This window comes from Kitasatospora aureofaciens (genome assembly GCF_019192735.1).
Classification (GTDB): Bacteria; Actinomycetota; Actinomycetes; order Streptomycetales; family Streptomycetaceae; genus Kitasatospora; species Kitasatospora aureofaciens_A.
In genome coordinates this window covers 223751-281005 of record NZ_JAHTKP010000005.1, presented here as the reverse complement: position 1 = coordinate 281005, position 57255 = coordinate 223751, and the positions used below count along the sequence as shown (strand labels likewise).

General features: G+C 72.4%; 50 protein-coding genes, 1 tRNA gene and 1 pseudogene (2 of these 52 only partly in view). 31 read left to right on the top strand and 21 right to left on the bottom strand.

The window, feature by feature from the left end:
- A protein-coding gene (locus KV557_RS08425) for an NADH-quinone oxidoreductase subunit D (RefSeq protein ID WP_218199120.1) crosses the window boundary here: on the bottom strand, window positions 1–438 show its beginning. 732 nt of this gene lie to the left of the window's left edge; only the first 438 of its 1170 coding nucleotides appear in the window; it begins with the start codon at window positions 436–438; the stop codon falls past the left edge of the window.
- Window positions 439–460: 22 nt separating this feature from the next.
- Window positions 461–1468, bottom strand: a complete 1008-nt coding sequence (locus tag KV557_RS08420; protein ID WP_218199119.1) for an SAM-dependent methyltransferase — start codon at window positions 1466–1468, stop codon at window positions 461–463.
- A gap of 129 nt (window positions 1469–1597) precedes the next feature.
- On the opposite strand from KV557_RS08420, the gene KV557_RS08415 reads away from it, so the two are divergent.
- From KV557_RS08415 to KV557_RS08345, 15 genes are all read left to right on the top strand, one after another.
- Window positions 1598–2821 carry a sensor histidine kinase gene (locus tag KV557_RS08415; protein WP_218199118.1) on the top strand — a complete coding sequence of 408 codons (1224 nt, stop codon included), beginning with the start codon at window positions 1598–1600 and terminating at the stop codon, window positions 2819–2821.
- Window positions 2822–2853: 32 nt separating this feature from the next.
- A complete protein-coding gene (locus KV557_RS08410; RefSeq protein ID WP_218199117.1) occupies window positions 2854–3543 on the top strand; it encodes a response regulator in 690 nt (229 codons plus the stop codon).
- Between the two features lie 96 nt (window positions 3544–3639).
- Window positions 3640–4605 (top strand): Rossmann-like and DUF2520 domain-containing protein, encoded by a 966-nt coding sequence (locus KV557_RS08405; RefSeq protein WP_218199116.1) that lies wholly within the window; start codon window positions 3640–3642, stop codon window positions 4603–4605.
- A 151-nt stretch (window positions 4606–4756) separates the two neighbouring features.
- Window positions 4757–5662, top strand: a complete 906-nt coding sequence (panC, locus tag KV557_RS08400; protein WP_218199115.1) for a pantoate--beta-alanine ligase — start codon at window positions 4757–4759, stop codon at window positions 5660–5662.
- Window positions 5663–5725: 63 nt separating this feature from the next.
- Window positions 5726–6172 (top strand): aspartate 1-decarboxylase, encoded by a 447-nt coding sequence (gene panD, locus KV557_RS08395; protein WP_218199114.1) that lies wholly within the window; start codon window positions 5726–5728, stop codon window positions 6170–6172.
- 15 nt (window positions 6173–6187) lie between these two features.
- A complete protein-coding gene (locus KV557_RS08390; RefSeq protein ID WP_218199113.1) occupies window positions 6188–7858 on the top strand; it encodes an L-aspartate oxidase in 1671 nt (556 codons plus the stop codon).
- A gap of 3 nt (window positions 7859–7861) precedes the next feature.
- The gene (nadC, locus tag KV557_RS08385) at window positions 7862–8830 is read left to right on the top strand and encodes a carboxylating nicotinate-nucleotide diphosphorylase (protein WP_218199112.1); all 969 of its coding nucleotides are present in this window, start codon (window positions 7862–7864) and stop codon (window positions 8828–8830) included.
- Between the two features lie 47 nt (window positions 8831–8877).
- The gene (locus KV557_RS08380) at window positions 8878–9663 is read left to right on the top strand and encodes a type III pantothenate kinase (RefSeq protein WP_218199111.1); all 786 of its coding nucleotides are present in this window, start codon (window positions 8878–8880) and stop codon (window positions 9661–9663) included.
- Window positions 9664–9761: 98 nt separating this feature from the next.
- A complete protein-coding gene (locus KV557_RS08375) occupies window positions 9762–10502 on the top strand; it encodes a hypothetical protein (RefSeq protein WP_256177081.1) in 741 nt (246 codons plus the stop codon).
- Window positions 10503–10599: 97 nt separating this feature from the next.
- Entirely contained in the window at window positions 10600–12156 is a 1557-nt protein-coding gene (lysX, locus tag KV557_RS08370; protein WP_218199110.1) for a bifunctional lysylphosphatidylglycerol synthetase/lysine--tRNA ligase LysX, read from the top strand.
- Between the two features lie 274 nt (window positions 12157–12430).
- The gene (locus KV557_RS08365) at window positions 12431–12868 is read left to right on the top strand and encodes a BlaI/MecI/CopY family transcriptional regulator (RefSeq protein WP_218199109.1); all 438 of its coding nucleotides are present in this window, start codon (window positions 12431–12433) and stop codon (window positions 12866–12868) included.
- 9 nt (window positions 12869–12877) lie between these two features.
- Complete coding sequence (locus tag KV557_RS08360) at window positions 12878–13414, top strand: amino-acid N-acetyltransferase (protein WP_218199108.1); 537 nt, start codon at window positions 12878–12880, stop codon at window positions 13412–13414.
- 91 nt (window positions 13415–13505) lie between these two features.
- Window positions 13506–13856 carry a histone-like nucleoid-structuring protein Lsr2 gene (locus tag KV557_RS08355; protein ID WP_218199107.1) on the top strand — a complete coding sequence of 117 codons (351 nt, stop codon included), beginning with the start codon at window positions 13506–13508 and terminating at the stop codon, window positions 13854–13856.
- A gap of 693 nt (window positions 13857–14549) precedes the next feature.
- Complete coding sequence (locus KV557_RS08350) at window positions 14550–17069, top strand: ATP-dependent Clp protease ATP-binding subunit (RefSeq protein ID WP_218199106.1); 2520 nt, start codon at window positions 14550–14552, stop codon at window positions 17067–17069.
- A gap of 273 nt (window positions 17070–17342) precedes the next feature.
- Entirely contained in the window at window positions 17343–19703 is a 2361-nt protein-coding gene (locus tag KV557_RS08345) for an immune inhibitor A domain-containing protein (protein ID WP_256177080.1), read from the top strand.
- Window positions 19704–19830: 127 nt separating this feature from the next.
- Here the strand turns inward: KV557_RS08345 and KV557_RS08340 are convergent, their stop codons facing one another.
- Entirely contained in the window at window positions 19831–21000 is a 1170-nt protein-coding gene (locus tag KV557_RS08340; protein ID WP_218199104.1) for a threonine aldolase family protein, read from the bottom strand.
- A 368-nt stretch (window positions 21001–21368) separates the two neighbouring features.
- Here KV557_RS08340 and KV557_RS08335 point away from each other — a divergent pair, with 368 nt between their 5' ends.
- Window positions 21369–22109: a M23 family metallopeptidase gene (locus tag KV557_RS08335; protein ID WP_218199103.1), complete on the top strand. Its 741-nt coding sequence runs from the start codon at window positions 21369–21371 to the stop codon at window positions 22107–22109.
- Window positions 22110–22151: 42 nt separating this feature from the next.
- Here the strand turns inward: KV557_RS08335 and KV557_RS08330 are convergent, their stop codons facing one another.
- A complete protein-coding gene (locus KV557_RS08330; protein ID WP_218199102.1) occupies window positions 22152–22799 on the bottom strand; it encodes a TetR/AcrR family transcriptional regulator in 648 nt (215 codons plus the stop codon).
- A 217-nt stretch (window positions 22800–23016) separates the two neighbouring features.
- Here KV557_RS08330 and KV557_RS08325 point away from each other — a divergent pair, with 217 nt between their 5' ends.
- Window positions 23017–24612 (top strand): MDR family MFS transporter, encoded by a 1596-nt coding sequence (locus KV557_RS08325; RefSeq protein ID WP_218199101.1) that lies wholly within the window; start codon window positions 23017–23019, stop codon window positions 24610–24612.
- Window positions 24613–24699: 87 nt separating this feature from the next.
- Here KV557_RS08325 and KV557_RS08320 read toward each other — a convergent pair whose 3' ends face one another.
- Window positions 24700–25644 carry an A/G-specific adenine glycosylase gene (locus KV557_RS08320; RefSeq protein ID WP_218199100.1) on the bottom strand — a complete coding sequence of 315 codons (945 nt, stop codon included), beginning with the start codon at window positions 25642–25644 and terminating at the stop codon, window positions 24700–24702.
- Window positions 25645–25838: 194 nt separating this feature from the next.
- Between KV557_RS08320 and KV557_RS08315 the strand changes: the two genes are divergently transcribed.
- On the top strand, window positions 25839–26744 hold the full coding sequence (locus KV557_RS08315) for a hypothetical protein (RefSeq protein ID WP_218199099.1): 906 nt from the start codon (window positions 25839–25841) through the stop codon (window positions 26742–26744).
- Between the two features lie 152 nt (window positions 26745–26896).
- Here KV557_RS08315 and disA read toward each other — a convergent pair whose 3' ends face one another.
- Window positions 26897–27955, bottom strand: a complete 1059-nt coding sequence (gene disA, locus KV557_RS08310) for a DNA integrity scanning diadenylate cyclase DisA (RefSeq protein ID WP_218199157.1) — start codon at window positions 27953–27955, stop codon at window positions 26897–26899.
- 202 nt (window positions 27956–28157) lie between these two features.
- On the bottom strand, window positions 28158–29657 hold the full coding sequence (gene radA / locus KV557_RS08305; protein ID WP_218199098.1) for a DNA repair protein RadA: 1500 nt from the start codon (window positions 29655–29657) through the stop codon (window positions 28158–28160).
- Window positions 29658–29839: 182 nt separating this feature from the next.
- Here radA and KV557_RS44425 point away from each other — a divergent pair, with 182 nt between their 5' ends.
- The gene (locus KV557_RS44425) at window positions 29840–31666 is read left to right on the top strand and encodes a BACON domain-containing protein (protein WP_218199097.1); all 1827 of its coding nucleotides are present in this window, start codon (window positions 29840–29842) and stop codon (window positions 31664–31666) included.
- A 47-nt stretch (window positions 31667–31713) separates the two neighbouring features.
- On the opposite strand, the gene KV557_RS08295 is transcribed toward KV557_RS44425, so the two are convergent.
- The gene (locus KV557_RS08295; RefSeq protein ID WP_218199096.1) at window positions 31714–33075 is read right to left on the bottom strand and encodes a DUF1254 domain-containing protein; all 1362 of its coding nucleotides are present in this window, start codon (window positions 33073–33075) and stop codon (window positions 31714–31716) included.
- Between the two features lie 83 nt (window positions 33076–33158).
- Window positions 33159–34544 carry a DUF1254 domain-containing protein gene (locus KV557_RS08290; RefSeq protein ID WP_256177079.1) on the bottom strand — a complete coding sequence of 462 codons (1386 nt, stop codon included), beginning with the start codon at window positions 34542–34544 and terminating at the stop codon, window positions 33159–33161.
- Window positions 34545–34662: 118 nt separating this feature from the next.
- Here KV557_RS08290 and KV557_RS08285 point away from each other — a divergent pair, with 118 nt between their 5' ends.
- Window positions 34663–35703: an NAD-dependent epimerase/dehydratase family protein gene (locus KV557_RS08285; RefSeq protein WP_218199095.1), complete on the top strand. Its 1041-nt coding sequence runs from the start codon at window positions 34663–34665 to the stop codon at window positions 35701–35703.
- A gap of 65 nt (window positions 35704–35768) precedes the next feature.
- Here KV557_RS08285 and KV557_RS08280 read toward each other — a convergent pair whose 3' ends face one another.
- From KV557_RS08280 to KV557_RS08260, 5 genes are all read right to left on the bottom strand, one after another.
- Window positions 35769–36818 carry a family 2 encapsulin nanocompartment cargo protein polyprenyl transferase gene (locus KV557_RS08280; RefSeq protein ID WP_218199094.1) on the bottom strand — a complete coding sequence of 350 codons (1050 nt, stop codon included), beginning with the start codon at window positions 36816–36818 and terminating at the stop codon, window positions 35769–35771.
- A gap of 267 nt (window positions 36819–37085) precedes the next feature.
- Window positions 37086–38513 carry a family 2B encapsulin nanocompartment shell protein gene (locus KV557_RS08275; protein WP_218199093.1) on the bottom strand — a complete coding sequence of 476 codons (1428 nt, stop codon included), beginning with the start codon at window positions 38511–38513 and terminating at the stop codon, window positions 37086–37088.
- A gap of 284 nt (window positions 38514–38797) precedes the next feature.
- The gene (locus tag KV557_RS08270) at window positions 38798–39343 is read right to left on the bottom strand and encodes a methylated-DNA--[protein]-cysteine S-methyltransferase (protein ID WP_308129808.1); all 546 of its coding nucleotides are present in this window, start codon (window positions 39341–39343) and stop codon (window positions 38798–38800) included.
- 131 nt (window positions 39344–39474) lie between these two features.
- Window positions 39475–39708: a hypothetical protein gene (locus KV557_RS08265; RefSeq protein WP_218199092.1), complete on the bottom strand. Its 234-nt coding sequence runs from the start codon at window positions 39706–39708 to the stop codon at window positions 39475–39477.
- A gap of 170 nt (window positions 39709–39878) precedes the next feature.
- Window positions 39879–41165 carry an MFS transporter gene (locus tag KV557_RS08260; protein WP_218199091.1) on the bottom strand — a complete coding sequence of 429 codons (1287 nt, stop codon included), beginning with the start codon at window positions 41163–41165 and terminating at the stop codon, window positions 39879–39881.
- Window positions 41166–41367: 202 nt separating this feature from the next.
- Between KV557_RS08260 and KV557_RS08255 the strand changes: the two genes are divergently transcribed.
- Entirely contained in the window at window positions 41368–42174 is an 807-nt protein-coding gene (locus KV557_RS08255; RefSeq protein ID WP_218199090.1) for a hypothetical protein, read from the top strand.
- A 181-nt stretch (window positions 42175–42355) separates the two neighbouring features.
- Here KV557_RS08255 and KV557_RS08250 read toward each other — a convergent pair whose 3' ends face one another.
- From KV557_RS08250 to KV557_RS08240, 3 genes are all read right to left on the bottom strand, one after another.
- Entirely contained in the window at window positions 42356–43198 is an 843-nt protein-coding gene (locus KV557_RS08250) for a serine/threonine-protein kinase (RefSeq protein WP_256177078.1), read from the bottom strand.
- Window positions 43195–45000 carry an ABC transporter ATP-binding protein gene (locus tag KV557_RS08245; protein ID WP_218199153.1) on the bottom strand — a complete coding sequence of 602 codons (1806 nt, stop codon included), beginning with the start codon at window positions 44998–45000 and terminating at the stop codon, window positions 43195–43197. The genes KV557_RS08250 and KV557_RS08245 overlap by 4 nt, the downstream gene beginning before the upstream one ends.
- Before the next feature lie 87 nt (window positions 45001–45087).
- Window positions 45088–45234 (bottom strand): hypothetical protein, encoded by a 147-nt coding sequence (locus KV557_RS08240; protein ID WP_218199089.1) that lies wholly within the window; start codon window positions 45232–45234, stop codon window positions 45088–45090.
- A gap of 341 nt (window positions 45235–45575) precedes the next feature.
- On the opposite strand from KV557_RS08240, the gene KV557_RS08235 reads away from it, so the two are divergent.
- The 5 genes from KV557_RS08235 to KV557_RS08215 all read left to right on the top strand — a co-directional run bounded on the left by KV557_RS08235 (window position 45576) and on the right by KV557_RS08215 (window position 49988).
- Complete coding sequence (locus KV557_RS08235; RefSeq protein ID WP_218199088.1) at window positions 45576–46025, top strand: hypothetical protein; 450 nt, start codon at window positions 45576–45578, stop codon at window positions 46023–46025.
- The gene (locus KV557_RS08230) at window positions 46012–46830 is read left to right on the top strand and encodes a class F sortase (protein WP_308129806.1); all 819 of its coding nucleotides are present in this window, start codon (window positions 46012–46014) and stop codon (window positions 46828–46830) included. Before KV557_RS08235 ends, KV557_RS08230 begins: the two co-directional genes overlap by 14 nt.
- 199 nt (window positions 46831–47029) lie before the next feature.
- Window positions 47030–47929, top strand: coding sequence for a hypothetical protein (locus KV557_RS08225; RefSeq protein WP_218199087.1), 900 nt, complete (start codon window positions 47030–47032; stop codon window positions 47927–47929).
- The gene (gene cseB / locus KV557_RS08220; protein WP_218199086.1) at window positions 47926–48711 is read left to right on the top strand and encodes a two-component system response regulator CseB; all 786 of its coding nucleotides are present in this window, start codon (window positions 47926–47928) and stop codon (window positions 48709–48711) included. Before KV557_RS08225 ends, cseB begins: the two co-directional genes overlap by 4 nt.
- An 11-nt stretch (window positions 48712–48722) precedes the next feature.
- Complete coding sequence (locus tag KV557_RS08215; RefSeq protein WP_256177077.1) at window positions 48723–49988, top strand: sensor histidine kinase; 1266 nt, start codon at window positions 48723–48725, stop codon at window positions 49986–49988.
- A gap of 43 nt (window positions 49989–50031) precedes the next feature.
- Here the strand turns inward: KV557_RS08215 and KV557_RS08210 are convergent, their stop codons facing one another.
- Together KV557_RS08210 and KV557_RS08205 are read right to left on the bottom strand one after the other, a co-directional pair.
- Entirely contained in the window at window positions 50032–50790 is a 759-nt protein-coding gene (locus KV557_RS08210; RefSeq protein WP_218199085.1) for a glycosyltransferase family 2 protein, read from the bottom strand.
- A gap of 2 nt (window positions 50791–50792) precedes the next feature.
- Window positions 50793–51581 carry a GntR family transcriptional regulator gene (locus tag KV557_RS08205; RefSeq protein WP_218199150.1) on the bottom strand — a complete coding sequence of 263 codons (789 nt, stop codon included), beginning with the start codon at window positions 51579–51581 and terminating at the stop codon, window positions 50793–50795.
- Between the two features lie 216 nt (window positions 51582–51797).
- On the opposite strand from KV557_RS08205, the pseudogene KV557_RS08200 reads away from it, so the two are divergent.
- Both KV557_RS08200 and KV557_RS08195 read left to right on the top strand, forming a co-directional pair.
- Window positions 51798–51911, top strand: a pseudogene (locus KV557_RS08200) (DDE-type integrase/transposase/recombinase); the annotation flags it as partial.
- A 242-nt stretch (window positions 51912–52153) separates the two neighbouring features.
- Window positions 52154–52816, top strand: coding sequence for an NADPH-dependent FMN reductase (locus tag KV557_RS08195; protein ID WP_218199084.1), 663 nt, complete (start codon window positions 52154–52156; stop codon window positions 52814–52816).
- A gap of 95 nt (window positions 52817–52911) precedes the next feature.
- On the opposite strand, the gene KV557_RS08190 is transcribed toward KV557_RS08195, so the two are convergent.
- Window positions 52912–52985, bottom strand: a tRNA-Thr gene (locus tag KV557_RS08190).
- Window positions 52986–53279: 294 nt separating this feature from the next.
- Here KV557_RS08190 and KV557_RS08185 point away from each other — a divergent pair.
- From KV557_RS08185 to KV557_RS08175, 3 genes are all read left to right on the top strand, one after another.
- Window positions 53280–54371 (top strand): ABC transporter ATP-binding protein, encoded by a 1092-nt coding sequence (locus KV557_RS08185; RefSeq protein ID WP_218199083.1) that lies wholly within the window; start codon window positions 53280–53282, stop codon window positions 54369–54371.
- 219 nt (window positions 54372–54590) lie between these two features.
- Entirely contained in the window at window positions 54591–55037 is a 447-nt protein-coding gene (locus tag KV557_RS08180) for a hypothetical protein (RefSeq protein WP_218199082.1), read from the top strand.
- 95 nt (window positions 55038–55132) lie between these two features.
- Complete coding sequence (locus KV557_RS08175; protein WP_218199081.1) at window positions 55133–55945, top strand: nucleotidyltransferase family protein; 813 nt, start codon at window positions 55133–55135, stop codon at window positions 55943–55945.
- A gap of 76 nt (window positions 55946–56021) precedes the next feature.
- Here the strand turns inward: KV557_RS08175 and KV557_RS42365 are convergent, their stop codons facing one another.
- On the bottom strand, window positions 56022–57255 hold the 3' portion of the coding sequence (locus KV557_RS42365; RefSeq protein ID WP_308129805.1) for a DoxX family membrane protein. The gene runs 455 nt beyond the window's last position; only the last 1234 of its 1689 coding nucleotides appear in the window; its start codon lies off the right edge, out of view — the gene reads right to left on this strand; its stop codon occupies window positions 56022–56024.

The window sequence follows — 57255 nt, the reverse complement described above, 5'->3', positions numbered from 1 at the left end:
GTGGAAGATCGGGGTGATGCCACCGAGCTCCAGCGGGTACGAGCCGAGGAACATCAGGTGGTTGAGCACCCGGTTGAGCTCGGCGAGCAGGGTGCGGATCCACACCGCCCGCTCGGGGACCTCCATGCCGAGCATCCGCTCGACGCCGAGCACGACGCCGAGCTCGTTGGAGAAGGCGGAGAGCCAGTCGTGCCGGTTGGCCAGCATGATGATCTGCCGGTAGTCGCGGGCCTCGAACAGCTTCTCCGCGCCCCGGTGCATGTAGCCGATGACCGGCTCGGCGGTGATGATGCGCTCGCCGTCGAGCACCAGCCGCAGGCGCAGCACGCCGTGCGTCGCGGGGTGCTGCGGGCCGATGTTGAGCACCATGTCGGTGGTGCCCGCCTCGCCCGTGAAGTTCTCGGCTCCCGCCCCGATGCCGACCGTGGTCTCCCTCATGGACCCAGAGTCTGCCATCCCACTAGGGATTCCAAGCTCGCCGCCCACCCAGAATCTCAAGGGGCGGCATGCGGACGGCCTGGACGAGCCAGCCGAAGGCGCCGAGCCCGGCCGGGTCGGTGAGCTCGGCGCCCTCGCCGGCGCCGCCGAGCGCGCGCAGGTAGGCCACCGGGTCGGTGGAGGCGAGCGCGAGCGACGGGCGGGCGCCGGTCACGCCGAGGGCGTGCAGCGCGTCCCGCTGGGTTGTCCACAGGCTGTGGAGAGCGGGCACGGCGATCGAGTCCAGGGCGACGTGCGCGGTCACGTCGCAGGAGCCGTCCGGCACCGGCGTCACCTCGCGGCCGTCCCGGAAGCCGGCGAAAGTGCCGAGCGGCGGACGGCGGTCGGCGGTGTGCCCGTAGTCGACGGCGACGGCGAGGCCGCGCTCCAGCCCGGCGACGGCGTGCGCCCAGGCCGCGTCCCGGGATCCGCCGAACTCGACGAAGTCCCCGGGGTGTTCGGCCGGCCACCAGCGGGCGGCCCAGGCCGCGTCGGCGGCGGAGACCGGCTCGCCGAGCCGCTGCTCGCCCGTCCCGGTGTCCACCTCGACGTACCGCAGCACCCCGTCCTCGTCCAGCTCGCCGGCGTCCAGCGGCACGTTGTCCAGCCACTCGTTGGCGAACAGCAGCCCGGTGACGCCGCGCGGCACCTCGTCCGTCCACAGGACTGTGGACGGCAGCCCGGCCGGGCGGTCCGCGATCTCCACGCCGTACGGGCGCAACCGCGCGCGCACCCGGTCCGGCAGCTCGGCCAGCACCCCGGTGAGCAGTTCCCCGCGCCCGGCCCCGACATCGACGAGGGCCAGCTCCTCCGGACGGCCGAGGGCCGCGTCAACCTCCAGCAGCAGCCGGGCCACCGCACGGGCGAATCTCGGCGAGGCGTGCACCGAGGTGCGGAAGTGCCCGGCCGGGCCCTCCGGCCTGCGGTAGAACCCGCCGTCCGGGTCGTACAGGGCCTGGTCCATGGCGGGCGCCCACCGCATCCAAGTCATGGGCCGCGACGCTACCCGCCCCCGAGCCCGCCGTCCCACCCGGTGCCAGGGCTTCTCCGACCTACGGAGTAGAACGGATCGCCCTACCGGCGGACCTGGACACACCGCGCGACTGCCTACGCTTGAGACGTGCATCGACTCAACGTCTGGCTCCGCCGTCACCCCATGGTGGTCGACGCCGCCTGGGCGGCGATCGTGCTGGTCTTCGGCCTGCTGCCGAGCGAGAGCCTCACCGGCTGGAAGTTCGACGCGCAGATCGCGATCGCGGTGCTGCTGCCTGCCCTGATGGTCTTCCGCCGCCGCTTCCCCGACGTCACCGTGGCCGCGGCCGCCCTGGTCGGCCTGGGCCAGGTCGCCGTGAACATCGACCCGGCCGCCTCCTCCATCGCCTACCTGGTGTTCGCCTACACCGGCGCCGCCTTCGGCCGGACCTGGACGTCCCGGCTGGCGCTGGCCGCCGGGCTGGCCGCCGGACCCCTGACGTTCTGGCTGATCCACCCCACGAAGACCTGGGTGGACACTGCCGGGGACGTCCACAGCCGCGGCTACAACGAGGGCGAGGCGGCGCTGATCATGCTCCTGATGAGCACGCCGTTCATCCTCTGCTGGGCCTGGGGCCGGCTGACCAGGGTGCGCCGCGCCTACCTCACCGAACTGGAGGACCGCGCCGCCCGGCTGGAGCGCGAGCGGGACGCCCAGGCCAAGGTGGCGGTCGCCGCCGAGCGCGCCCGGATCGCCCGCGAGCTGCACGACGTGGTCGCGCACAACGTCTCGGTCATGATCGTCCAGGCCGACGGCGCCGCGTACGTCCTCGACAACTCGCCCCAGCAGGCGAAGGAGGCGCTCGGCACGATCGCCTCCACCGGCCGGCAGGCGCTGGTCGAGATGCGCCGGCTGCTGGGCGTGCTGCGCACCGCCGACACCGCCGAGGAGTACGTGCCGCAGCCCGGCGTCGAGGAACTGCCCGAACTGCTGGAGCAGGTCCGCACGGCCGGCCTCCGGGTCGACTACGCGACCTCCGGCCACCCGCGCGAACTGCCGCGCGGCGTCGAGCTGACGGTCTACCGGATCGTCCAGGAGGCGCTGACCAACGTCCGCAAGCACGGTGGCCCCGACGTGCACGCCCGGGTCGCCGTCGACTTCGGCGAGCGCGAACTCGCCGTCCTGGTCGAGGACGACGGCCGCGGCAGCACCGACGAACAGCTGACCGCCGGCGGCGCGGACGGCCTCGGCCATGGCCTGATCGGCATGCGCGAGCGGGTCGGCATGGTCAGCGGCAGCCTCGACGTGGGCCCCCGCCCCGGCGGCGGCTTCCGGATCCGCGCCGTCCTGCCGCTCAAGACGGCCCACTAGCCCGCCCCGCCGTTCACCACCAAGGAGCCATCTTGACCATCCGTGTGATGCTCGTCGACGACCAGGAACTGCTGCGCACCGGCTTCCGGATGATCCTGCAGTCGCAGGGCGACATCGAGATCGCCGCCGAGGCCGGCGACGGCGCCCAGGCCCTGGAGCTGCTGAAGCACACGCCGGTCGACGTGATCCTGATGGACGTCCGGATGCCCCGCCTGGACGGGGTGCAGACCACCCGCCGGATCTGCCTGGCCGAGGACGGCAGCCCGGTGCCGGACGCCCCGCACGTGCTCATCCTCACCACCTTTGACCTGGACGAGTACGCCTTCGCCGCGCTCAAGGCCGGCGCCAGCGGCTTCCTGCTCAAGGACGTGCCGCCGACCGAGCTGGTGGCCGCGATCCGCGCGGTGCACGGCGGGGAGGCCGTGGTCGCGCCGACCACCACCCGCCGCATGATCGACCGCTTCGCCGAGGTGCTGCCCACCCCGCAGAGCGCGCCCGGCTCGGACGTCCTCGACCCGCTCACCGACCGCGAGCGGGAGGTGTTCCTGCTGGTCGCCCAGGGGCTCTCGAACGGCGAGATCGCCGCCCGGCTGGTGCTCTCGGAAGCCACCGTGAAGACCCACGTCGGCCGGATCCTGGCCAAGCTCGGCCTGCGCGACCGGGTCCAGGCCGTGGTGCTCGCCTACGAGGCCGGGCTGATCCGGGCCGGGGCGGCGGACTGAGCCTCCCGGGTGAACCGGCGCCGCCCGTAGAATGGGCCGGTACGTCCGGTACCCGAAGAGGACCGGAACGAGATCCGTGAGGACAAGGGCCGCGACGTGAGTACGCCCGACAGTGCCGACTTCGCCGGGTACGGCGAGTTCGCCCCGCTCGCCGACGGCTTCGGCGACCCGCGCGACCCCGGCAACCGCCCGGCCCGGCTCACCGTCGGCGTGGTCGGCACCGGCCGGGTCGGCCCCGCGCTGGGCGCCGCACTGCAGCTCGCCGGCCACACCGTGGTCGCCGCCTCCGGGGTCTCCGCCACCTCCCGCCGCCGTGCCGAGGCACTGCTGCCGGGCGTGCGGATCGTCACCCCGCCGCAGGTGCTGGCGGCCGCCGACCTCGTGCTGCTCACCGTCCCCGACGACGCGCTGGCCGACCTGGTGGCCGGCCTCGCCGCGACCGGCGCCGTACGCCCCGGCCAGCTGGTCGTGCACACCTCCGGCGCGCACGGCGTCGGCATCCTGGACCCCGCCACCCGGGCCGGGGCACTGCCGCTCGCCCTGCACCCGGCGATGACCTTCACCGGCACCTCCGTCGACCTGGACCGGCTGGCCGGCTGCCCGTTCGGCGTCACCGCGCCCGAGGAGCTGCGGCCGGTCGCCGAGGCGCTGGTGGTGGAGATGGGCGGCGAGCCCGAGTGGGTGCCCGAGGAGGTCCGCCCGCTCTACCACACCGCCCTCGCGCACGGCGCGAACCACCTGGTCACGCTGGTCGCGCAGGCGATGGACCTGCTGCGCACGGCCGGCGTCGCCGAACCCGGCCGGCTGCTCGGCCCGCTGCTCGGCGCCGCCCTGGACAACAGCCTGCGCTCCGGCGACGCGGCCCTCACCGGACCGGTCGCCCGGGGCGACGCGGGCACCGTTCGGCGCCACCTGGCGCAGCTCAGTACGGTGTCCCCGGACATCCCGGCGGCCTACCGGGCGATGGCCCGCGCCACCGCCCAGCGGGCGGTGGCGAACGGAACCCTCTCGACCGACTCCGCGGCCGCTGTGCTGGACGCTCTCAACGAGGAGAAGCGGTAGGTGACTCCTCCCCGGCCTGAACCGGGGCTTCTCACTCGGCCGCCGGAGCGGCCTCATGACGGACAAGCCCTGCCCGGCGCGTTACCGCACGGGACGGAGCGTAACAAGGCGGCGGAACCTCGCGCAGCCGGATGAGCGAAGGAGTGCAGTAATGGCGGGCAAGGCCCAGCGAAGCAAGCCCCAGCGGGCGCCGAAGGTCCACCGGGCCGTCGTCACCCACACCGTGGACGACTTCGAGGCCGCGTTCTGGCCGGACGAGCGGCCGGTCGACAACGCCGTCGTGATGACCATGGGCGCCCTGCACGAGGGCCACGCCGCGCTGATCCGCGCCGCCCGCAAGCAGGTCGGCCGGGAGGGCCGGGTCGCGGTGACGGTCTTCGTCAACCCGCTGCAGTTCGGCCCGGCCGAGGACCTGGAGCGCTACCCGCGCACCCTCGACGCGGACGTGCGGCTCGCCGAGGACAACGGCGCCGACGTGGTCTTCGCGCCGTCCGTCGACGAGGTCTACCCGAACGGTGCCCCGCAGGTGCGGATGGCGGCCGGCCCGATGGGCGAGCGCTTCGAGGGCGCCACCCGGCCCGGCCACTTCGACGGCGTGCTCACCGTGGTCGCCAAGCTGCTGCACATCACCGACCCGGACTTCGCCTACTTCGGCGAGAAGGACGCCCAGCAGCTGGCGGTCATCCAGCGGATGGTCGCGGACCTGGACTTCGACGTCGAGATCATCGGCGTGCCGACCGTCCGCGAGGAGGACGGCCTGGCGCTGTCCTCGCGCAACCGCTACCTCTCGGAGGAGGAGCGTTCGCAGGCCCTCGCGCTGTCGAAGGCCCTGTTCGCCGGCCGGGACGTGGCCGCGCAGGGCCCGAAGGCCGTGCGCGAGGCCGCCGCGGCCGTCCTCGACACCGCCGAAGGTGTCACCCTTGACTACCTCGCCCTGATCGACCCGCACGACTTCAGCGAGGCGGCGGACGACTTCCAGGGCGAGGCGGTGCTGGCCGTCGCCGCGAAGGTGGGCACCACCCGCCTGATCGACAACGTCCGCATCATTGTTCGGTAACTCAGTCATTCGGTAACGGGTAAGCAATCCCCTCAGGCATGCACTCACTGGAGGCGTGACCCCATGCTCCGCACCATGCTCAAGTCCAAGATCCACCGGGCCACCGTGACCCAGGCCGACCTGCACTACGTCGGCTCGGTCACGGTGGACGAGGACCTGCTCGACGCCGCCGACCTGCTCCCCGGCGAGCTGGTCCACATCGTCGACATCAACAACGGCGCCCGGCTGGAGACCTACACCATCGCCGGCCCGCGCGGCTCCGGCGTGATCGGCATCAACGGCGCCGCCGCCCGTCTGGTCCACCCCGGCGACCTGGTCATACTCATCGCCTACGGGCAGATGGACACGGCCGAGGCCAAGGGCTACGAGCCGAAGATCGTCTTCGTCGACGAGCGGAACCGGATCACCGGCCTGGGCGGCGACCCGGCCGAGGCCGGGGAGGGCACCGGACTGCTGCGCGGTGACCAGGCGTACGGTGACGGCAACGGCGCGGCAACCGCCGCGCGCTGAAGGAGCCACTGAGCCATGTCCGTTACGCACCGCCTCACCGCCCCCGCCCCCGGCTGGACGACCGCCACCGACGTGGTCGTGGTCGGCTCGGGGGTGGCCGGCCTCACCGTCGCGCTCAACGTCCGCAAGGCCGGCCTGCGGGCCATGGTGGTCACCAAGGCGATGCTGGACGACGGCTCCACCCGCTGGGCCCAGGGCGGCATCGCCGCCGCCCTGGGCGAGGGCGACACCCCCGAGCAGCACCTGGACGACACCCTGGTGGCCGGAGCCGGGCTCTGCGACGAGGAGGCCGTCCGCACCCTGGTCACCGAGGGTCCGGACGCCGTCCGCCGGCTGATCGCCACCGGCGCCGCTTTCGACCGCGGCGACGACGGCGAGATCCTGCTCACCCGCGAGGGCGGCCACCACCGCCGCCGGATCGCGCACGCCGGCGGGGACGCCACCGGCGCCGAGATATCGCGCGCCCTGGTCGCCGCCGTCCGCAGCGACCCCGGCATCGAGCTGATCGAGCACGCCCTCGTCCTCGACCTGCTCACCGACGCCGACGGGCACGCCGCCGGCCTCACCCTGCACGTCATGGGCGAGGGCCAGCGCGACGGCGTCGGCGCCATCCGGGCCCGCGCGGTGGTGCTCGCCACCGGCGGCATGGGCCAGGTCTTCTCCGCCACCACCAACCCGGCGGTCTCCACCGGCGACGGCGTGGCGCTCGCGCTGCGGGCCGGCGCGGCCGTCACCGACCTGGAGTTCGTCCAGTTCCATCCCACCGTGCTCTGGCTCGGCCCGGAGGCCGAGGGCCAGCAGCCGCTGGTCTCCGAGGCGGTCCGCGGCGAGGGCGCCCACCTGGTGGACGCGGACGGCGTCCGCTTCATGGTCGGGCAGCACGAACTCGCCGAACTGGCCCCGCGCGACATCGTCGCCAAGGCGATCACCCAGCGGATGCAGGCCCAAGGCGCCGAGCACATGTTCCTGGACGGGCGGCACTTCGGCGCCGAGATGTGGGAGCACCGCTTCCCGACCATCCTCGCCTCCTGCCGCGCGCACGGCATCGACCCGGTCACCGAGCCGATCCCGGTCGCCCCGGCCGCGCACTACGCCTCCGGCGGCATCCGCACCGACCCGCACGGCCGCACCACCGTCCCGGGCCTGTACGCCTGCGGCGAGGTCGCCTGCACCGGGGTGCACGGCGCCAACCGGCTGGCGTCCAACTCGCTGCTGGAGGGTCTGGTCTTCGCCGAGCGGATCGCCGCCGACCTGACCGACCTGCACCGGGCCGGCGAGCTGCCCGAGCGTGCGGTGGACGTCGCCGCCGCGCGCGCCGCCCAGCCGGTGCCGCTGCCCCCGTCCGAGGCGCGGGCCGAGATCCAGCGGCTGATGTCGCGCGGCGCGGGCGTGCTGCGCTCGGCCGCGTCGATGGCCGACACCGCGGCGGGGCTCACTCTGCTCGCCGAGCAGGCGTACGCGCACGTCGCCGAGGAGAAGCCGGCCGACCCGCGGGTGGAGACCTGGGAGGCGGCCAACCTGCTGCTGGTCTCCACCGCGCTGGTCGCCGCCGCCGCGCAGCGCGCGGAGACTCGCGGCTGCCACTGGCGCGAGGACTTCCCGGAGCGCGACGACGCCTGGCGGCGCCACCTGATCACCACCCTCACCGCCTCCGGCGACCCTGTCAGCACCCCTGAGGAGCAGTAGAAGATGACCCACTCCCACGAGGAACTCCCCCTGGCCGACCAGGGCGGCTGCGGCGACGGCTGCGCCTGCGGGGACGGCGAGGGCTACGAGACCGGCCTCGACCCGCAGCTGGCCGAGCTGCTGGAGCAGGCCGGACTGGACCCGATCGAGGTCGAGGACGTCGCCACCCTGGCGCTGGCCGAGGACCTGGCCGGCGGCGAGGACGTCACCTCGGTAGCCACGGTGCCCGAGGACGCCGTCGCCACCGCGGACTTCACCGCCCGCGAGGCCGGCGTGGTGGCCGGCCTGCGGATCGCCGAGGCGGTCGTCTCGCTGGTCTGCGAGGAGGAGTTCGAGGTCGAGCGGCACGTCCAGGACGGCGAGCGGGTCGAGGCCGGCCAGGTGCTGCTCTCGGTCCGCTCCCGCACCCGGGACCTGCTGACCGCCGAGCGCAGCGCGCTCAACCTGCTCTGCCACCTGTCCGGCATCGCCACCGCGACCCGCGCCTGGGCGGACGCGCTGGCGGGCACCGGCGCGGTCGTCCGGGACACCCGCAAGACCACCCCGGGCCTGCGCGCGATGGAGAAGTTCGCGGTGCGCTGCGGCGGTGGCGCCAACCACCGGATGGCGCTGTCCGACGCCGCCCTGGTCAAGGACAACCACGTGGTCGCGGCCGGCGGCGTGGCCGAGGCCTTCCGGGCCGTCCGGGCCGCCTACCCCGACCTGCCGGTCGAGGTCGAGGTGGACACCCTGGACCAGATCCCGCCGGTGCTGGACGCCGGAGCCGACCTGATCCTGCTGGACAACTTCACCGTCGAGCAGCTGAAGGAGGCCGTCGCGCTGGTGGCCGGCCGGGCCCGGCTGGAGGCCTCCGGCGGACTGACCCTGGCCGGCGCGCGCGAGGTCGCCCAGACTGGTGTCGACTACCTGGCCGTGGGGGCGCTCACGCACTCCTCGCCGATCCTGGACATCGGCCTGGACCTCCGCGCCTGACCGTCAGGAGAAGACGCAGCCTCGCCCCGACTCGCAGAAAGCGCCCCATGCTCCTCACCATCGACGTCGGCAACACCCAGACCACGCTCGGCCTGTTCGACGGCGAGGAAGTGGTGGAACACTGGCGGATCTCCACCGATCCGCGCCGCACGGCCGATGAACTGGCAGTGCTGCTGCAGGGGTTGATGGGCAACCACACCGCGGTGAGCGAGGCCACGGTGGAGGGCCTGGCGATCTGCTCGTCGGTTCCCGCCGTGCTCCACGAGCTCCGCGAGGTGACCCGCCGTTACTACGGCGACGTCCCCGCGGTGATCGTGGAGCCCGGCGTGAAGACCGGGGTGCACGTCCTGATGGACAACCCCAAGGAGGTCGGCGCCGACCGGATCGTCAACGCGCTGGCCGCCAATCACCTGTACGGCGGGCCGTGCATCGTGGTCGACTTCGGCACCGCGACGACCTTCGACGCCGTCAACGCCCGCGGCGACTACGTCGGCGGCGCGATCGCCCCCGGCATCGAGATCTCCGTCGAGGCGCTCGGCGTCCGCGGCGCCCAGCTGCGCAAGATCGAACTGGCCCGCCCCCGCAACGTGATCGGCAAGAACACCGTCGAGGGCATGCAGTCCGGCATCCTCTACGGCTTCGCGGGCCAGGTCGACGGCCTGGTCGACCGGATGGCCAAGGAACTCGCCAAGGACCCGGACGACGTCCAGGTGATCGCCACCGGCGGCCTCGCGACCCTCGTCCTCGGCGAGGCCACCACCATCGACGTCCACGAGCCCTGGCTCACCCTCATCGGCCTCCGCCTGGTCTACGAGCGCAACCGTCCGAGCTGACCGGCTCGTTCGTCAGGTCTCTTTTCGTCAGGGGCCGAACGTGGGGCTTCGGCGCGACGTTACCGACAAATCGGATATTCCTCACGTAGTGTCAGCCCATGCCTACGCCACACGGATCGCGCGGCGGCATGGCCTTCAGCGCCGACGAAGTCCGCGTGCTGCGCCGCGCCCTCGCCCAAGCCCTGCACCCCGCCGTCCCCGTCCATCTCCAGGGCCCCGACCGGCCGGTCTTCGCCGGCCCGGGCGCCGAGTTGTGGGCCGAGGACGTCCAGGACGCGCTGCGTCTGACCGAGGCGATCAACGAGGCCGTCCAGGAGGGCGGCCGGCTGCGCGCCTTCCTGCTCGCCGACCTCGGCCGCTACCGGGCCGCGCTGCCCGGCAGCGCCGGCGGCTACCTGGAACGCCTGGAGGAGGCCGTGACCGACGGCTACCTGCCCGGCCCCGAGGACCTCACCGCGCTGCGCGGGCTCACCCGGCAGCCCTGCGGCCAGCACGAGCGCTCCCGCCGCTCCCGGCTGGCCGGCCGCTGCCACGCGCTCGCCGAGGCCGCCGTCCGCGAACGGCTGGCCCTCACCACGGGGCAGCCGCGCCACCTGGTGGCCGTACCGAACCCCGCCGCACCCCCGAGCAGTCCCCCCACCCCCCTTGGAGGACGGATCCCGATGAGCAGCACCGACTCCCCCGCCGAGCAGCCCGCCGCTCCCCAGACGCCGCCCCGCCCGGACCGGATGCCCACGCCGGCCGAGCTCTTCGGCCGCCGCCCCAAGCCCCCCACCCGCCCGGCTCCGCCCGCCACGCCGGCCCCCGAGGACATCGAACTCGCCACCGGCACCGGCTGAGCCGTACGCACCCCTGTGGGGAGACCGTCGACACGGCGGTCTCCCCACACGTTTATCCCGTGGCGGAGCATGGTGTGAGGCTGGCTACCCTTGTGGGGTGAGCGATCAGAGCCTTATTCCCGCGACCGACGACCTTCCCGAGCAGATGCGCGTCCGGCGCGAGAAGCTGGACCGGCTCCGGGCGGCCGGTGTCGACCCGTACCCGGTCGGCTTCCCCCGCACCAGCACCATCGCCGACCTGCGTGCCAAGCACCCCGACCTGGAGCCCGACACCGCGACCGGTGAGCGGGTCGGCATCACCGGCCGGGTGATCCTTTCCCGTACCGGCGGCAAGCTCTGCTTCGCCACCCTGCGCGACGGCAGCGGCGACCTCCAGGTGATGTTCTCCCTGGACAAGCTGGGCGAGGAGCGGCTGGCGGCCTGGAAGTCGGACATCGACCTCGGCGACCAGGTCGGCGTCGAGGGCGAGGTGATCACCTCCCGGCGCGGCGAGCTGTCGGTGATGGTGGACCGCTGGGAGCTCACCGCCAAGTGCCTGCGCCCGCTGCCGGACAAGCACAAGGGCCTGACCGACCCGGAGGCCCGGGTCCGCCAGCGGTACGTCGACCTGATCGTCAACCCCGAGGCCCGCGAGATCCTGCACCTGCGCAGCAAGGTGGTCCGCTCGATCCGCCGCACCTACGAGGACCGCGGCTACATCGAGGTCGAGACCCCGATGCTGCAGCCGGTGCACGGCGGCGCCAACGCGCGCCCGTTCAGGACGCACATCAACGCGTACGACATCGACCTCTACATGCGGATCGCCCCCGAGCTGTACCTCAAGCGGCTCGTGGTCGGCGGCGCGGAGAAGGTCTTCGAGATCAACCGCAACTTCCGCAACGAGGGTGCGGACTCCACCCACAACCCGGAGTTCACCTCGCTGGAGTCGTACGAGGCGTACGGCGACTACAACACCCAGGCCGAGCTGATCCGCGAGACGATCATCAACGCGGCCCGGGACGCGCTGGGCACCACCGTGATCAAGGGCCTGGACCCGCACGGCGTCGAGCACGAGATCGACCTGGCCGAGCCGTGGGAGGAGGTCAGCGTCTACCCGGGCATCTCCGCCCACCTGGGCGTCGAGGTCACCCCGGAGACCAGCGTCGAGGAGCTGCGCAAGCTGGCCTTCGAGCACAGCATCCCGTTCGAGAAGAGCTGGGGCCACGGGCAGATCGTGCTGGAGATGGTCGAGCGCCTCCTGGAGGAGAACGCCGTCCGGCCGACCTTCATCAAGGACTACCCGACCGAGGTCTCCCCGCTGACCCGCCAGCACCGCTCGGTGGCGGGCGTGGCCGAGAAGTGGGACCTGGTGATCTTCGGTACCGAGATCGGCACCGCCTACTCCGAGCTGGTCGACCCGGTCGAGCAGCGCGCCCGGCTGACCTCGCAGTCCCTGCTCGCGGCCGGCGGTGACGTCGAGGCGATGCAGCTCGACGAGGACTTCCTGCGGGCCCTGGAGTACGCGATGCCGCCGACCGGTGGCCTCGGCCTCGGGGTGGACCGCCTGATCATGCTGCTGACCGGCAAGAACATCCGGGAGACCGTGCTCTTCCCGCTGGTGAAGCCGGAGCCGAAGGCATCCGCCGCCGCGGCGGAGAAGACCGAGGAGGAGTGACCTGATGGACTACGTCAGCGCGATCGTCCCGCCGCTGGTCATGGCAATCGGTTTCGGTTTCCTGGTGCGGGCCATCGTCCGCAGCCAGGGCGGGGCCCAGAAGGCCAAGGAAGACCTGGACTGACCTTGGGCTGACCCTGGACCGACCCGCGGCCGACGCCGTCGGCCCGCCCGCAGCACCGCGCGCCGCCATTCCCGATTCCGGGGGTGGCGGCGCGCCGGTTTGGCGCACTTCACAAGATTTGCCCCATTCACTCCCTATCCTGGCCGCACTATGGTCCGGCAACTCGGCGAACTTGAGAACGCCATCATGACCCGGGTGTGGCGCTGGAACCGACCGGTGACGGTTCGCGAGGTTCTCCAGGATCTGCAGTCGGAACGCGAAATCGCGTACACCACGGTGATGACCGTCCTGGACAAGCTGCACAGAAAGGGCTGGTTGCGCCGTGAGCGCGCCGGCCGGGCCTATCGATATGAACCGGTCTCGTCCCGCGAGGCGTACACCGCGGCTCTGATGAACGATGCGTGGGCCACCAGTGACAATCCGGCGGCGGCACTGGTGCACTTCTTCGGCCTGATGTCGCCCGAGCAGCGCGAGGCGCTCCGGGACGCGTTGCGGGTGGCCGCTCTGTTCCCGCCCGATCCGGCCGCCGCGGATTCCGCGGCGGGCGGGACGGATACCGAGGAGACCCCGCCGGGCGCGGCACGATAACGTCCCGCCATGGAGGTCACCATCCGCCGCGCACGGACCACGGACGTGCGGGCAGTACGCAGGCTCATCGACGCCTACTCGCGTGACGGCATTCTGCTCGACAAGCCCACCGTCACACTGTTCGAATCCGTCCAGGAGTTCTGGGTCGCGGAACGCGACGACAACGGCTCGGTGGTGGCCTGCGGCGCGCTGCACGTGATGTGGGAGGATCTCGCCGAGGTCCGCACACTCGCCGTGGATCCGGTCTGCCGGGGGTTCGGGGTCGGGCATCTGCTGCTGGAGAAGCTGCTGCAGACGGCACGCTGGCTCGGCGTCCGTCGGATTTTCTGCTTGACGTTCGAGGTGCCGTTCTTCGCGAAACACGGTTTCGTCGAGATCGGTGAGCTTCAGGAAACCGATGATGGTACGACAGACCCGGCGGCGATCGCTACGGATGTCTATGAAGAACTTCTCCGCTCGTACGATGAAGGTGTCGCGGAGTTCCTGGACCTGGAGCGGGTGAAGCCCAACACACTGGGCAACTCGCGCATGCTGCTGCACCTCTGAGCGGCTCCGCGTCGGTCAGGGGTTTGTGTTTTCCGCGGAAAGGCGCTTTCCTTTCCTTAGGCAATGGGTCGTTTAGCGGAAAGGGAAGCCCGTGGCACAGAGGGTGCAGGTCATTCTTGAAGACGATCTCGACGGCGGTTCGGCGGACGAGACGGTGACGTTCGCGCTCGACGGCGTTGCCTACGAGATCGACCTGAAGAGCGTCAACGCGGACAAGCTGCGCGGTCTGCTGGCCCCGTACGTGGAGAAGGGCCGCAAGCAGAGCGGCCGGCTGGCGGGCGCCCGTCGCCCGGGCCGCGGCGCCGCTCCGCGTCCGTCCGGCAGCGCCCCGGACACCGCCAAGATCCGTGCGTGGGCCAAGGAGCAGGGCCTGGAGGTCAACGACCGCGGCCGGGTGCCCAGCACCGTCCGCGAGGCCTACGACAAGGCCAACGCGTCCTGACCCCGGCGTCGCCGGACCGCCGGAGCGGGTGCGGGGCCCCGGCGGCCGCGTCGGGCGTCGACGGCACACGCGCGGGGCGCGGAGGAGGCTCCTCCGCGCCCCGCGGTGCGCGCCGGGCCCGGTGGGGGAACGTCCGAAAGGGATGTCCGGTTCGTAGTCCGGGCTGCAGTCCGGGCCGTCGTCCGCGGGGCAGACTCGGGCGGCGGAACAATCACAAGCTGTGCAACGCTGTAGGAGCGAAGCGGTAACGCGGACAGCACCGGGCGGCGTATCGGCCGCGGTGGCCGCGGCGAACACCGCTGAACCACCGTCACCGCGAGCCGGACTTCTCGCCAGGCGAACACCGTCACCGCGGAAACTGCGCGAGAACCGCCCCGATACCGGGTATGAATGCTGGTGGGCGGGTTCTTGACCCGTCCAGGGGCAGTATGCGTGACCGGCCGGAGACGGAGCGGCTCCGCCCCGGCGGCTCTTGTTCGCCGATGGCGTAGCGGAATCCGGTGCATCCGGCCCACCTGTGGGAACACCGATTCCCAGCATCAGGTTGGGATTGGTGTCGGCTGGTCGCGCAGCATCTCGCTCCCGTACCGGGGAGTGAATCCGTGGGCCGCGCCGCTGAGCGGGACTAGCATGCGGAAGGACAGGGCGGGGACCGACCCCGAACTGCCCGACCGCTCTGAGGAGCGATAAACGATGTTCGAGAGGTTCACCGACCGCGCGCGGCGGGTTGTCGTCCTGGCTCAGGAAGAGGCCCGGATGCTCAACCACAACTACATCGGCACCGAGCACATCCTCCTGGGTCTGATCCACGAGGGCGAGGGCGTCGCCGCTAAGGCCCTGGAGAGCCTCGGGATTTCTCTTGAGGCCGTACGCCAGCAGGTCGAGGAGATCATCGGCCAGGGCCAGCAGGCCCCGTCCGGTCACATTCCCTTCACCCCCCGGGCGAAGAAGGTCCTGGAGCTGTCGCTCCGGGAGGCCCTGCAGCTCGGCCACAACTACATCGGCACCGAGCACATCCTGCTCGGCCTGATCCGCGAGGGCGAGGGCGTCGCCGCCCAGGTCCTGGTCAAGCTGGGTGCCGACCTGAACCGGGTGCGCCAGCAGGTCATCCAGCTCCTCTCCGGCTACCAGACCGGTGGCGGCAAGGAGTCGGCCACGGCCGGCGGGCCCGCCGAGGGCACCCCGTCGACCTCGCTGGTCCTGGACCAGTTCGGCCGCAACCTCACCCAGGCCGCCCGCGAGGCCAAGCTCGACCCGGTCATCGGGCGCGAGAAGGAGATCGAGCGGGTCATGCAGGTGCTGTCCCGCCGCACCAAGAACAACCCGGTCCTGATCGGTGAGCCGGGCGTCGGCAAGACCGCCGTGGTCGAGGGCCTGGCCCAGGCGATCGTCAAGGGCGAGGTCCCGGAGACGCTCAAGGACAAGCAGCTCTACACGCTGGACCTGGGCGCCCTGGTGGCCGGCTCGCGCTACCGCGGTGACTTCGAGGAGCGCCTGAAGAAGGTGCTCAAGGAGATCCGCACCCGCGGCGACATCATCCTGTTCATCGACGAGCTGCACACCCTGGTCGGCGCGGGCGCCGCCGAGGGCGCCATCGACGCCGCCAGCATCCTCAAGCCGATGCTGGCCCGCGGCGAGCTGCAGACCATCGGTGCGACCACCCTGGACGAGTACCGCAAGCACCTGGAGAAGGACGCCGCGCTGGAGCGCCGCTTCCAGCCGATCCAGGTCGCCGAGCCGTCGCTGCCGCACACCATCGAGATCCTCAAGGGTCTGCGCGACCGCTACGAGGCCCACCACCGGGTCTCCATCACGGACGCCGCGCTGGTGGCCGCCGCCACCCTGGCCGACCGCTACATCTCGGACCGCTTCCTGCCGGACAAGGCGATCGACCTGATCGACGAGGCCGGTTCCCGGATGCGCATCCGCCGGATGACCGCGCCGCCGGACCTTCGCGAGTTCGACGAGAAGATCGCCGACGTGCGCCGCGAGAAGGAAAGCGCGATCGACGCGCAGGACTTCGAGAAGGCCGCGTCCCTGCGCGACGACGAGAAGCAGCTCCTGCAGGCCAAGGCCAAGCGCGAGAAGGAGTGGAAGGCCGGCGACATGGACGTCGTCGCGGAGGTGGACGAGGAGCTCATCGCCGAGGTCCTGGCCACCGCCACCGGCATCCCGGTCTTCAAGCTGACCGAGGAGGAGTCCTCCCGCCTGCTGCGCATGGAGGACGAGCTGCACAAGCGCGTCATCGGCCAGAAGGACGCCATCAAGGCGCTCTCCCAGGCCATCCGGCGCACCCGTGCCGGCCTCAAGGACCCGAAGCGCCCCGGCGGCTCGTTCATCTTCGCCGGTCCGTCCGGTGTCGGTAAGACCGAGCTGTCCAAGACGCTCGCCGAGTTCCTCTTCGGCGACGAGGACGCGCTGATCTCGCTCGACATGTCCGAGTTCTCGGAGAAGCACACCGTCTCCCGGCTCTTCGGCTCCCCGCCCGGATACGTGGGCTACGAGGAGGGCGGCCAGCTCACCGAGAAGGTGCGCCGCAAGCCGTTCTCGGTCGTCCTCTTCGACGAGGTCGAGAAGGCCCACCCGGACATCTTCAACTCGCTGCTGCAGATCCTGGAGGACGGTCGCCTGACCGACTCCCAGGGCCGCGTGGTGGACTTCAAGAACACCGTCATCATCATGACGACCAACCTCGGCACCCGGGACATCTCCAAGGGCTTCAACCTGGGCTTCGCGGCCACGGGTGACACCCAGACCGGGTACGAGCGGATGAAGGCGAAGGTCGGCGAGGAGCTCAAGCAGCACTTCCGCCCCGAGTTCCTGAACCGCGTCGACGACATCGTGGTGTTCCACCAGCTGACCGAGGACGACATCATCCAGATCGTCGACCTGATGATCGACAAGGTGGACTCCCGCCTCAAGGACCGCGACATGGGCCTGGAACTCAGCGTCGAGGCCAAGAAGCTGCTGGCCAAGCGCGGCTACGACCCGATCCTGGGTGCCCGTCCGCTGCGCCGCACCATCCAGCGCGAGATCGAGGACCACCTCTCCGAGAAGATCCTCTTCGGCGAGCTGCGGGCCGGCCACATCGTGGTCGTGGGTGTCGAGGGCGAGGGCAAGGAAGCCAAGTTCACCTTCCGTGGCGAGGAGAAGTCCGCCGTCGCGGACACTCCGGCCGCCGTTGCCTCGTCGGGCCCGGACCTGACGAAGTAGCAACATTTAACAGATAACAGCAAGCGGGCTGAGCCCCCGGCGAGTTTCGCCGGGGGCTCAGCCCGTTCTGCATGCCCGGACAGGGCCCCGGACATGGCGTTTCACACGGTTCGTCAGCTGACAGAAAGTTGGCGAGGATAGCGCCGTGGCCATGTCACGGTCAAGGTCTATCTTTTCCGTCTGCGCTTCGGTCAAATGACGTCCACCTGTCTTTCATATTGGTTTACCGGGCCTTGGCCAAGGGTCGGCCCGGTCGGGGAGGACGTCACAACCTTGAAGACGACCAGGAGAACCGCTGCGATCACCACCGCCGCAGCGGTCATAGTCACGCTCGGCGTGGGCCTGTTCCCGGGCACCGCCGTCGCCGACTCGGCTCCCGCGCCGAAGGACCCGGCCGACGCCGTCCAGTCCGTCAATGTCGAACACAACCTGCCGGGCCCGCTGACCGAGAAGGTGGAGGCCGAGCAGAAGGTCGCCACCGAGCAGCTGCTCGCCGGCACCGCCCAGATCGAGCAGCACAACGGCAGTTCCAGCATCAAGCTGGGCAAGGACAAGTACGTGGAGCTCGCCCGCGAGCGCACGGACAAGATCTTCACCATCCTGGTCGACTTCGGCGATCAGGTGGACAACACCACCAAGACGCCCGACGGCAAGATCCAGTACGGCGGCGAGCCCGGCCCGAAGCACAACGAGATCGAGAAGCCGGACCGCGCCACCAACAACTCAACCGCCTGGCAGGCCGACTACAACCAGCAGCACTACCAGGACCTGTACTTCGCCAAGGACAAGCCCTCGCTGAAGACCTACTACGAGAAGCAGTCCTCGGGCCGCTACTCGGTCGACGGCGTGGTCTCCGACTGGGTGCGGGTGCCGTGGAACGAGGCCCGGTACGGCTCCGACTACTGCGGCTCCAACATCTGCGCCAGCGCCCAGGACCTGATCCGCGACGCCGTGGACATCTGGTACAAGGACCAGCTGGCCAAGGGCCGGACCAAGGAGCAGATCAAGGCCACCCTGGCCGAGTACGACAAGTGGGACCGCTACGGTTCGCACCACGACGGGAACTTCAACCAGCCCGACGGGTACATCGACCACTTCCAGATCGTGCACGCCGGTGAGGACAAGTCGGCCGGTGGCGGCAAGCAGGGCAACAAGGCGCTGTGGGCCCACCGTTCGTACGTCTACGGCAACCTGAACGGCCAGGCCGGCCCGGACGCCAACAAGCTCGGCGGCGTCCAGGTCGGTGACACCGGCTTCTGGATCGGCGACTACACCATGCAGCCGGAGAACGGCGGCCTCGGCGTCTTCGCCCACGAGTACGGCCACGACCTCGGTCTGCCGGACCTCTACGACACCGCCGGCGGCGGCAAGGGCATCGACAACTCGGTCGGCTTCTGGTCGATCATGTCCTCCGGCTCCTGGCTCGGCGAGGGCAAGGACAGCATCGGCGACATGCCGGACGACTTCGACGCCTGGAGCAAGCTCAAGCTCGGGTGGCTGAAGTTCGACAAGGCCAAGGCCGGCACCGAGTCGACCCACCACATCGGCCCGGCGGAGTACAACAGCAAGCTCCCGCAGGCCCTGGTCGTCGATCTGCCGAAGAAGACCGTCACCACCGAGATCAACAAGCCCTTCTCGGGCAAGTACGAATGGTGGAGCGGCAGCGCCGACAACCTGAACGTCACGCTCACCCGCGACCTCGACCTGACCGGCAAGAAGTCCGCGAGCCTCAAGGCCAAGGGCTGGTACGAGCTGGAGCAGGACTTCGACTACGCCTGGGCCGAGGTCTCCACCGACGGCGGCAAGAACTGGACCGTCCTGGACGGCACCTGGAACGGCAAGCCGATCGCCAAGGACGCCAGTGGTCGCGCCGCCCTGACCGGTCTCACCGCCGCCTGGGGCGACCTGGAGTACCCGCTCGACGCCTACGCCGGCAAGGCCGTCAAGGTCCGCTTCCACAACACCACCGACCCGGGCCTGCACTACCGCGGCTTCGCGCTCGACGACATCTCGGTGACCGCCGACGGCGCCGTCGTCTTCAGCGACGACGTCGAGAACGGTGACAACGGCTGGGTGGCCGACGGCTTCACCCGCTTCACCGGCACGTACTCGAAGGACTACCCGCAGTACTACATCGCGGAGAACCGCCAGTACGTCTCGTTCGACCAGACCCTGCAGACCGGCCCGTACAACTTCGGCTGGAGCAACTCCAAGCCGAACTGGGTCGAGCACTACGCGTACCAGCCCGGCCTGCTGATCTGGTACTGGGACGAGTCGCAGACCGACAACAACGTCAGCGCCCACGCCGGTTCGGGCCTGATCCTGCCGATCGACTCGCACCCGGGCCCGCTCAAGTGGTCCGACGGCACGCTGATGCGTCCGCGCATGCAGGGCTTCGACTCGACCTTCGGCTCGCGCCGGGTGCCCGCGCTGACCCTGCACAAGAACGGTGTGGAGACGGTCATCCCGAAGTCGAAGGGTGTCGACGAGTTCTCCGACCTGAAGGAGTACTGGAACGAGGAGAACAAGTACAGCAGCGTGAAGGTCCCGAAGACCGGTACCAGCATCGAGGTCGAGAACGAGTCCTCGAACTACCTGGAGACCTGGATCCGGGTCCGCCCGGTCGACAACTGATCACGCCGAGGACGGCGATCGGCCTGTGACCAGGCAGCTCTGACGCAGTCCGTCCGGCCCGTCCCCGCAGGCGCGGGGGCGGGCCGGATGCTTTGCCGGACTGTTTTGTCGTCAGACTGTTTTGTCGTCAGACTGTCTGCTTAGGCAGGCGGTCGAGGAAGGCCGCGACCGCCTCTGCGATCTCGGCCGGGGTCCAGTCCAGCGCCTCGGACGCCACCGTGACCTCGGTCATCGCCAGGCCCGGCAGCCCGTGCTCGCGCCAGCTGCCGAACAGGCCCACCTTGGTGTCCTCGGCCAGGCCCAGCCCGGCCTCCTCCAGCTCGGCGGGCGGGTGCGGCAGCCAGAGCTGGAACTGGTGGGTGTGCGGCGGGGCGGGGTGGACCCGGGCGCCGGGTACGGCGGCGACGGCTGCGGCCAGCGCGCCGGAGACCGTCCGGGCATGCGTCACGTACCCTTCCAGGCGCGGGAGTTCACGGTCCAGGCCGGTCAGCGCGGCGAGCGCGAACGGCCACTGCTGGAACAGCTGGCCGCCGTACCGGTGCCGCCAGGCCTTGGCCGTCCGCACGAAGCCCACCGGGCCGGCGAGTGCGGCGCCGCTGATCCCCCCGAGGGTCTTGTAGAAGGAGACGTACACCGAGTCGGCCAGCGCGGAGATCTCCGGCAGCGAGCGGCCGAGGTGGAACACCGACTCCCAGATCCGGGCGCCGTCCAGGTGCAGCGCGGCGCCGTGCTCCTCCCGCACAACGGCGGCGACGGCCGCCAGGTCCGCCCAGTCCGGCAGCACGAACCCGGCCTCGCGCAGCGGCAGTTCCAGGATCATCGCGGCGTACGGCTCGTCGAAGGAGCGCAGCTCGTCGACGGTGGGCAGACGCGGGGCGATGGTCGGCCAGACGCTGCGCAGGCCGGTCAGCACACCGAGCGCGTGCCGCTCGTGCTGGTCGGTGTGGCCGAGCGGGTGGGTCGCGACGGTGCGCACGCCGGCCGCCTCCGCGTGGATGCGCGCCGCGACCTGCTGGGCCATCGTGCCGGTGGGGAAGAAGGCCGCGTCCTCGGTGCCGAGCAGGTCGGCGACCCGGCGTTCCAGGGTGCGGACCACGCCGTCGCCGTACTGGTCGGGGCGGCGGTCGAGGTCGTAGACGTCCTCGCCGTCCCGGGCCAGGCCGGCGAGGCGTTCGCGCAGGCTCTGCGGCCGGCTGCCGGAGAGCAGTCGTTCGCAGCCGCGCTGGGCGGCGAAGCGGCGGTCCGGGAGGCTCGGGCGGCCGGTGCCGACGGAGTCGTCGCTGCTGTTGGCATACATGCCTCGATGGTCCCGCAGCCGGGCCGCCAGGTCAGCGGTGCGGACGGGGCCAGTGTGCGCGGGCGTGCGCTGGTGTGCCGAACCTCGGCGGCGCATGGTGCTGGTCACGCGGCTCCGGCCCGGTACGACCGCCAGTAGTAGGCGGCGCGGCAGGCGACGGGAGCTGCGCAAGCCGTGGTCAGACGATCGGATCTCATGATCGTTACTCCGTCGGCTTGAATCTCCGGCGCAACACCGACTACACGCCGTAGTACGTCACACCGTTTGGGAGGCGGCTCGGTGACGGTTGAGCCTGAGTGGTCCCCCGCTCAGCACGCGCCCGAACGGGCCCTTCGTGCTGCCCTCGTACGACTGTGATTGGGCTAGCGATGTCCTCTGTACCGCCCGTGGGGCCGGCTCTGCTCCTGGCCGGAGCGCTGCTGGTGGCCACGCCCGGCAGTGCCTCGGCGCAGACGGTCGTACCGACCACCCCCGGCAGCTCGGCCTTCACCGCCCCGCAGGCCGCGGTGCCCGTCCCGGGCATGCTCCAGGTGGCCGGGCCGAGCCCGTACCGGCTCGCGGACGACAACGAGTCGGCGCAGGGGGACGTGGCGGTGGCTGCCAACCTGCTGCCCTCCGAGCCGCCGGCCGGCCCGGCGCCGGCCGCGGAGGCCGCCCCCGAGCCCGCGCCCGCGCCCGAGCCCGCGCCCGCCCCGGCGCCCGAGTGGTCCGCCCCGGTGCCGGGCGCGCCGACCAGCAATCCGTACGGGGTGGCCAACTCCGAGTACGCGGCGGGCTATCACACGGGGGTGGACTTCGCGATCGCCCTGGGCACGCCGCTGCTGGCGGTCGGGAACGCGACCGTGGTGTCGGCCGGGTGGGACGGCGCGTACGGCAAGGAGGTCGTGCTGCGGCTGGCGGACGGGCGCTTCGCGCAGTACGCGCACCTGTCCGCGGTGGCGGTGTCGCCGGGCGAGCAGGTCTCGGCGGCGGAGCAGATCGGGCGGTCCGGGAGCACGGGCAACTCGACCGGGCCGCATCTGCACTTCGAGATCCGCACCAGCAACCGCTACGGCGCGGTGATCAACCCGATCGCGTACCTCTCGGCGCACGGCGTCACCGGGTGCTGAGCAAGAAAGGACGGGGTGGTCCGCGCCGCCCCTTCCCGTTGCTCAGGCCGTTGCTGAGGACCGGGCGGGGATCAGGGCGCCGATCTCCAGCGCAACCTCCTGGGCCGCCGCCATGGCTTCCTCGATGGTGGCCGCCCGGGGCGACTCGCACCACAGGTGGTCGAGGTGCTCGGGGCCGCGGTCCTCGTCCTCGGAGGCGTCCTGGTTGAGCAGGAACATCGCCGAGTTGATGGTGAAGAGCGACATCGCGGCGCGCAGCCGGTCCTGGAAGCTCGCGTCCGGCCCGTGCACCAGCCGGACCATCGCGATCATGCGCGCCTTGAACTCCAGCCCGGCCGGGGACTCGCGCAGCGCGGGCTGGTTCTCGTGGAAGAAGCGCAGCAGCGGCGCCCGCTCGGACATCCCGGCGGCGAACCGGCGGATCAGTTCGTCGCGCACCTCCGGGGACCAGGGCTGCGTCCGGCCCCACTCGATGGTCTCGTCGATCGGCGCGGCCATGCTCTCGACGATGCCGTGGACGATGTCGTCCTTGGTCTTGAAGTGGTAGTAGAGGGCGGCCTTGGTGACACCCAGGCGGTCGGCGATCTCCCGCAGCGAGGTCTGCTCGTAGCCCTGCTCGGCGAACAGCTCCAGGGAGACCGCGATGATGCGAGCCCGGGTGTCGCTGCGGGGGCTGTGCGTCGTGCCCATGGCCTGCCTCATGACTACGTCGGTGACTGCTGCGGACGCCGGTGGCGTCCGCCCCGGGCACATTGTCGCTGCCCAGGCGGTCGGTCGAGAAACTGGCTTGACGACCGGCTAGTGGACAACTTACCGTGCCGACGGTCCACAAACTAGCCGGGCGACAAGTAAGTAGCCGCTTGCAGGCCGACGATCGTCCGAAATCCAGTCCGGGAGACACCACCCCATGTCACAGTCCAAGACCGCCGGCCCGGTACCGGAGGACAAGAAGGCCGAGGAGGAGCAGCAGGCGCGGTCACCCCGCGAAATCCGCCTCGTGATGATCGGCCTGGTCGTCACCATGCTCCTCGCCATGCTCGACAACCTGATCGTCGGCACCGCGATGCCGACCATCGTCGGCGACCTCGGCGGAGCCGAGCACCTGTCCTGGGTGGTGACCTCGTACACCCTGGCCACCGCCGCCTCCACCCCGATCTGGGGCAAGCTCGGCGACCTCTACGGCCGCAAGGGCACCTTCCTCACCTCGATCGTGATCTTCCTGGTGGGCTCGGCGCTGTCCGGCCTCTCGCAGAACATGAACGAGCTGATCGGCTTCCGCGCCCTCCAGGGCCTGGGCGCCGGCGGTCTGATGGTCGGCGTCATGTCGATCATGGGCGCGCTGGTTCCGCCCCGCGACCGCGGCAAGTACCAGGGCATGTTCGCCGCGGTGATGGCGCTCGCCACCATCGGCGGCCCGCTGGTCGGCGGCTTCATCACCGACCACCTGAGCTGGCACTGGACCTTCTACATCAACCTGCCGCTCGGCGTGATCGCGCTCGCCGTGGTCGTCGTCACCCTGAAGCTGCCGAAGGTCCGCAACAACGCCCGGATCGACTACCTGGGCGCGATCCTGCTCACCACCGGCATCACCTCGCTCGTCCTGATCACCACCTGGGGCGGCCAGCAGTACGCCTGGGGCTCCAAGCAGATCCTCGGCCTGGCCGCGCTGGCCGCCGCGTCGCTGATCGCCTTCTGCTACGTGGAGCAGCGGGTCGAGGAGCCGATGCTGCCGCTCAGCCTGTTCAAGAACCTGAACTTCACGCTGGTCTCGATCATCGGCTTCGTCGTCGGCTTCGTGATGTTCGGCTCGACGGTCTTCCTGCCGCTGTTCCAGCAGATCGTGCAGGGCGCCTCGGCCACCAACTCCGGCCTGCTGCTGATGCCGATGATGTTCGGCATGCTGATCGTCTCGCTGGTGGTCGGCCAGGCGGTCACAAAGACCGGCAAGTACCGGATCTTCCCGATCATCGGCACGGTCGTGATGGGCGGCGGCATGCTGCTGCTCTCCACCATGGACACCGAGACCACGAGCTTCGTCTCGGCCTGCTGGATGATCGTGCTGGGCGCCGGCATGGGCTTCCTGATGCAGATCACCATGCTGGTCGCGCAGAACAGCGTGGAGCTCAAGGACATGGGTGTGGCCAGTTCCACCGCCACCCTGTTCCGCACCATCGGCGGTTCCTTCGGTGTGGCGCTGTTCGGCGCCCTGTTCAACAACCGGGTGACCGAGACCATGAAGGAGCGGGGCGGCGACCACCCGGCGGCCGGTGGCATGAAGAACCCGGGCCAGATGAGCCCGGCCGAGCTGCGGAAGCTGGACCCAGGCATCCAGGACGCCTACCACCACGCGGTGGCCAACGGCATGCACACCGTCTTCCTGTGGGGTGCGGCGGTGGCCGTGATCGCGATCGCCGCGGCGGTGTTCATGCGCGAGGTGCCGCTGCGCGGTGCCGGCAAGCAGGAGCAGCCGGCCGAGGCCTCGCTGGAGGCGGCGGCCATCTGACGGCCCCTGTTGCGTGCGACGCCCCCCGGAAGAGTTCTTCCGGGGGGCGTCCTCGTTCGTGGCGGCTTACTGCGGGATTGTCGAGGCTTACTGCGGGAGCCGGTAGACGCCCTGTTCGACGGGCTCGACCAGGCCGTCCGCCACCAGGCCGTCCAGGGCCCGGGCCCGCTGCACCGCGTCCGGCCAGACCACGTCCAGCCGGGCCTGCTCCACCGAGCCGTGCGCCTCGCGCAGCACCGCGAGCAGCTTGCCGCGCACCTGCCGGTCCGTCCCCTCGTAGGACTGGCCACGCCGGGCCGGGCCCTCGTACGGCGGGCGGCCGGCCCGCTGCCAGGCGCAGTGGGTGAACAGCGGGCAGTCGCCGCACTCCGGGCTGCGGGCGGTGCACACCAGCGCGCCCAGCTCCATCACGCCGACCGCCCAGGTGGCGGCGGTCTCGGCGTCGTCGGGCAGCAGCGCGGTGGCCGTCCGGCGCTCGGCCGCCGTGGTGGCCTGGGCCGGGTACTCGACGCCGGACACCGCGCGGGCGAAGACCCGGCGGACGTTGGTGTCCAGCACCACGTGCCGCTGGCGGAAGGCGAAGGAGGCGACGGCGGCTGCCGTGTACTCCCCCACCCCGGGCAGCGAGAGCAGCGTGGCGTGGTCGTCCGGCACGTCGCCGCCATGCTGCTCGGTGATCGCCACCGCCGTCGCGTGCAGTCGCAGCGCGCGCCGCGGGTAGCCGAGCCGGCCCCACATCCGGACCGCCTCGCCGGGGGGCTCGGCCGCGAGGTCGGCCGGGGTCGGCCAGCGCTCCAGCCACGCCTCCCAGGCGGGCAGCACCCGCTTCACCGGGGTCTGCTGGAGCATGAACTCGCTCACCATGACCGCCCAGGGCGACGCGTCGGGCGTCCGCCAGGGGAGGTCGCGCTTGCCGGCCTCGTACCAGTCGAGGACGGTGGTGTGCAGGGCGGGCAACGGCAGGGACAGGCCCAGCAAGGGGGCGGGACCTGCGGGGGAAAGAGGGGCGGTGGCGGCGGTGATGGAAGTCATGGCCCTTCGATCCTCCCACGCTCGCGAACCCGGTCGAAGTGGACCTGAGAATTCCGGATATCCGCCGGAAATCTCCCGGAAGACGCGGCGGTCGAGCTCCCTCGAACGGATCAAATGGCGGATCATGTGAAGGAAGGGGCGACTGTGCGGTGTTGGTGCGTCAAGCGACACACACAGTCTCGTAGAGTTTGGGCGTGCCCTCTCTGCGTCAACCCGTGGGACCGCTGCCGGCCTCGATCTACTGGCGTCGGCGCGTCGTCGTGCTCGCCGCCATCGCCGCGGTCATCGCCCTGATCGCCTGGCTGATGTCCGGTCAGGGCGGCGGTGACAACGGACCACAGAGCAAGACCGCGCAGGCCGCGCCGCCCCAGAGCCAGACACCCGCTCAGGCCATCACGCCCGGCGCCTCGCCGAGCGGCCCCGCGGCGCCCCCCGGCGGCGGCAGCACCGGCGGCTCCGGCGGCGCGACGGGCGGTGCCGCGAACGGCGGCCCGGTCGCCGGTTCCGGCGGCGGCGAGGTCAGCCTCAGCACCGGCGGCAGCAACGGCGGCGCGCCCAACCCGGCTCCCGCCACCGGCGGTGCGGCGGCGGGCGGCGCGGCCGGCGGCGGCACCGGTGGGACCGGCGGCTCCGGAGGCTCCGGAGGCACCGGCGGCGGCGCTCCCGCGGTGAACACGCCCGAGGTGATGGCGCTGCCGGTCTGCGCCTCCTCGCAGGTGGCCCTGGAGCTCGCCAGCGCGCAGAACTCGTACCAGCCCAAGGACAAGCCGCGGCTGGCCCTGACGGTGAGGAACTCCGGCGCCAACTGCCGGGTGGACCTGGGCCGGGCGGCCTCCGCGATCACCGTGAACGCCAGCAACGGCGACCGGGTCTGGTCCTCCGGCGACTGCCCCGCCGACCGGGGCAGCAGCTGGCTGCAGATCCCCGCGAGCGGCAGCCAGATCGAGACCTTCACCTGGGACCGCAGCCGCAGCAAGCCGCAGTGCGCCACCGCCGACCCGGCGTCCCCGGCGAACGGCACCTACGTGGTGCTGGCCGAGCTCACCGGCCTCTCCGGTGACAAGGTCTCGGCGCGCACCTCGATCCGCCTGGACAACTGACCGCGCGTCACCGGACGTCCCCCGAAGCCCCGACCGCTGCGTGCGGCGGGGCTTCGGTGCTGTCCGGGCACTTCGATGCTGTCCGGGCACCGATGCGCCGCGGCCCCTGGGGAAGCGGGCGTTTCCCCAGGGGCCGCGGCGGGCGTACGGCGTCAGACGTAGCGCTCCAGGATGGACGATTCGGCAAGGCGGGACAGGCCCTCGCGGACCGAGCGGGCCCGCGTCTCGCCGACGCCCTCGACCGTCTGCAGGTCGTCGATGCTGGCGGCGAGCAGCTTCTGCAGCCCGCCGAAGTGCTCGACCAGCCGCTCTATCACCGTGTTGGGCAGCCGCGGGATCTTCGCCAGCAGCCGGTAGCCGCGCGGCGAGACCGCGGCGTCCAGCGACTCCGGCGAGCCCGAGTAGCCGAGCGCCTTGGCGACCGTCTGCAGGTCGAGCAGCTCGGCGTGGGTGAGCGCCTCCAGGTCGGCCAGCACCTCGGTGACCGTCCGGCCCTTCTTGGCGGCCCGCTCCGGGAAGTAGTCCCGGGCGACCAGCTCGCGCTCCGGCTCCACACCCGCGATCAGCTCGTCCAGCTGGAGCGAGAGCAGACGGCCGTCGATGCCGAGCTCCAGCACGTAGCCCGCGATCTCGGTGGCGATCAGCCGGACCATCTCCAGGCGCTGGGCGACGGCGGTGACGTCCCGGACCGTCACCAGGTCCTCGATCTCCAGCGCGGACAGCGTGCCGGCGACCTCGTCCAGGCGGAGCTTGTAGCGCTCCAGGGTGGCCAGCGCCTGGTTGGCGCGGGAGAGGACGGTGGTGGAGTCCTCCAGCACCCGGCGGGTGCCGTTGACGTACATCGCGATCAGCCGCATCGAGTGCGAGACCGCCACCACCGGGTAGCCGGTCTGCCGGTTGACCCGCTCGGCGGTGCGGTGGCGGGTGCCGGTCTCGTCGGTGGGGATGGTCGAGTCCGGCATCAGGTGCACGCCGGCCCGGACGATCTTGGTGATGTCCTTGTCCAGCACCACCGCGCCGTCCAGCTTGCACAGCTCGCGCAGCCGGGTCGCGGTGAACTCGACGTCCAGGACGAAGCCGCCGGTGCAGATCGACTCGACGTGCCTGTCGAAGCCGAGCACGATCAGACCGCCGGTGTTGGCCCGCAGGACCCGCTCCAGGCCGTCACGCAGCCCCGTGCCGGGCGCGATGGCACTGAGGGAGGCCCGCAGCAGGGCCTCCTCACGGGAGGACTTGTCCGCCCCCCGGTCGCTGGCTGCCACGTGACTCCTCCGGTCGACCCCGTACCGCGCGCCTCGCGCCGTGCGCCGGCCTACGGTCTGTTGCTCTGTCGCTCAGTACCGCTCGGTACTCGCCTTATCGCCAATGAGACAGGGGAAAGTCTAACTGCGTGCGGCGGAGACAGGGCTTGGGTCAGCGCAGTTCGTCGGAGTCGAGCGGCTCCCAGCCGTCCATCAGCTCCTCCGGGTAGGCGGCGACCCGGGGCTCGCGCGGGGCCGGCGGCGCCGACGGTGCCTCACCACGCGGCCTGGTGGCGGCCCGGCGGCGACCCGGGATGGCCCGCAGCGCCTCGCCGATGTCGGCCACCTCGACCACCTTCATGCCCGGCGGCACCTTGCCCGGGTCCGGCGGGACGAGGGCGTGCGTGAAGCCCAGCCGGTGCGCCTCGGCGAGCCGCCGCTGCACACCTGTCACCCGCCGCACCTCACCGGCCAGGCCGACCTCGCCGATGGCCACCAGGTTGCTCGGCAGCGGGGTGTCGGAGGAGGAGCTGGCCACCGCGAGCGCGACCGCGAGGTCCGCGGACGGCTCACTGAGCTTCACCCCGCCGACCGTCGCGGTGTAGATGTCCTGCTTGCCGAGCTTCACCCCGCCGTGCCGCTCGACCACCGCCAGGATCATCGCGATCCGCGGCGACTCCAGGCCCGAGGTCGTCCGGCGCGGCGACGGGATCTGCGAATCCACCATCAGCGCCTGCACCTCGGCCACCAGCGGACGCTTGCCCTCCAGGGTGACGGTGAGGCAGGTACCCGGGACGGGCTTGTCACGCCGGGTCAGGAAGAGGCCGGACGGGTCGGCCAGGCCGGCGATACCCTCGTCGTGCAGCTCGAAGCAGCCCACCTCGTCGGTGGCGCCGTAGCGGTTCTTGATCCCGCGGATGAGTCGCAGTCGGGCGTGCCGGTCGCCCTCGAAGCTCAGCACCACGTCCACCAGGTGCTCCAGCAGGCGCGGTCCTGCGATCTGGCCGTCCTTGGTGACGTGGCCGACCAGCAGGGTGGCCATGCCGCGCTCCTTGGACGCGCGGATCAGCGCGTTCGCCACCTCGCGGACCTGGGCCGGGCCGCCGGGGGCGCCGTCCAGCTCGGCGGAGGCGATGGTCTGCACCGAGTCGAGGATCAGGAGGCCGGGATTGACCGCCTCGATGTGGCCGAGCACGGCGCCGAGGTCGGACTCGGCGGCGAGGTAGAGGTGCTCGGAGAGGGCGTTGATCCGGTCGGCGCGCAGCCGGACCTGGCCGGCCGACTCCTCGCCGGTGACGTAGAGCGTGCGGTGCCGGTCGGTGGCGGCCTTGGCGGCGACGTCCAGCAGGAGGGTGGACTTGCCGACGCCGGGCTCGCCGGCCAGCAGGACCACGGCCCCGGGGACCAGGCCGCCGCCGAGCACCCGGTCCAGCTCCGGGACGCCCGTCGACCGGGCCGTCGCTACCTGGCCGTCCACCTCGGCGATCGGGCGGGCGGGCGCGCTGACCGGGCCGGCCGCGGTGGTCCGGATCGGCACCGCGCCGTACTCCTCGACCGTGCCCCAGGCGTTGCACTCGGGGCAGCGCCCGACCCACTTGGGCAGCTGGTTGCCGCACTCGGTGCAGCGGTACGCCGGGCGCGGCTTGGCGGTGGTCTTGGTACGGGCAGCCATGCGGCCCACCGTAGCGCCTGGGTCCGACAACGACGGGACACGCGGGGAGCCCGGGTCCGACAACGGCGGGACGCGCGGGGAGGCCGGGCCATCCACACAAGTGGGCGATGTTGTTACCCGAAAGAAGTACATGCGCTGGGAATGGCCGGGGCGCGCCGACCGCCGTCTCTACCGTCGGACGGGTGACAACGCGTATTGATGGGTCGCCGGCCACCGTGCTCACGGCATACGACCGGCAGGTGGACGGCCTGTTCACCTACTGTCTCTCGGTGCTGTGCGAGCACGACGCCGCCGCCGACGCCCTGCGCGAGGTCCGCGAGCTGGCGCAGCGGCACGGCGCGCGGCTGGCCGAGCCCGGGCTGGTCCGGGCCTGGCTGTTCTCGCTGGCCCGGTACTCCTGCCTGCGGCGGCTCGCGGACGGGGCCGGGCGGGAGGCCGACGCGGAGCTGTCGGAGGCGGAGGCTGCCCGGCGGCGCCGTGAGCTGGCCTCGCTCGCCTGGCCGGAGGCGGCGGGCACCGACCCGGAGCAGCGGGAGGCGCTGGAGCTGTCGGTGCGGCACCGGCTGACCCCGCTGGAGGTGGCGGCGGTGCTGGGGCTGCCGATCGAGGCCGCCCGGGCGCTGCTCGACGCGGCAGAGGCGGAGGTGGCGCGGACCCGGTCGGCGCTGCTGGTGCTCGGGGTCGGCAGCTGCCCGGAGCTGGACCGGCTCGGCGGGGCCGGCGCGGAGAGCTGGCGGGACTGGCTGCTCGGGCCGGCGCTGCGGCGCGAGCTGGTGCAGCACGTCGTCGACTGCCCGACCTGCCGGGGGACGGCGGAGCGGGTGGCGGGCGAGGCGGCGGACGGCGTGGCGGGGCTCTCGGGGCTGCCGCTGCTGACCGCGCCGGTTCCGGCGGCGGTGGACGAGGCCCGGTGGGGGGCGGTGACGTACCTGCCGCAGGCTTCGGGGCCGCATGGTTCGGGCACGGCGCGGCGGGGCGGGGTGGTGGGGGCGGCTGTTGAGCCGGGGCTGCGGTTCGACCAGAGCGGCTTTCCCCGCCACCGGGCGCCGGACGCCGGCCGGGGCCTGGCGGTCCGCCGGCGGGTGGTGACCACCGGGGTGCTCGCGGCCGTGCTGGCGGCGCCGGTGGTCGCGCTGTGGGCCGGGCACCGGGGCGGCGGCGGGCCGGGGGCGGCGGCCGCGGTCTCCTCGGTGCGGGTGGACGAGGCTGCGCGGGCCTCCGGGCAGCGGCCGCCGGAGTCGGGGGCGGGGCCGGGCGGTTCTGCGGGGTCGGGGGTGCCGGGGGCGCCCGGGATGGAGCTGGCGGGGGCCGGGGCAGCGACTGCAGAAACGTTGTTTCACGGCTTTCAGGGGCTTGCGCTCCAGGGCCCGGCCGTCCCGGTGCCCGGCCACGGCGCGACCCCGCTCGGCAGCCCGACGCTGATCGCCGCCCCCGCGGGCGGGCCTGTCGGGTCGGTGGGCCCGGGCGGGACGGACCGGCCCGCGCCGGTCGGACTGCTCACCGTCGAGGCGGGCGAGTACGGCAGCCGGACGATCCTCACGCTCACCAACTCCGGTGCCACCGACATCCGTTGGCACGCCGTCGTGGACGCGACCTGGCTCCGGCTCAGCCGCGACTCCGGGACGCTCGAACCGGGCCGGCGCATCACGGTGATCGTCACGGTGGACGACGACCTCGCCCCCGCCACGCACTGGACGGCCCGGATCGCGCTGCCGCCCTCGGAGGCCGTGGTCACGCTGGAGGGCGGCCCGCAGAACCGAGGCGGCTCCGCGTCCACCCCGGCGGCGCCGAGCGCGACGCCCTCGCCGACCGGCTCTCCGACGGCTGGTCCGACGCCCGGTCCGACGGCGACGGCGAGCGCTACGGCGTCTCCGTCCTCGCCGGCGCCGACGGCTTCTCCGAGCAACACGCCGAGCAGCACGCCGACGGCCACCCCGACGACCACTGCGTCCCCGAGTGCGACGGCCTCGCCCCACCCGACGGGCACAACGTCGGCCTCGCCGCGCTGAGGCCGGCGGGTGGGGCCGGGAGGCGTTGGGGTGCGCAAGCCCGCCGGTCAGCGGCGGTGGATCGGGGGCACCTGGTAGGTGCCGTCCAGAACTGGTGGCTTCGGGCGGTAGAAGCGGATGATCGGGCGGAACTCGCCTTCCGGCGTGGGCAGCCAGTTCGCGGCCTCGGTCGGGTCCTCGGGTTCCTCGTGCTGGAGCACCAGGGTGAGCGAGCCGTCCGCGCCGTGGACCAGGCCGGGGGTGCGGTCGCCGATCGAGTAGCGCTCGATCGGGTTCGCCACCAAGTAGTAGTCCGGGACCGAGTACATCGTGACCGACCAGAACGCCTCGACCGGCGGCAGCTGGTCGAACCGGAGGGTGTAGCGGTGGGCGCCGCTGAGCGGGCGGCCGTCGGAGTCGTCGTACGTCGTCGCATACGAGGCCTCGTAGGCGTGGTTGCCCCAGAGGCCGGCGCGGGCGGCGGCGGCCCGGCTGAGGTAGCCGGCGCGGCGGTCGGGGATGCGCCACTCGGGGTCGTCGAGGGTGCCGGGGCCCAGGTGGTCGACGTTGTAGTCGGACAGGTGCAGCGCCCTGCGCCACTCCCCCGGCGGGTGGTCCTCGGGCGGGCGGGTGGCGTCCTCGACCCGTTCGCGCCCGGCGGACAGGCCCTTGAGCAGGGTGACCGTCCAGTCCGAGGCCGCGGCGCGGTACGGCGAGACGCCCTCGTCCAGCAGGCCGAGCGGTGCGAGGCGCCGCTCGTACTCGACGTCGGGTCCGGCGGGCGGGAAGGCCCGCATCCAGACCCGCAGGCGTTCGAAGAAGGCGAGCCGCTCGGGCACGTCCGGGTCCGGCTCGGGCAGGCCGGCGACCAGCCCGCCGGGCTCCAGCGCGGTGAGGGTGAGCCCGTGCTGGAGCTCCATGACCCGGGGGAGGTCGTCGGGACCGGCGCAGGCGAAGCGGCCGACGATCGTCGCGACCGTGGTCGGTGCCTCGATCACCCTCCCCCAGCCTCCGGCCGGGGGGACCCCCATCGGGTCGGGCGGGGTGCCGTGCCAGCCGGGCGGAACGATCAGCCAGGTCTGCGCGCCGGTGCCGGTGGCGCGGCTGCCGAGGTAGGCGAAGTTGTCGGTCCAGGCGCCGACGAACTGCAGCACGTAGTACGCGCCGGCGGTGTCCGGGACGTGCAGCACCTGCGGGCCCTCGGAGAGGTCGAGCTGGGCGATCGAGTAGATGGTGTCGTTGTTGACCGAGACGAAGTCGTCCCCCGGTGCGGCCAGCCGGGTGGCGTGGCTGAAGTGGTTGAACGGCGCCGCCGGAAGGGTGCCCATGCCGCCTTTGGTGAAGCGCTCGACCATGGTGAGGCCGGCGACGAGCGGGTAGCCGTAGACATAGGCGTCGGCGGCCAGGGCCTCCAGCTCGGGCTGGTTCATCGGGTGTCCTTCGTCGGGGTCCGGGAGTCGGGTCGGGGTCGGGTCGGGGTCCGGGGTCGGGGCGGGGTCCGAGGTCGGGGCGGTCAGCGCGGGGTGAGCGGCGGGAGCTGCCAGCGGCCGTCGAGCACGGCCACGTCCGGGCCGTAGATCCGGATGATCACGGTGAACGGGCCGTCCGGCGCGGGCAGCCAGTTGGCGGAGTGCTGGGCGTCGGCGGGGCGCTTGTGCTGGACGTAGAGGGTGAGGCCGCCGTCCGGGTCGCGGACCAGGCCGGGGGTGCGGTCGCCGATCGAGTAGCGGTCGAGGGTGTTGTCGACCAGCCGGCGGTCCGGGAGCGCGTACAGGGTGGCGGACCAGAAGAAGCGGGCGGGCGGCAGGCCGTCGGGGCCGAAGCGGACGGCGTAGTCGCGGTCGCTGGCGTTCGGCGGCCGGTGGCCCTCGCTGTCGGCCGTCCAACCGCTGTGCCAGGCCTCCTCGGAGGGCAGCCCGTACAGGCCGAGCCTGGCGCCGAGCGCCTGGCCGAGGTAGTCGGCGCCGATCCGGTCGCGGGTTCCGAAGAGGCCGGACGAGTCGTGGAGGTCCGCGGCGGCGCGGTCCAGCCGGGCGCGGCCGTCGGCGATGCCGCGCTCGATCTCGGCGCGCACCTCCAGGGGGAGGGTGGCGGGCTCGAACTCGCCGCGGCCGTCGATGCCGAGGTCGGTGAGGCGGCCGCGCAGGTCCAGTTCGGCGGGCGGCAGCGGGACGGCGGCGGGGTGGGGCGGGAGCGGGAAGAAGCCGAGCAGGAAGTCGAGGAAGCCGAAGAACTCGATGGTGTCCATGACCTCCTCGCGCCAGACCGGCCAGACCGGGTCCGGAGCAGGGGCCGGTGCCGGGGTGCCCGCGTACTCGTGCAGCGGGCGCAGCCGGTACTGCTCCTGGATCGCCCGCAGGTCGGCGATGTCGGCGGGGGTGGTCCCGGCGAGGCAGGTGCGGCCGAGGATGCCGACCAGCCGGGTGGCGGTGCGGATCACGCCCTTGATGCCGGCCGGGACCTCGCCCTGCCAGTCGGGGCCGGCCACCAGGAAGTCCCCGGCCTCCTGGCCGGTGGCGCGGGCGCCGACGAACCCGGCGTACACGGTGTCGAGTTCGTGCACCGGGAGGACGTAGTAGCGGTCCTCGGCGGGGACGGAGAGCACCCATGGCTCGGTGCGCAGGTCGAGCCAGGCCCAGGAGTACGGGGTGTCGTTGTTGGGGGTGACGATGTCGGTGTTGGCCGGGGTGAACAGCTGCGCGTAGTGGCGGAAGGCGCCGAAGCCGCCGACGTACTTCGGGTCCGCGTCGTCCAGCGCCTGCGCGTACAGGGTGCGGTAGTTCTGCAGGATCGGATAGCCGCGGACCCATGCTTCGGCGGCGGTCGCGCGGATGGTGGCCGGGTCGACGAGTGCCGGGTTGACCATGGTGTCGCTGCTCCCCAACCGAGATTCGAACATGTGTGCATATAGGACATATATGTATAAAGGGGATGCTATGCGGGGTGCGGCCGGTCAGCACCTCCGCTCAGCGCGAACCCGGGCATGCTCAGGCCGTCGCGGGGAGAGGGTGACCGGTATGAAGATCCTCCTGCTCGGGGGCTCGTCCTTCCTCGGACGCGCCTTCGCCTCGCAAGCCCTCGACCGCGGCCACGAGGTGACCACCTTCAATCGCGGGGTCAGCGCCACCGACCTGGCCGGCGTCGAGTCCGTCCGGGGCGACCGCGACTCCGCCGACGACCTGGCGCGGCTGGTCGACGGCCGCAGCTGGGACGCCGTCGTCGACACCTCGGCCCAGCAGCCCGCCCAGGCCGCGCTCTCCGCCCAGCTGCTGCGCGAGCGGGCCGGCCACTACACCTTCGTCTCCTCCGTGCACGCCTTCACCGACTGGCCCGCCCAGGTGATCACCGAGGACTCGCCACGGCACCCCTGCCCCGCCGACACCCCGCCCGACCAGCCGTTCAGCAACGTCCTGAAGGCCGGCTGCGAGCGGGCCGTGCTGGAGGAGTTCGGGGCGGAGCGCGCCATGATCCTCAACAGCGGGCTGCTGATCGGACCGTACGAGAACGGCGGCCGGCTGCCGTGGTGGCTGGAGCGGATGGCGTGCGGCGGGCGGGTCCTCGCCCCGGGCGATCCGACGCGAACGATGCAGGTAATCGACGTCCGGGACTTCGCCGCGTTCGGGCTCGACCTGCTGACGGCCGGGACGGCGGGCCGGTACGTGACGACGGCGCCGGCCGGTCGGCTCACCTTCGGGGAGTGGCTGGAGACCTGCCGGGAGGTGGCGGGCGCGGCGGGCACCAAGCTGGTGTGGGTCGACGACGCGCCGCTGCTCGCCGAGGGGCCGGACAAGGTCGAGCCGTGGAGCGAACTCCCGCTCTGGGCCCCGGATCTGCCCGAGATGGCGGGCATCTGGCTCGCCGACACCAGCCGGGCCGAGGCCGCCGGGCTGCGCTGCCGGCCGTTCGCCGAGACCGCGCGGGACACCTGGGACTGGCTGCAGGCGCGCGGGCCGGCCGTGGACACCGACGCCGAGGGGCGCAAGGGGCGGCCGGGGGCTCTGGTGCGCCAGGGCATCGAACCGGCCAAGGAGCAGCGCCTGTTGGCCGCGCACGGGTGAAAGCCTGAGTACCCGGTTGGTGGAGTGGGAAGTCGGGCCGGTCGACTTCCCACTCCACCCGGCCGTCAGTGCGTGCGGCGGGTCACCAGCTCGGCCAGGGCCAGCAGTTCGTCCGCCGCGGCCGGCTCGGGGACGGCCACGGCCAGCAGGTCCATCGCCGCGGCCATCCGCTCGCAGGACTCGCTCTGCGCCCAGCCGCGCCCGCCCGCACCCTCGACGGCCGCCGCGCAGAGCGTCAACTCCTCGGGGCTCAGCGGGCGTTCCAGCGCGTACAGCTCGGCGAGCCGGGCGCCCTCGGCCGTGCCCGAACCCAGCGCCGCGACCACCGGCAGCGACTTCTTCCGGGACACCAGGTCCGCGCCGACCGGCTTCCCGGTGACCGCCGGATCCCCCCAGATGCCGATCAGGTCGTCGATCAGCTGGAACGCCAGGCCGATCTGCCGGCCGAAGCCGTCCATCGCCTGCGCGGCCTGCTCGGACGCGCCCCCGTACTGCGCGCCCATCGCGCAGGCGGCGCCGAGCAGGGCGCCCGTCTTCGCCTCCGCCATCGCCAGGCACTCGGCGAGCGAGACGTCGTTGCGCTGCTCGAAGGCGCAGTCGATCTGCTGGCCCTCGCAGAGCTCGACCACGCAGTCGGTGAGCCGGCGGACGGCGACCAGGGCGGCCGGGTGGGTGTCCTCGGCGAGCAGGCGCAGCGCCAGCGAGTGAATGGCGTCACCGGCCAGGATCGCCTCGGTGGTGCCGAAGACCCGCCAGGCGGTGGGGCGGTGGCGGCGCGTATCGTCGCGGTCGATGACGTCGTCGTGGAGCAGGGTGAAGTTGTGCACCAGCTCGACGGCCGCCGCGGCGGCGGTGGCGGCGGCCGCGCTGCCGCCGAGCGCCTGGGTGGCGGCGAGGACCATGGCCGGCCGGATCGCCTTGCCGGAGGGTGCGGCGGAGGGCGAGCCGTCGGCCTCCCACCAGCCGAAGTGGTAGCCGGCGACCTTGCGCATCGCGCCCGGCAGCGAGTCGACGGCGGCCCGCAGGACCGGGTCGACCAGGCCGCGGGCCCGGGCGAGGACCTCCGCCGCCTCGTGCCCCTCTTTGTGGTCCCGCTCCAGCGTGGGGCTCGTCATGGGTTCCTCCCCCTGATGACCTGTCATGAGGTGGCCGGTTGCCGCCCTGCCGCAGGGCGTCCGGCCGGTCGCGCCGTAGGCGCAGGGGCGCCGCCCGGCCAGGGGCGTGGGTACCCCGGCCGGGCGGCGCGGCTTTTCGAATGTCCCGCGTCAGGACCGTCCAGGATCGGTGTCGTCCCGGGCCAGTACCGTTCCCGGGCCAGTACCGTTCCCGGGCCAGTACCGTTCCCGGGCCAGTACCGTTCCCGGGTCAGTACCGTTCCCGGGTCAGTCGCGGCGCTGTGCGACGTCCACGTTCTCCAGGACGCCGATCGCGTCCGGCACCAGGATCGCGGCCGAATAGTAGGCGCTGACCAGGTACGAGATGATGGCCTTCTCGTCGATTCCCATGAAACGCACCGAGAGGCTCGGCTGGTATTCGTCGGGAATTCCGGTCTGGTGCAGCCCGATGACGCCCTGGTTGTCCTCGCCGACTCGCATCGCGATGATCGAGCTGGTGTTCCCGCCGACGATCGGGATCTTGTTGCACGGGAAGATCGGCACCCCGCGCCAGGAGCTGATCTGCTTGCCGTCGACCTCGACGGTGTCCGGGCAGAGGCCGCGGCGGTTGCACTCGCGGCCGAAGGCGGCGATCGCCTTGGGGTGGGCGAGGAACATCCTGGTGCTGCGGCGGCGGCTGAGCAGGTCGTCCATGTCGTCCGGCGTGGGCGGGCCGGAGTGGGTCTGGATCCGCTGGTCGTACTCGGCGTTCTGCAGCAGGCCGAACTCGGGGTTGTTGATGAGCTCGTGCTCCTGGCGCTCGCGCAGCGCCTCGATGGTCAGCCGCAGCTGGTGCTCGGTCTGGTTCATCGGCTGGTTGTAGAGGTCGGCGACCCGGCTGTGCACCTTGAGGATCGTCTGGGCGACGCTCAGCTCGTACTCGCGCGGCTTGAGTTCGTAGTCGACGAAGGCGCCGGGCAGCTCGAACTCGCCCTCGTGGCCGGCGGAGAGGTCGATCGCGGCCTCACCGTGCTTGTTCTGCGCCTGCTGAAAGCCGTTCAGGTACTCCATGATCTGCAGCTGCAGCGCCTCGGAGCGGTCATGGAGTTCCTGGAAGGCGGGCCAGGCGAGCACCATCACGGTGCCGGCGGTGGCCGCCTTCACCGTGTACGGCCAGGTGCCGTCCTCCTGTTGGAGCGCCTCGTCGCCGAGGTGGTCACCGTCGGCGAGCTTGCCGATGACCGCCTCCTCGCCGTATTTGCCGGTTCCGATCCGGTCGAGCTTGCCGTGCGCGATGATGAAGACCTCGTCGATCGGCGTCCCGGCCGCGACCAGCACGTCACCGGCGGAGAACTCCCGTTGCACGAAGCGCCCGGCCAGCTCCTCCAGGACGGCCTCGTCCTGGAAGCCGCGCAGCACCGGCACCTCGGCGAGGGTCGGCGGGACGATCCGCACCTCGGAGCCGGTCTTGACGAAACTCACCCGGCCACGGCCGACCGAGTAGCGCAGGCGACGGTTCACCCGGTAGGTACCGCCGGACACCTGGACCCACGGCAGCTTCCTGAGCAGCCAGCGCGGGCTGATGCCCTGCATCTGCGGCGCGGACTTGGTCGTCGTGGCGAGGTTCCGCGCACCCGCCGTGCTCAGACTCTGCTGCTGCCGGATCTCCGGATTTCCGGCGGACGCAGGAATACCGGCATTGGTTTCGGTCGACATAGGGAGCCCTTCACATACCCGATGAAGTGTCGCCTTGCATATTCATGGTGCACGTTCATGGTGGGCCCGTTCGAGGGTTTCCTGCAATCACTCATTCGAGTGGTTCGGAATAACCGAACAAATAGTACGACTAGATCACCTGGTCGATATTTGTTCGATGAGTTATTCGAACTCATTGGAATGCCGGCTGCCATCCTCCCGCATCCCGCGCCGCCCGGGTGCGCAACAGCCCGCCCGCGGGAAGGGAGTTGACGGGCACTACGGTGCAACGGCAAGTCGGATGCTCAGAGCGGGCCGTTCCAGTCGAGCGTCGGCTCCAGGACCCCTTCCAGGGTGAGCAGCCAGCGCTTCACCTCGATCCCGACCCGGCCGCCGCCGAAGCCGCCGATCCCGTCCGCCGCCACCACCCGGTGGCAGGGCACCAGCAGCGCGACGGGGTTGGCGGCCATCATCTGTCCGACCGTCCGGGCCGCCAGGCCGGGCTCGGTCACGTCCTCGAACACCCCGCTCCGGGAGGCCAGTTCGCCGTACGTGATGGTCAGCCCGTACGGCACGTCGCGCAGAAGCGTCTGCAGCACCGCGCGATGCGGGCCGCTGCTCAGGCTCCAGTCGATCGGCAGGCCCAACTCCCGGCTGCGGCCCGCCAGATAGGCGCCGATCCGGTCGGTGACGGCGGCGATCTTCGCGTCGTCGGTGCACGGCGGCGTCTCGCCGTCCCGTCCGCCGTAGCCGGCCGCCGCGACGCCCAGCGGGGTCACGGCGATGCGCATCGGGCCGCTCGGCAGCGGCGTCGGCACGGTCAGCCAGGACATCGACCAGGACTGCGGCACGCTCGGGCCCCCACCCTCCACCGGGCCGGCCGCCGGCCGGCCCGGCACCCGGGAGGCGCGCGAGACCCACCCGCCCCGCGCGCCATCGTACGGCGGGTTCCGCGTGGTGGCCCTACGCGTAATGGCCGCTGCTAGAGCCGCCCCTTCAGCTCCGCCGCGAGCGCCCGCGACCAGCGCGACAGCTCGGCGCGGTCCGGCGTCCGGCCCTCGCACAGCACGGTGAGCTGCGCGTCGTTGATCCGGTTCGGGCCCGGGATCTCCAGCAGATAGGCCAGTTCCTCCAGCACGGTGGCGAGCCGCGCGGCGTCCGTGTGGTCGAGGGCCACCGGCGCCTCGTGGTGGCTGATGGTGAGCGAACCGGGCATGGCAAACCTCCTCCGTCCACCCCCGCACCCTCCACGGTACGACCGTCCCGCCCGCCGCGCCCGCCGCCCGGGGGCGGGAGGGGCGGCGGGCGGGACGGCGACGCTCCGGGGCCGGCCGGGTACGGTGCGCGGTGGGCCGCGCCCGGCCGGGGGTGCGCCCCGGGGTCGCTTCAGGTGGCTTCGGGCGCGCCGTCCCCCGTCCAGGGGCGGGACCGTACGGCTGGTACCGCCAACACCACGGCACCGGCCGCGAATTGCCAGAGCGTGCCGATCAACAGCACTTCGGGTGTGCCGATCCGACTGGCCATCGGACCTGCTCCGGCCAGCCCGAGCGGCCCCAGCACGAACGCCCCCAGCGACCCGAACGACGTCACCCGCCCCAGCACTTCCGGCGGCACCCAGCGCTGCATCGTCGTGCTGTACAGCGTGCCGCAGACCGCCGAACCGACCCCCGCCACCAGCGCCCCGGCCACCACCCACGGCAGCGCCACACCGGCCGCGAGCGCCCCGGACGGCAGCGCCCACCCCAGCGTCGCCACCGTCGCCACCGCCAGCGGCCGCTCCGGCCGGCGCCCCAGCATCAGCAGCCCGCCCAGCACCGCCCCGACCCCGTACACGCCCATCACCAGCCCCCAGGCGCGCGCCCCGCCGAGGTCCTGCTGCGCGGTGAGCGGCCCGAGGATCAGGAACGGCGCCCACACCAGCAGGTTGAACAGTCCCGTCTGCACGGTGGTGATCCACAGCCACGGCCGGGACCTGAACTCCGACCAGCCGGCCCGCAGATCGCCGAGCATCGACTCGCGCTCGCCGTCCGCCGTCCTCGGCGCGGGCAGCGCCAGCCGCAGCCGGAACAGGGCGAGCGCGCCGAGCCCGTACGTCACCGCGTCGACCAGCAGCACCGCCGCCGGCCCCTGCGCCGCCGTCACCACGCCGGCCGCCGCCGGGCCGGCCACCGTCGCCACCGAACGGGCCATCCCCAGCAGGGTGTTGGCGTCGCCCAGCAACTCCTTGTCGCGCACCAGGTCGGGCACCAGAGCGCCGAGCCCCGGCATGAACAGCCCCTCGCCGATCCCCCACACGGCGACCAGCACCACCATCGTCCAGACGGGCGCCCGGCCGGTCGCCAGCAGCCCGGCGAACACCGCCTGAACGGCGCCCCGCAGGACGTCCGAGACCAGCATCACCCGGCGGCTGCCGAGCCGGTCCGCGATCACCCCGCCCGCCAGCAGCACCAGCACCACCGGCAGGATCCGGGCCGCCATCACCCAGCCCAGCTCGGTGCCGCCGCCACCGCCGTCGAGCACCGCGAAGGCCACCGCCACCGGGGCCATCGCCGAGCCGAGGAGGGACGTCGTATAGCCGGTGAAGAACCACCGGAAGTCGTGCTCGCCCAGCACGGCGAGACGGTCTCCCGGCCGCCGTCGGCGGGCCGGAATCCGTTCCGTTTCCACTGCCATGGGCGGCAAGTCTGCCCCTGGGCGGGAAGGGGTTCAAGGGTTTCCGGCGAAAAAGTTGAGCCCCTTCGGATCAATTTGTTGCTTTGCTGCTCCTAGCGCAGTAAATGGCGCTCAGAATGGCCGTTCACCTGCGGTTTACTGCGATTCATGAGTATTCTTGCGATGCCTGCACGGGCATTCATTTACTGCGGAAGAAGGTGTCGTGGCAGAGCTTCCCCCCGTCGAATACGCCGTCGCCGTCGAGCGCTATCTCGCCGCCTCCGGACTCGCCGAGGGCTCCCGGCGGATCTACCGGATCGGCCTGAACACATGGGCCTGGGCGCTCGCCGACCGGCCCGCCCCCACCGGCCCCGAACGGCGCCGCGCCCGGCCGCCCGTCCTCCCGCTCGCCCTGCTCGACCACCCCGACGCCGCCGCCCGCCTCCGCGCCGCCGTCGACCGGCGCTCCGCCGACACCGACCCGCGCACGCTCAACCGCGAACTCTCCACCCTGCGCGCGGCCGTGGCCTGGTGGCGCGCCCGCGGATGGATCGCCACCGACCCCGCCACCGGCCTGCGCCCCCACCCGCTCCCTGCGGCATCCGCCGCGCCGCTCACGCCCGACGAACTCCGCTCCCTCTTCGCCCTCCGTGCGCCCCTGCGCGAACAGACGCTCTGGCACCTGCTCCACGAATCCGGCGCCGCCATCGAGACAGTCCTGGCTCTGAACACCGACGACCTCGACCTCCCCCACCGGCTCACCCTCCCCCGCCCCGGCCGCACCCCTGTCCACTGGCAGGCCGGCACCGCCCGTCTGCTCCCCCTCCTCGTCGCCGGCCGCGCCTCGGGCCCGCTCTTCCTCACCGACCGCCGCGCCCCCGCCGGCACCCCCGCCCCCGACCGCTGCCCCCACACCGGCCGCGCCCGCCTCTCGTACCGCCGCGCCGCCGAGCTCTTCACGGGGCTCACCCGACCTCTCGCCACGACCTCCACGGGCTGGACCTTGCGCCGGCTGCGCACCTCCCTGTAGGTCGTCAGCTCGGCCACGGAGCAAGCGTCCGAGCACAGTTGAGCAGGCGAAATACGTAGATCAACGCTGAAGCCGTTCGCCTGGTACTGCTCGCTGGCCGGCCTCGGCGGCCTGGTCTACCTCACAGCCGCGGCCTGAGACCTCACCGCCGTGGTCTGGGATTCACCGCCGTGGCCTGGGATCACTCCTCGGGCGGCGCCACCGCACGCCGGCCCTGCGGGAGCAACTCGTCCAGCCGCACGGCCAGTTCGGGCACGCCCGGGCGGTCCTCCGGATCGAGGCGCAGGCAGGCGTCGACGGCGCCGGCCAAGGCCCGGGGCAGCCGACGGCTGCGGGAGACCGAGGGTGCGGGGCCGTCGGGGGCCGGGCCGGCAAAGGGGACGGCGCCAGTGGCCGCCCTGTACAGGGTGATGCCGATGCCCCACACGTCGGCGGCCCCGGTGAGCGGGCCGCCGCGGGCCTGCTCGGGGGCGAGGTAGCCGTCCGTGCCGATGCCCGGCCGGGCCACGCCGGGCGGGCGGGCGACGCTGAGGTCGAGCACCTTGGCGCGGTGGCAGTCGATCACGATGTTGGACGGTTTCAGGTCGAGGTGCAGCAGCCCGCGCCCGTGCAGGTAGTGCACGGCCGAGCAGAGGTGGAGCCCGAGCAGGGCCAGGTCGGTGGCGGTCGGGCGGCGGGTGCGGCCGTCCAGGAGGTGGGCGAGGGTCTCCCCGGTGAGGGTCTCCAGGACGACGTACGGCTGCGGGCGCTCGCCCGTGCCGTAGCCGCGGACGAGGTGCGGGTGGGTGAACTCGGTCAGCCAACGGCCCTCCTGGAGGAGGCGTTCGCGCAGCCGTCGTTCGCGGCGGCGGTCAGGACGGATCACCTTCACGACGCAGCGGCAGTCGCGTTCCTCGCTCCAGGCGTCGTAGAGGTCGAGCCAGCCGGTGCGGCAGAGGTGCGCCAGAGCCTGGTAGCCGGGGGCGACGAACGTCCCTGCGGTCAGGGGCTGTTGGTCGTTCATCAGAGGCTGTTGGGCGTTCATCGGAGCACCTCCTGCCGGTGCAGCCGGTCGAGGTGCGCGTAGCCGTCGTTGCGGGCCAGCAGTTCCTCGTGCGTGCCGGAGTCCGCGAGGCAGCCGCCCCGGAGCAGCACGATCCGGTCCGCGCCCCGGACGGTCAGGAGATCGTGCGAGATGATGATCGTCGTCCGCCCCTGCATGAGCCGTCCGAGCGGTGCCAGGATCCGCCGTGCGGACTCGGCGTCCAGCCCCGTCGTCGGCTCGTCGAGGATCAGCACGGGCGCGTCCCGGATCATCGCGCGGGCGATCGCCAGCCGCCGGCACTGCCCCCCGGACAGCATCCGGCCGTGCTGGCCGACCACCGTGTCGTAGCCGTCCGGCAGCCGGCTGACGAACTCGTGCGCGTCGGCTGCCCGGGCGGCGGAGACGATCTCCGCGTCCGTCGCACCCGGCCGCCCGTACGCGATGTTCTCGCGCACGGTGCCGTGGATCACCAGGGTCTCCTGGAGGAGGACGGCGATGTGCTCCCGCAGGTCGGCCAGCGCCAGTTCGCGCAGGTCGACGCCGTCCAGCCGGACAGCGCCGCGCTCCGGGTCGTAGAAGCGCAACAGCAGCTTGGCGACGGTCGACTTGCCCGCCCCGCTCGGCCCGACCAGCGCCACCGTCTCACCCGGCTCGGCGCGGAACGACACGTCGAACAGCGCCACCCTGGTCGTGCCCGGGTAGCGGAACCACACCCCGTCGAAGGCCACCGCCCCGCGCACCCGGCCCGGCCGCACCGGCACCGGCGGATCGCTCACCTGCGGGCGCTGGTCGAGGAGTTCGAGGATCCTCTCGGCGGCGGCCGAGGCCGAGTAGAAGCCGTTACTGAGGTGCGAAATCCCCCGGATCGGGCTGTACAGGCGGCTCAACAGCGTGACGAACACCAGCAGTTCGCCCAGCGTCAGCCGTCCGCGCGCGAGCTCCCAGGTGCCCAGCCCGAGGACGATCAGCCCGCCGGCCAACTCCAGTACGTCGACGATCGGCGCGAACAGCGCCCGCAGTCGGGTGGCCTCCATGGTCGCCCGGAACCGCGCCAGGCTCTCCCGCAGGAAGCGTTCCTGCTCCCAGCCCTGCCGGTTGCAGGCCTGCACCAGCGCGATGTTGCCGAGCGTCTCCTCGGTGAGCGCGCTCACCGAGCCGCTGCGCCGCCGCCGCTCCCGCGATGCGGCCTTCACCAGCGCCGAGAACCGCCGCGCGGTGTACCAGAACAGCGGCACCACGACGAGCGCGACCAGCGCCAGATCCCACCGCAGGTAGAACAACACGGCCAGGAACACGGCGAGTTCGGCGGCGTAAGCAACCGCGTCGACGATGCCCGAGAGCAGGAACGTCTCGACCGCCTCGACGTCACCGGCCAGCCGCGCCAGCACGTCGCCGAGCCGCCGCCGCTCGAAGAAACCGAGCGACAAGCCCTGCAGATGGCGGAACACGTCCGAGCGCAGAGCGAGGAGAAAGCGCTCGCTGACCCACGTCGAGGTCATCTCGTCGGCGAAGCGCAGACCGCCTGCCACGACCGTCAGCCCCACGTACGCGAGCGCGATCGGCAGGAACAGCCCGAGCCTGCGCGGCACCAGCACATCGTCGACGACGACCTTGAAAAGCCAGATCGCGGCCGCGTCGACCACCGGGCCGGCCAGCACGAAGACCATCAGCAGGGCCAGCAGGCGCCTTCCCCGGCGGGTATAGGGCCACAATCGCCCGAACGTCCGCCGCAGCGGCACGGCCGGGGCCACCTCGACGACCGGTTCCACCCGATCATCGCCGTCACCCACGTCGACGGCCATCAGCCGCCGCAGCAACCACACGGTACGAGTCCAGCCCCTGGAACGTGGCCGGGCCGAGGGCCCGGCCCTGACAGGACGGCGGAACCGTCAGTGCCGCCGATCCTCTTCTTCACGCCGACGGCGACGGCGACGGTCACCGGACCTGGAGTCCCTGGTCTCCTCGCGGCCCTCGCGGTCCTCGCGCCGGTGGCGCGAGTGGCGCATCGCCGGCACCAGGTTGGCCAGCATGCTCATGGCTGCCACCTTTCTTCTCCGGTCTTTCTTCTCCGGTTCTTCTTCTCCGGTCCCCCGGGTCTTCTCTGGCCCCCACCGGCCTCTGGTCCCCCACCGGTCTCCTCCGGACCCCCACCAGGTGATACGCACCACCTCCCGGCACGGTTCACGTTCGCTCCCGATTTCCACGCAAGCCCCCGAGACTCGAACCGCCTGTTGTTACGAAGACGACGGGCGGCCGTGACACGATCGGCCGGGGACCGCGACACGGCCCTCCTACCGTCACTGTCGACGCCCCGGCCGCACGGTTCGGGCCCGGCCGCACGGGTCGGGAGGCGTCCGCGACGAAGGAGAGAGACCGCATGAGCAGGAGTCGTACCGACCGCTCGCCCGCCCGCCGTGTCCTGGCTGTCTGCGCCCTGACCGGGGCCGCGCTGCTGACCGCCGTCACCGGCGGGCAGGCGTGGGCCGACGGGTCCCCGGCCCCCGCCCCGAGCGCCCCGAGCGTGTCCGCGGGCGCCTCGGCGGCGGGCGCGGCCCCGTCCGTGCCCCGGTCGCCGCAGCCCGCGCAGGCCCCCGCGGTCGCGCCCAAGGGAGCCCCCGCCTCGCCCGAGGCGCCGCGCACCAGCACCCCGGCCCCGGGCCAGCCGCAGGTCCGCGAGGTGCCGAAGGGCGCCGCCAAGGCCGGGGACGGCTCCGGCTCGACCGCCGGCTCCGGCCTCATGCTGGCCGGCGGCGGCACCGTCGCGGCCGTCGGCGCCGGGGCGCTGGGCTTCGCCCTCCTGCGCCGCCGTTCCGGTGCGCGCGCCTGACACCGGTCCCGAGTCCGCCGGGCACCCCGGCGCCCTTCCCCCGCACCTGGCCAGGCGGGGAAGCGGCGCCGGGGCGGCCCCGGCGGAGAGCGGGAGACCGGACAGCCACAAGAAGCCCCGCAGGGGCCAAGGGCGGCGCCGCGCCGCCCGCCCCGGCCCGAGCGCACTGCGCCGGACCGCCTTCGGCGCGGCCGGCCTGCTCTGCCTGGTGCTCGGCACGTCCTTGGCGCTGTCCGGCCAGCGCACCCCGGTGGTGCGGATCGAGCCCTCGGTGCACGACGGCGCGGGCGCTCCGGCCACCGGGGCGGCCACCACGGCGCCCGGGCCCGCCCCGGCCACCACCACGCCGAAGTCCTTCGCGACGTCGCCACCGACCCGCCTGCTGATCCCGGCGGCCGGGGTCGACGCCCCGGTGGCCGGCCTCGGCCTGAACCCGGACGGGACGGTCGAGGTGCCGCCGGCCGACCGGGCCGACGAGGTCGGCTGGTACCGCAACGGCCCCACCCCGGGCGAGACCGGCCCCGCCGTCATCATCGGGCACTACGACACCGTCCACGGCCCGGCAGTCTTCAGCCGGCTGCCGAAGCTGCGGGAGGGCGAGCTGATCCAGGTGCGGCGCGCGGACGGCAGCACGGTGGACTTCAAGGTCCGCACGCTGCTCCAGGCCGCCAAGGACCGCTTCCCGACCGAGACCGTCTACGGCGACACGCCCGCGCCCGCGCTCAGGCTCATCACGTGCGGGGGGCGGATCGGCGCGGACGGGCACTGGACCGACAACATCATCGTCCTGGCGGACCTGGCCTGACGCGGGCTGCGGGTCCGCCCGACGGAACCGCCGACCGCGGTCCGGGCGACCTATCACCGGGGCCGGTACAACTCACCGGGGCCGGTACAACTCGCCGGGGCCGGTACGAGGACGACCCATCAGGGCCGGTGCGAGGACGACCCGGCGCATCGCCGCAGACCAGGGGCATCGCCGTAGACCAGGAGGACGAGCACCGACCGTGGCATCAGCAGCATCTCCACTCCGCCGCCGGCCCGGCGCTGTACCGGCGGCCGCCCTCGCCGCCCTGGCCGTCCTCGTCGCCCTCGCGGCCCTGGCCGTCGGCCGGGCCACCCCCGGCGGCCTGCAGGACCACGGCCCGGCCCAGCCCGTGACGCCGCCGCTGGTGCCCCAGCCGCTCTGGTCCGGCCTGGCGGCGTCGCCGCCGCCGACCTCGCCCGCCGCCGGGTCCGGCTCAGCCACCCAGGCGCCGCCGCAGCCGGTCCCCGACGTGACCGTCCCCGGGCGCGACATCACCACGGTCGACGTCCGCGCCGTCCTCGCCAAGGATCCCGAAGTGAGCCAGGAGGAGCGGCGCGCCCTCGACTCCTGCGCCACGTGCGAGGTCCGCAGCCCCGAGTTCCGCGACCTCACCGGGGACGGGCGGCCCGAGCTGATCGCCGCCGTCGCCACCCCCACGGCGGTCGTGCTGCACGTCTACACCCAGGCCGACGACCGCCTGCTGCCGATCCTCCGGGTCCAGGTCCTGAAGGGGTTCAGCGCGGAGACCGTCGGCACCGACCTGTGGCTGCACGAGCCGACCACCGTCTCCACCCGGACCAACAGCCACTACCACTGGGACGGCGTCCGGCTCAGCCTGCTGGAACAGCAGGTCGAGGGCATCGGCCCGATCCTCGGCACCGACCAATCAGGCACCGGTCAGTCGGGCAGCGGTCCGGCGAGCTCTGCCGTCCCCGAGTCCAAGCCCTCCGTCGCCCCCGGCACCGTGCGCCCCCCCGCGCCGGTCCGCCCGTCGCCGGCCGGACCCGAACCGGTCCCCGGCGCGGCCGTCCCGTCCCCGCGAGCCACCGTCCAGCCGCCCGCCCGACCGACCTCGGCTCCCCCGGAAGCGAAGCCATGACCGCCGCAGCCACGCCCACCGCCGCCACGCCCGCCCACCCGCGCATCCTGCTCGTCGAGGACGACGAGGTGATCCGGGAGGCCACCCGGATGGCCCTGGAGCGCTACGGCTTCCCGGTCTCCACGGCCGCCGACGGCCTGGAGGGGCTGGAGGCGTTCCACACCGTCCGGCCCGACCTGATCCTGCTGGACGTCATGCTGCCCCTCCTCGACGGGGTCGGGCTCTGCCGCCGGATCCGCGAGGAGAGCCAGCTGCCGATCCTGATGATGTCGGCGCGCACCGACCCGGTGGACGTGGTGTCCGGCCTGGAGGCCGGAGCGGACGACTACGTCGTCAAACCGTTCGAGAGCGCGGTGCTGGTCGCCCGGATCCGTACGGTGCTGCGCCGGGTGCGCGTGGTCCCGGCGGCCGTCGACTCCCCGACGGCCGTGGACTCCCCGGCGGCCATCGGCTCCCCGCTGCCCGCGGAGCCGACGCCGGCGCACTCCCCCACGGTCCGCAGCTTCGACGGCATGCAGGTGGACACCGACAGCATGGAGGTGCGCGTCCACGGCCGCCTCGTCCCGCTCACCCCCACCGAACTCCGGCTGCTGCTGGAGTTCACCGCCGCGCCCGGCATCGTGCTGGAGCGTTCCACCCTCCTCGAACGCGTCTGGGACTACGAATGGGGCGCCGACACCCGGGTGGTCGACGTCCACGTGCAGCGGCTGCGCGCCAAGATCGGCGCCGACCGGATCGAGACCGTCCGCGGGTTCGGCTACAAGCTGCGGCGCCCGTCGTGACCCTGCGCCGCATGACCCTGCGCCGCATGACCCTGGGCCACATGACGTTGCGCCGAATGACCCTGCGCCGTCAGATCGCCACCGCCGTCGCCGCCATCTCGGTCCTGGTCGCGGTGGCCGTCGGCCTGCTGGTCCACCAGGCGATGATCCGTCAGCACGTCGACCAGGCCCGCGCCTCCGCCCTGTCCGCGCTCGACGCGGCGCTGGGCGCCTACGGCCGCAGCGGCGAGACCGCCGGCCAGGGCGCCGCCCTGGACGACCCGGCCCTGCCGACCTCGCTGCACACGCTCGCGCACGGCGGCCACCAGGGCTCGCTGCTCGCGGCCGGCCCGCAGGGCGAGTCGATGTGGGCGGCCGGCCCGGTCCAGGGCGGCGGGGTGCTCTCCGTCCGGGTGGACTTCACCCAGGACCGGCAGGCCATCGCCGACCTCGACCGGATCATCCTGATCGCCGTCGTCGCGTCGGTCTTCACCACGGTCCTGGCCGGCGTCCTGGTCGCCGACCGGATCAGCCGCCGCCTGCGCACCGCGGCGACGGCCGCCCGGAGCATCGCCGCCGGCCGCACCGACACCCGGATCGGCGAACTCGTCGACGGCCGGGACGAGGTCGCCGACCTCGCCGCCGCCGTCGACCTGATGTCCCGCACCCTGCACCGCCGCCTGGAGGACGAGCAGCGCTTCACCGCGGACGTCGCCCACGAGCTGCGCACCCCGGTCACCGGCCTGGTCACCGCCGCCGAACTGCTCCCGCCCGGCCGCCCCACCCAACTCGTCCAGAACCGGGTCCAGGCCCTGCGCTCCCTGGTCGAGGACCTGCTGGAGGTTTCCCGTCTGGACGCCGACGCCGAGACCCCCGACCTCTCGGCCGTCCCCCTGGAACGCGCGGTCCGCCGTACCGTCACGCTCACCGGCCTGGACGTGGAGGTGGAGGTGACCGCCGACCAGCGGGTCCGCACCGACCTCCGCCGACTCGACCGCATCCTGGGCAACCTCATCCTCAACGCCCACCGCCACGGCGCCGCCCCGGTCCGACTCCACGTCGACGGCCGCCGGATGACCGTCCGCGACCACGGCCCCGGCTACCCCGACGACCTCCTCCGCCACGGCCCCCAGCGCTTCCGCACCAACGCCCCCGAACGCGGCCGCGGCCACGGCCTGGGCCTCACCATCGCCACCGGCCATGCCCGCGTCATCGGCGCCACCCTCACCTTCACCAACCACCCCACCACCGGCGCCGTCGCCACCCTCACCCTCCCCCCTGACCCCGACACCCCCTGAACCACCAAGACGTCGCCGGGGCCTGAGCCGAGACGCAGAACCGTCAGGCTGCCGCGTACTGCCAAGTCTCCATCGCGAGCAACGCCTCCGCCCGGGCCTGGATGACCGCCATGCGGGCCGCGCGCTCGGTCTCCTGGCTGTGCGCGGCCTGGTGGGTGCTCTGTCCCGGCCACTTCCGGTAGAGCAGCCCGGTCTCCTCGACGAACCACCCGCGGCTGACCGCGTTGAGCGCCAGCAGCAGGCCGGTGTCCTCGGACGCCGGAAGCGCCATCCACCCGCCGAGTGCGAGCAGCAGGTCCCGCCGGACGCAGAGCGTCGCCGGGTGCACCTGAGCCCGGAAGTCGTGGGCCTTCCAGTGGGCCAGCACCTCACCTCGCTCGATCGGCCCGGCCGGCGGGTCCTGGTCGAAGCCGACCGTGCTGCCGTCCGGCATGAGGTCGAGAACGCGGGACGTCGTCCACGCCACGTCCGGCCGGCTGGTGAGGGCGGCAACGTCACGGGCCAGAGTGCCCGCGGGCAGCTGGTCGTCGGCGTCGAGCACCTTCACGAACTGCCCAATGGCCCGTGACAACCCCAAGGTTCGCGCCATGCCCGCTCGGCCGTGGCGCCCCTGACCGAAGCTGATCCGTGCGTCGTCCGGGACGTGCGGCGCCACGTCGTCGGTCTCGCCGTCCTGCTGGATCACCCACTGCCAGTCCCAACCGTCCGGAAGGTCCTGGTCGAGAAGAGACTTGTAGGCGTCCGCCAGATACTCGGCGCTCGGCCCATGGACAGCCGTGATGACGGTAACGAGATTGGCCATGCTCACCACCTGCTCAGCTGGGTCGTGTAGACCATCTCGGTGCGGTCGCCGGGCAGTACAACGTCGGCGACCTCCACCACGCGGTCCGTCGTATCGAAGCAAGTCTTCCGGAGAATGATCACCGACACACCCACCGGCAGGCCGAGTTCTTCCGTCTCCTCCGGCGTCGGCGGCCGGGCCCGGAAGGTCTCGACAATGCGGTCCAGCTCGATGCCGACGGTGAACAGCTGGTTCTGCGTGCCGCCGGGCCACGGCTCCTGGTCGTCACGGAGCAGGTCCGGGTTGCCTTCGATCATGTCGAGCACGAGATAGGACCGGGAGGTGTCGAAGGGCGCGCGCTCCCCGCTGCGACGGGTGCGGTAGGTGCGCTCCAGCAGCATGGTGCCTTCCGGGATTCCGAAGGCCGCGGCAAGATCGGCGTTCGCCGGCGTCTTCTCGTACTTGGAGGCGAAGACGAGATCGTTCACCGTGAGCCCGGTGTCGTGTTCGGTGGCGCCGGTCTTCACGCGCTCCGACTCGGGGGCGCGGGCGCGGTTCTTCTCCCACTGGTGGCGCAGGTTGTCCCGGGTGACCGGGGTCGGCTGCCGGCGGACGAACGTGCCGCGCCCGTGCTGCTTGTCCACCAGCCCCTGAGCCTGAAGAACACCAACGGCCTGCCGGACGGTCGGGACGCTTACCTCGTAGATGTCGGCCAGCTCCGTCTCCGCGGGGAGCCGTTCACCCGGGGGCAGGCTTCCGTCATCGATCTGGGCCTTGAGCTTGGCCGCGATCTGCTCGTACCGCTTCGCCATGGTGCTGGTCACCGTCCTGTCGGGGCCTCGCGCCCACCCTAAGTCCTAAAGAGGTGTTGACGACTGACTGATGAGCCGTCGTAGTTTGCTGGGTGTGTCACGACAGGGCTACTACGTGTGGCGCGGCCGCGGCCCCTCCCGCCGGCAGACCGGCAGGCCACGACCACCCCCGACCTGATCAGCCACGACTTCACCGCGAGCGTCCCGAACCTGCGATGGACGGCCGACATCACCCACGTGCCCACCGACGAGGGCCGGCTCTACCTCGCCGTCGTCCTTGACCTCTTCTCCCGCCGCATCGTCGGCTGGGCCACGGCCGACCACATGAGAGATGGGCAGGGACTCCGACGTGTAGTTCCGACCTCAAGAGGGCGTTAAGTCCGCTTATATGTATCGATATCAGTTACGCCCAATGCCGGATTCACGCAGACTCCCCGTGACGCGACCGGCCCTGCCACGGCCGCCTGCCTCCGAAAGGCCCAGGTCCGGTCGCACGGCAGCCCTACCGGGACCACAGTGGTCCGTGTGGCGCCCCGACCGGGCGCATGCGCAGATGACGATAGGACGTACCCATGCCCACGGACCGCGGCCACCCTGGTCCGCTGCGGGTGCTTGTCTTCGGCGCCGCACTGCGGACCGAGTCAATCAACGGCCGCCTCGCCTCCCTCGTGGCCCGGTTGATCGCCGGCAGCGGTGCCACCGTCGACCTCGCCACCATGCGCGAGTTCGGGATGCCTCTGTACGACGGCGACGTAGAGGCCAGCGCCGGGCTGCCGGCCGGCGCCCTCGCGCTGCGCGACCGGCTGGAGCGGTGCGACGCCTTCGTGATCTCCTCCCCCGAGTACAACGGCTCCGTGCCGGGCGTGCTGAAGAACGCGATCGACTGGGTCTCGCGTGTCCAACCGCAGCCGTTCAAGACCAAGCACGCGATGCTTGTCTCCGCCTCCCCGTCCCTGGTCGGAGGCAACCGCGGGCTGTGGGCACTGAGGGTCCCCCTGGAGCACCTCGGCACCCGCGTCTATCCGGACATGTTCAGCCTGGCCACTGCCTACGAGGCGTTCACCGAGGACGGACAGCTGGCCGACTCCGGGCTGCAGCAACGTCTGACCGAAACCGTATCGGCCTTCCTCAGCCTCGTCGAAGCGGATACGCGATACGTCTGCCTGCAGCGGCGGTGGTACGAGTTCCTGGGAGACCAAACCGAGGCGCTCATCACCCATCGGGCGGAGGACTGAACCCGCTCATGAACACCATGCACGCCGTGCGCACACAGCCGCGGCGGCCCTGAACAGAACCCCAGGTCAGAAGCCTGACCTGGGGTTGACGACGGAGCCCCCTGTCGGGTTCGAACCGACGACCCCCGCTTTACAAGAGCGGTGCTCTGGCCAGCTGAGCTAAGGAGGCACGGTGGCCGTCCGCAAGGGATCACGGCGGCACCGGGGGCAGTCTACCGGGCCGACGTGGCGGGGTGGGGGGATATCCGGTGGTTGGTGGGGCGGGGTGGGCGTGATGGAAACGATGCGGAAATCGGGCGGGACGGGGGCTGACAAGCGGGGGAAGCGCAGGTAGCGTCGCCGGGAGCCGGTTCGTGCAGTGGTTCAGACCAGTTCGGAGCACAAGGCGGGCCGGCGGAGACCAACGACACCCCTTTACTCGGATCGTCCGGCACGTTCCTGCCGGTGAAGGAGAGCAACGACCATGGCTTCTGTCACGTACGACCAGGCGACCCGCGTCTACCCCGGGGCGGACAAGCCCTCGGTGGACGCGCTGGACCTGGAGATCGCGGACGGCGAGTTCCTCGTGCTGGTCGGCCCCTCGGGCTGCGGCAAGTCGACCAGCCTGCGCATGCTGGCTGGTCTGGAGGACGTCAACAGCGGCGCGATCCGGATCGGCGACCGGGACGTCACGCATCTGCCGCCGAAGGACCGGGACATCGCCATGGTGTTCCAGAACTACGCGCTGTACCCGCACATGACCGTCGCCGAGAACATGGGCTTCGCGCTCAAGATCGCCGGCGTGAACAAGGCGGAGATCCGCACGAAGGTCGAGGAGGCCGCGAAGATCCTCGACCTCACGGAGTACCTGGACCGCAAGCCGAAGGCGCTCTCCGGCGGTCAGCGCCAGCGGGTCGCGATGGGCCGCGCGATCGTGCGCCAGCCGCAGGTCTTCCTGATGGACGAGCCGCTGTCGAACCTGGACGCCAAGCTCCGCGTCTCGACCCGTACCCAGATCGCCGGCCTGCAGCGCCGTCTGGGCATCACCACGGTGTACGTGACCCACGACCAGACCGAGGCGCTCACCATGGGCGACCGGGTCGCGGTGCTGAAGGGCGGCGTGCTGCAGCAGGTCGACACCCCGCGCAACATGTACGACAAGCCCGCCAACCTGTTCGTGGCCGGCTTCATCGGCTCGCCGGCGATGAACCTGGTCGAGGTGCCGCTGGTGGACGGCGGCGTGAAGTTCGGCGGCTCGGTCGTCAACGTCTCCCGCGAGGACCTGGCCGGCGCCGGCAGCGACAAGTCGGTGACGGTCGGCATCCGCCCGGAGCACTTCGAGATCGTCCCGGCGGGCGGCATCGAGGGCGTCGCGGTGACCGTCAACGTGGTCGAGGAGCTCGGCTCGGACGGCTTCGTCTACGGCACCACCAAGATCGGCGGCGAGGACCGCGACCTGGTGGTCCGCGTGCACGGCCGCCAGATCCCGGCCCGCGGCGAGACGATCCACGTCGTGCCGATCGCGAACGAGGCCCACGTGTTCTCCACCAGCTCGGGCGCCCGCCTCAGCAGCTGACGGCAGCACCACTCAAAGCGCCGCACGAGGCGCTGCGCGAGGCGCCTCACAGAGCGCTGCACAAGTCGCCACACGGAGCCCGTCGGACCGCACCCGGTCCGGCGGGCTCCGTCCGTACACCCCCGCGTCAACACGGCGCAGGGACGAACCCGGACACGGCGTCACTCGATGGTGTAACGGAGGGCGATCCGGCCCGCACCCACCGCTACGCTCCTGAGCGTGAAGCAGCTAGTTCGCCGAATCGGCCAGACCGTCGCCCTCACCCTGCCCGTGGTCCTGGTGACCACCGGCACCCTCGCCGTGACCCGGGTGCCGTGGGCCCCGCCGACCAACCTCAACCAGCAGGTCGTGGCAGCCTCCACCGGCGACGGCGCCGGCATCGGACGGTCCCCGGGTGCCACCGACAAGGCGCCGGACGGGCTGGCGCCGCAGGAGGCGCTACGGGTCGCGCTGCTGGACGAGCTGCGCGCGCACAGCCCGGCCGCCGCGCTGGACCTGCTGGAGCGCTCGATGCGCGAGCAGCCGTCGCTGACGCCGTACTGCACCTCGCTCGCCACCGAGCTGGGCAAGGCGACGGTGAAGAAGTACCAGGGCGACGTCCAACGGGCCCGCTCCTTCGCCCGCCCGGTCTGCGACGGCTCGTTCGCGGCGGGCATCGCGGGCTGACGGCCCCAAGGACCTCAAGAACCTCAAAGGCCGCAAGCCCCGAAGGCGCCGAAGGCCCCCTCCATACCCGGTCCGCACGCGCCTATTGTTCAGGCATGACCGCTGACTCCGGCCCCACCGCCGACCTCACGTCCCCGCAGCAACCGCAGCACCTCCAGCAGCTCCACCCGCCCCGGCCGACCACGACGCCCGTCACCCAGGCCGTCATCCTGGCCGGTGGCCAGGGCTCCCGGCTGCGGCCCTACACGGACGACCGCCCGAAGCCGCTGGTCGAGATCCCGGGCACGGGCACGCCGATCCTCGGCCACCAGCTGGCCTGGCTCGCCTCCGAGGGCGTCGCCGACGTGGTGGTCTCGTGCGGGCACCTCGCCGACGTGCTGGAGGAGTGGCTGGACAAGGCGGACCTGCCGCTGCGCGTCCGCACGGTGGTCGAGGCCGAGCCGCTCGGGCGCGGCGGTGGGCTCAAGTACGCGGCCAAGGCGCTGCCCCGCCCGGACGAGCCCTGGTACGCCACCAACGGCGACATCTGGACCCGCTTCAGCCTGCGCGACATGGCCGCCTTCCACCACGAGCGGGACGCCGTCGCGACGCTCGCGCTGGCCCGGCCGCGGATCCCGTGGGGCGCGGTGGAGACCGACCAGTTCGGCAACGTGCTGGACTTCATCGAGGCGCCGCCCTCGCCGTTCCTCATCAACGCGGGGCTGTACGTGTTCAGCCCGGAGTTCGCCGAGCTGCTGCCGGACGTCGGCGACCACGAGCGCACCACCTTCCCCCAACTCGCCCGCGGCAAGCGGCTGGCGGGTTACCAGCTGCCGCAGGGCGTGTACTGGCGCGCAATCGACACCGCGAAGGACCTCACGGAGGCGGCCAAGGAGCTCGCCGCCGGCGTCGGCCGCGCCCCGCAGTAGCCACCCCGGCCGGTCGAAACAGCAGTCGGCCGGGTGCTCCCCCACGGAGCACCCGGCCGACTGCCGTTCCCATCCGTCAGGTTGACGTCGGCGCCCCCGGACGGGTCGAGTGGCCGCCGCCGGACAGATCGGCCAACGGCCCGCTGCCGAGCACCCCGCCCAGCAGGCCGGAGCCCGAACCGGAGCCACTGGGGCTCGACTTGGACGCCGTCCCCGAGCCCGCGGGGGCCGGGGTGGAGCGCTGGGCGGGCGTGGAGCCGGCCGGCGGCGCGGCGGCCGAGGGGGCCGCTCCCGGAGCCGAACTCGTCCCGTTCTCCGCCTTGGTGGAGTGCTTGCCGCTCGGCGTCGGGGTGGCCGGGCGGGAGGCGGGGGCGGAGGACGGCGGGGCGGTCGGGCTGGCCGTCGCGGAGGACGGACGGGACGCGGCGGGCGCGGGCGTGGTGGACGTGCCCTGCCCGCCCGCGGCGCCGGACGGCGAGCCGCTCGGCCAGACCGGCGTGCCGTAGTCGGAGGCCGGCCGGCCCGGCGCCTGGTGCGGCCGGGCGCTGGTGCGGACCGCCGCACCGAGCATCGAGCCGAGCAGCAGGGTCAGGCCGACGACGAGCGTGGTCACCACGGTGCCCCGCCGCAGCACCCGGCGGCGCAGGGCCCCGGGCGCGCCCGTGCCGTACCGCCGCCAGGCCTCCAGGTTGAGCCGCCCGTCCAGTGAGGCGAACGGCGCCCCCGCGATCAGCAGCGGGCTCCACGCGGCGAGGAAGATCAGGTCGGGGGTGTCGTAGACCGGCACGGCCCGCCAGCTGACGGTGAACAGCAGGGCGGCGGAGAGCAACATCGCCGCACCGGCCGCGAGCCGCTGCCAGAGGCCGAGGATGGTCAGCACCCCGACCACGATCTCGGTGAACGACACCACCAGGCCGGAGCCCACCGGGTGCGCCATGGCGAAGGCCAGCAGCGGCTCGGCGACCTTCCAGGGGTGCAGCGAGGCCAGCCAGCGCATCATCGAGCCGCGCTCGCCGCCGTCGAAGTACACCGGGTCGCAGAGCTTGCTGAACCCGGCGTAGACGGCCAGCGAGCCGAGGACGGCGCGCAGCGGCAGCAGCACCAGGCCGAGGTCGACGCGGCGGCCGGGGTACCAGGGCTGCTTGCCGTCGGCGTCGGCGGCGGAGACCTCGGGCAGCTCGCCGCTCGGGGTCCAGCCCTGCGGCGCGCCGACCGGGCCGACGCCCGCGTCGGTCGCGGAGCCGGCGCCCTCACGCGGCTGGCGGGGGACGGTCCGGGCGCCCGCGAGGGACGGGATCACCTGGGTGTCC

What these genes read in the sequence shown, in the direction of transcription:
- KV557_RS08420 (WP_218199119.1), bottom strand. Translation starts at nt 1,468, where the DNA reads ATGACTTGGATGCGGTGGGCGCCCGCCATGGACCAGGCCCTGTACGAC.
- panC (WP_218199115.1), top strand. Translation starts at nt 4,757, where the DNA reads ATGGCGGGCAAGGCCCAGCGAAGCAAGCCCCAGCGGGCGCCGAAGGTC.
- panD (WP_218199114.1), top strand. Translation starts at nt 5,726, where the DNA reads ATGCTCCGCACCATGCTCAAGTCCAAGATCCACCGGGCCACCGTGACC.
- KV557_RS08390 (WP_218199113.1), top strand. Translation starts at nt 6,188, where the DNA reads ATGTCCGTTACGCACCGCCTCACCGCCCCCGCCCCCGGCTGGACGACC.
- nadC (WP_218199112.1), top strand. Translation starts at nt 7,862, where the DNA reads ATGACCCACTCCCACGAGGAACTCCCCCTGGCCGACCAGGGCGGCTGC.
- KV557_RS08380 (WP_218199111.1), top strand. Translation starts at nt 8,878, where the DNA reads ATGCTCCTCACCATCGACGTCGGCAACACCCAGACCACGCTCGGCCTG.
- KV557_RS08375 (WP_256177081.1), top strand. Translation starts at nt 9,762, where the DNA reads ATGCCTACGCCACACGGATCGCGCGGCGGCATGGCCTTCAGCGCCGAC.
- KV557_RS08365 (WP_218199109.1), top strand. Translation starts at nt 12,431, where the DNA reads ATGGTCCGGCAACTCGGCGAACTTGAGAACGCCATCATGACCCGGGTG.
- KV557_RS08360 (WP_218199108.1), top strand. Translation starts at nt 12,878, where the DNA reads ATGGAGGTCACCATCCGCCGCGCACGGACCACGGACGTGCGGGCAGTA.
- KV557_RS08350 (WP_218199106.1), top strand. Translation starts at nt 14,550, where the DNA reads ATGTTCGAGAGGTTCACCGACCGCGCGCGGCGGGTTGTCGTCCTGGCT.
- KV557_RS08340 (WP_218199104.1), bottom strand. Translation starts at nt 21,000, where the DNA reads ATGTATGCCAACAGCAGCGACGACTCCGTCGGCACCGGCCGCCCGAGC.
- KV557_RS08335 (WP_218199103.1), top strand. Translation starts at nt 21,369, where the DNA reads ATGTCCTCTGTACCGCCCGTGGGGCCGGCTCTGCTCCTGGCCGGAGCG.
- KV557_RS08330 (WP_218199102.1), bottom strand. Translation starts at nt 22,799, where the DNA reads ATGGGCACGACGCACAGCCCCCGCAGCGACACCCGGGCTCGCATCATC.
- KV557_RS08325 (WP_218199101.1), top strand. Translation starts at nt 23,017, where the DNA reads ATGTCACAGTCCAAGACCGCCGGCCCGGTACCGGAGGACAAGAAGGCC.
- KV557_RS08320 (WP_218199100.1), bottom strand. Translation starts at nt 25,644, where the DNA reads ATGACTTCCATCACCGCCGCCACCGCCCCTCTTTCCCCCGCAGGTCCC.
- radA (WP_218199098.1), bottom strand. Translation starts at nt 29,657, where the DNA reads ATGGCTGCCCGTACCAAGACCACCGCCAAGCCGCGCCCGGCGTACCGC.
- KV557_RS08295 (WP_218199096.1), bottom strand. Translation starts at nt 33,075, where the DNA reads ATGAACCAGCCCGAGCTGGAGGCCCTGGCCGCCGACGCCTATGTCTAC.
- KV557_RS08290 (WP_256177079.1), bottom strand. Translation starts at nt 34,544, where the DNA reads ATGTTCGAATCTCGGTTGGGGAGCAGCGACACCATGGTCAACCCGGCA.
- KV557_RS08285 (WP_218199095.1), top strand. Translation starts at nt 34,663, where the DNA reads ATGAAGATCCTCCTGCTCGGGGGCTCGTCCTTCCTCGGACGCGCCTTC.
- KV557_RS08280 (WP_218199094.1), bottom strand. Translation starts at nt 36,818, where the DNA reads ATGACGAGCCCCACGCTGGAGCGGGACCACAAAGAGGGGCACGAGGCG.
- KV557_RS08275 (WP_218199093.1), bottom strand. Translation starts at nt 38,513, where the DNA reads ATGTCGACCGAAACCAATGCCGGTATTCCTGCGTCCGCCGGAAATCCG.
- KV557_RS08265 (WP_218199092.1), bottom strand. Translation starts at nt 39,708, where the DNA reads ATGCCCGGTTCGCTCACCATCAGCCACCACGAGGCGCCGGTGGCCCTC.
- KV557_RS08260 (WP_218199091.1), bottom strand. Translation starts at nt 41,165, where the DNA reads ATGGCAGTGGAAACGGAACGGATTCCGGCCCGCCGACGGCGGCCGGGA.
- KV557_RS08250 (WP_256177078.1), bottom strand. Translation starts at nt 43,198, where the DNA reads ATGAACGCCCAACAGCCTCTGATGAACGACCAACAGCCCCTGACCGCA.
- KV557_RS08245 (WP_218199153.1), bottom strand. Translation starts at nt 45,000, where the DNA reads ATGGCCGTCGACGTGGGTGACGGCGATGATCGGGTGGAACCGGTCGTC.
- KV557_RS08240 (WP_218199089.1), bottom strand. Translation starts at nt 45,234, where the DNA reads ATGAGCATGCTGGCCAACCTGGTGCCGGCGATGCGCCACTCGCGCCAC.
- KV557_RS08235 (WP_218199088.1), top strand. Translation starts at nt 45,576, where the DNA reads ATGAGCAGGAGTCGTACCGACCGCTCGCCCGCCCGCCGTGTCCTGGCT.
- cseB (WP_218199086.1), top strand. Translation starts at nt 47,926, where the DNA reads ATGACCGCCGCAGCCACGCCCACCGCCGCCACGCCCGCCCACCCGCGC.
- KV557_RS08215 (WP_256177077.1), top strand. Translation starts at nt 48,723, where the DNA reads ATGACCCTGCGCCGCATGACCCTGGGCCACATGACGTTGCGCCGAATG.
- KV557_RS08210 (WP_218199085.1), bottom strand. Translation starts at nt 50,790, where the DNA reads ATGGCCAATCTCGTTACCGTCATCACGGCTGTCCATGGGCCGAGCGCC.
- KV557_RS08205 (WP_218199150.1), bottom strand. Translation starts at nt 51,581, where the DNA reads ATGGCGAAGCGGTACGAGCAGATCGCGGCCAAGCTCAAGGCCCAGATC.
- KV557_RS08195 (WP_218199084.1), top strand. Translation starts at nt 52,154, where the DNA reads ATGCCCACGGACCGCGGCCACCCTGGTCCGCTGCGGGTGCTTGTCTTC.
- KV557_RS08185 (WP_218199083.1), top strand. Translation starts at nt 53,280, where the DNA reads ATGGCTTCTGTCACGTACGACCAGGCGACCCGCGTCTACCCCGGGGCG.
- KV557_RS08175 (WP_218199081.1), top strand. Translation starts at nt 55,133, where the DNA reads ATGACCGCTGACTCCGGCCCCACCGCCGACCTCACGTCCCCGCAGCAA.